Below are 56,318 nucleotides of genomic sequence, written 5' to 3'. Positions count from 1 at the left end.
GTCATAAAAATAGTTTATCTATTTCTTAAATAAGATTCTGTTATGCGATCATAATAACTATTAATTGGATGTATATTTTTCAATCCGGTAACTTTCATTTCGCAATTTCAATAAGACCAATGGTCGATATACTTTTTAGAGGATTACTATGTACTACAAAACTTTAGCAAAACTAGCTGAACTAAAAATGAAGTTCGAAGATGATATTCGCGGTGTTACTGCGGTGGAATATGCAATTATTGCTGTTGTAATGTCAGCTTTAGTACTTGCTGCATTTCAAACTGATGCGCTTAAAAATGCAATTACTGGTGCCTTGACCAAGGTTACAACCAACTTGACTACTGCGACTACAGGCAAATAAACGGCCACTAAGAATAATATATTAAGGGGCTTTGGCCCCTATTTTAGGCTTAATATGAACAGAATTATCATTCTCCTTCTTATCGCTTTCTCTATTTTTTCAACATTGATATATATCAACAGCAACTATATTTCATCGGACGAAGAGCCACAACAAGTCCAGAAAAAAGAAGAACCCAAAGTGAGTATTTTAGTCGCTCAAAAAGAGATCAAACGCTCTCAACCCTTGACTCCCAATTTTTACGAGAAGAAGTTTGTCCATATATCGGACTTAGACGGCTATTACTATACCTTAGAAAAAGACATCGTTGTTCAACCTGGGGCTCTTTTTAAAGAAGACATCAGGGAAGGTACTTATTTAACACAAGAGATGATTTCAAACCCGGGCGACCGAGATTATATGTATCTGTCGCTTAATGATGGTGAATTACCTTATTTTTATGAAGTAACGGGCATTGGGGTTGTACAAACATCGACCCTCACTCCTGGCGATAAAGTGAGCTTTGTTTCTACTACATCTTCAAAATCAAACCTCGTAGAGAGTGGATATGGAGACATCGGTGATTTGGTCAGTCGAGTCATTATTAGTGGAGCGCGAGTATTACAGGTGATTAAAGGTAGCGAAGATACCGACTCACAAGATGCTGAAGATAAAAAATACAGCTTAGTTATTGCTCTAAATATGCGCAGTGTATTGAAACTCGAAATGGCTCAAAAAATTGGGGATGTAAATATCATTCCTTCAGAAATTGAAAACCGTTATTTATCTATTCGCAGTAGTGACTTATTAGAAACACAGTTTGGTGTCAGAGAACTACGTGGTAAGGACTAACATGAATTTAAACAAACAACATATAGCCTTGCTATTGTCTGCAATTCTCTCTTGCCCATTGCTCGCATCTGAATTGATGAACTTAGATCAAGGTGCGGCGAAGACCATTAATTTAAAGAGACAGATATCGACAGTATTTGTAGCGAACCAAGAGATCGCTGACTATAAAATTATTGATGAAAACAAGGTTGTCGTTTATGGCGTTGGCCAAGGCACTACCTCAGTGATTGTTTATGATCGTGGAGGAAACGAAATTTACAATGCTGAATTGGTGGTGAATCAAAGCTTAAGGCTACTAAAGCAGACGCTAATCGCGCGATTCCCTGATGAAAACGTAGTGGTTTCCAATGTCGGTGATCAAGTTGTACTCGATGGCATTGTTGGCAGCGAAGAGATTAAACAGAAGATTAATCGCCTTGTTGGTGAAATGCTTAATAAAGAACGTCGTCGTGCCGCTTACGAACTCAAAGATGGAGACGGCGAAGCGCTAGACGAACTCGAGTACACCGCACAATATAACTACGACCAAGTGATTAATAACTTGAAAGTGCTTACTACCGAGCAGATCAACGTAAAACTAACGGTTGCGGAAGTCTCGAGTTCATTTTTAACAGAATTGGGTGTGACTTATAGTGACAGCGGTGAGCCAGGTACTTTTGTTAATAAGCTGCTCGACTTTACTGCTCAAGATATTGTTGCTGTTATTTCTGCGAGCGGTGATGACAAGATTGGGCGCGTACTGGCAGAGCCAAATCTATCCGTTATTTCTGGCGAACAGGCTAGCTTCTTAGCGGGTGGTGAAATCCCAATCGCGGTGCGAGACGAAGACGGCATTACCATCTCCTATAAAGAGTATGGTGTTAAATTGGCGATGGTGGCGAAGGTCACGGATACAGAGAACATCCGCTTAACCTTGATACCTGAAGTGAGTTCAATTGATGAATCAAACAAGACCACTACAGGGCTTATTTCCGTGCCTTCGTTACGCACCAGAAGAGCCCAAACCACGGTCCATTTGAAAGATGGACAAAGCTTTGTACTCGCTGGATTACTGACATCAGAAGAGCGCGAATCGTTAACCAAGATTCCAATTTTGGGGGACATCCCAATCTTGGGTGCACTGTTTAGTCACACCTCTACTAACCGCTCTAAAACTGAACTCATTATCGTCGCTACAGTTAATTTAGTCGATCCAGTTGAGCAAGAGCAGGTCAAGCTGCCGAGCTTTAGGCGTACCAGCGACCTTGAACGACTCCTGAGAATCGACCTTTCTGAACTTGATGAGCCAGAGCTAGAAAACACAATTAACCAAGGAGGGTTCAACTGATGAAATGGATCGCTATTACTCTACTAGCACTGCTTGCCTCAGCTTGTACACATGTTGATAGCACGAACACCAGTATTATTGAGCAGCTAGAAGAACGCTTCGAGTTTGATACGACGAGCAGCGAAGATTCAATGTCACGCTCTGTGGCTTTTATTCGAGAGCTTAATGCAAGAGAGCCTAAGTCAACGTTCTACGTCAAATACAAACCAGATGCGAGTGAGTTCGTGGCTAAGTTACGAGACAGGTTTAAATCGGAGTCGATTGCCAAAGACAGATACAAAGTCGAACTTGCCGCTGACGATCAGCAGAAAAATATCCTGATCATAGGGCGATACGTCCGCATTAAAAGCAGTGACTGTGGCGTGATGGTGTTTTCGAAACGTGAAGACTACCAATTTGGCTGTAGTGTTGAGCACAACCGCAACATTAGTTTGGTTAACCCAATCAAAAAGGCGAAGTAGCGATGGACTTAGATATTTTATTTCGTAACTCGTCGTCGAAAATGAAATCGTCGGTTCAAGCGACAGACTTGGTTGTTTCTGACGACAGCACGTTAACTGAATCGATCCAAGATCTTTACGCAATCGAAGGCTTTCCCAAACCTCTTGAAGTGACTGATATTGATTTGGACGGCGCTTGGAATCAGTCAAACATCAAGTTGAACCATGTTGTATTGGACCTTCGCAGTGCACCAAACGTAATAGAGCAAGTCTCAGAGATTTCGGTTCGACTGGATGTGAACATCTCTTTACTCGTTCTATGTGATGTTGACTCGATAAAGCTGCGTAACCAAGTGCACGCTTTAGGTGCGACATATGTGCTGTGGGATTCTGAACTTGATGCGTTACTTGCGGCAATTAAGTCGACGCAAGAGGGGGAAAGCACCGTTAAAAAAACGCGTGTTGCTAAGCGTATTTTAGTACTCGGAACAAAGGGTGGAATTGGTGTTTCGTGTGTTAGTTCAGTCTTGGCTCACTCTTTGGCTGAACAAGCGAATTTAAAAACGCTTTTGGTCGATCATGACTCAGGGGCTTTGAATAGCGACATTTATATTGGTGTGAAAGGATTAAAAGCCAAACACAACAGTATCGATTTGAATCAAATTGATATCGACAGTGCCATCGCCAAGACCTACGTACATCCGGTGAAAGACAAGCTTGATTATTTGGTGTTAGAGAAGAACGTCGCTTGCCTCTCTGATCACGCGTCAACGCTTTACAACCTTTCTAATCAACTGATTGATCAATATAACTTTATTATCGATTCAGCGCCGCTGTCTTGTTACGAAGAGATGCACGATCAGGAATTGTCAGATAAGTACCATCGCATCTTTATTGTTTGTGAACCGTCGGTGTCTTCATTGCGCTCCTATAACTCTTTGAAGAAAAAGATAGGTAAATCTGAACACCAAATCATTTTCAATTTAAATAGGCCAGCAAAGGACTTTATGGTGACGCTTGCTAGCGCTAAAGAGCGGATCAAAGCCAAAGACAGCATTGACTTCATGTATGAACCGTCGCTTGAGAAGATGGTGGTCCAGCAAGGTATCAATGAGTTGCTTAAATCCAAGTCCTCGTCCGCTGTGCTGAGTATGGTCGCGACATTGACGGGTAAGAAAATTAAACCTAAATCACGCTTTAGTTTGTTTAGAAAATGAATCAATTAAAAGAAATCTACATTCAACTTCGCGATGAAATTTTCGATGCGTTGGATGCGGCGACACTCGTCGAAATCAGTAATCAAGAGCTCGAAGACCAGCTTAAAGACTCTGTGAATATCTTGATCGATAAGAAGCAGTTGCAAGTCAGCTCCTTGAAACGGGTTGATTTGGTTAAGGCACTGCTTGATGAACTGAAAGGCTTGGGACCACTGCAAGCCTTAGTCGATAACGATGATATCTCGGATATTATGATCAACGGGCCTTCGGATATTTTCATTGAAATCAATGGCAAGGTAGAACAGTCGCCGATTCAATTTGTTAACGAAAAGCAGTTAAACACTATAGCTAAGCGGATCGCCTCTAACGTAGGGCGTCGTATTGATGAATCTAAGCCACTTTGTGACGCACGTTTAATGGATGGTAGCCGTGTCAACATCGTAATACCTCCGCTGGCGATTGATGGTACTTCCATTTCTATTCGTAAGTTCAAAGAGCAGAAAATTAAGCTCGAGAATCTTGCAGAGTTTGGTGCTATGTCTGTTGAGATGGCAAAGCTATTGTCGATTGCTAGCCACTGTAAATGCAACATATTGATCTCTGGTGGTACAGGTTCAGGTAAAACAACGCTACTCAATGCGTTATCTGGTTTCATCGGTGAAGGCGAACGTATCGTTACCATAGAAGATGCTGCCGAATTGCAGCTTCAAAAACCGCATATCGTTAGGCTTGAAACTCGACAAGCCAGTGTTGAAGGTACGGGAGAAATTACTGCGCGCGATCTCGTGATCAACGCTCTTCGTATGCGCCCAGACAGAATCATTGTGGGTGAGTGTCGTGGCGGAGAAGCGTTCGAGATGCTTCAAGCAATGAATACTGGCCATGATGGGTCTATGTCGACATTGCACGCCAATACGCCACGCGACGCGATTGCTCGTACTGAAAGCATGGTGATGATGGCAACCGCGAGCCTGCCGATATCTGCAATACGCAGAACCATCGTGAGTGCAGTAGACCTGATTGTTCAGGTAAAGCGTCTTCATGATGGCAGCCGTAAGGTGATGTATATTTCGGAAATTATCGGCATGGAAGGGGATAGCGTAGTGATGGAAGATATTTTTCGTTACGAGGCGAGCTCCGATTTTAAAGATGGGAAAATGGTCGGTGAGTTTAGAACGCCTGGCTTATCTACCCGCTCTGTCATTTATGAACGTGCTAAGTTTTTCGGGCTAGAGCAAGCGGTCAGGGAGATCTTCTCATGACATTCATTCTGATTGCGTCATGGAGCGCGTTGCTGATCTACTTTCTTATTCATCGCTCTCGTCAAAACAAAAAGTTGAGTAGCTTGATCGAGATGGAGGCTGAATTCGAAGGGGTAAAGGGCGTTCGATCTGTTATTGATTCTCAGCAGTTTGAAGAGAGCTACAAAGCCAGATTCCGGAAAAGCTACAAGAAGATAGTCAAGGTATTTCAGCCTAATATGTCGCTGAAGCTTATTCTGTTTGTCTGTGTTTCTGCGTCAGCGGTGTATGCCATCAATGAGTTCTTCTTAAGACAGGATTACCTTGTTTGCCTGATGATCGCTGAGCCCGTTTTGTTCTTCGTTTTTTATAACAAGCTCAAGCAGAGACAGATGGACCGGTTTAAAACCAACTTTCCTGATGCCTTAAACATTTTGAGTGGGGCGATATCTTCTGGGCAAAGTATTATCCATGCATTTGAATATGTTGGTAAGCAGCTTGATAACGAGGTAGGGAAAGAGTTTAAGTTTATGGCCGAACGCTTACTGATAGGCGAGGACCCTGATGACGTACTGGAACGAAGCAGCAATACATTCCCTTATTTAGAATATTTTTTCTTCGCTTCAACAATCCGTATCAACCTAGCACGAGGTGGTCAGCTAAAAGATGTGATCAACAAAATTAACCGACTCATGTTTGATTCGAGGGCGGTAGAGAAGAAAAAGAATGCGTTGACCTCTGAAGCGCGCGCATCGGCAAAAATTATTGCCTGCTTACCGGTAATATTCCTGATCATTTTAAAGTTCACTAGCCCAGAGAACTACAGCTTCGTTATGTTCGAAGAAGCTGGTCAGCCGATTTTTTATTACGTTCTAGTAAGTGAGTTGCTCGGGTTCTTTTGCATTTGGCTGATATTGCGAGGTGTTAACTAATGGACATGAAAACCCTGGGCATTTGGGGGGCGATATTTATAGTTTCAATGGTGCTTGCCACGTACTGCTTGCGATTTTGGGACAACACCAGAGCAAATATTGAAACCCGAAAGATCATTGGTTCGACACGCGAAGAGAAGAAACGAACCGACTTATTTAAATCGATATTATCTCGAATCAGTTTTAATAAAGATGAAACTAAACGCAAGTTAGTGGCCGCGGGTTTTTATAGTGACTTTCTCGCTGATGCTTATTACCTACTTAAAATTGTTCCTTTTAGTATCTGCTTGATTCTTATTGGCTTTGATTTTTATAGCGGAGAAACCGAAGTACTGTTTTCTTTGTTGTATTTATTGGGCGCGTTATTAGCGTTTGTTATTGCGCCCGATACTTATGTGTCTGCTCGGGGTAAAGCCAATATCAAACACATTAGTTCGAGATTACCTTTTTTACTCGACCTGATGAATGTGTGTGTTCATACCGGGATGACTATCGAATCGAGCCTGGAATACTTAGCTAAGGAACTTCATTCGGTCGATAGCAACCTTGCGCACGTCGTTCGAGTTACGGTGGAACGCTCACGTCTTGTTGGCTTGGAAAAGGCGCTAGAGGAGTTTTACGACCTTGTACCAACCAGTGAATCGCAAAGCTTTGTGATGACCATGGTGCAGAGCTTGCAGTTTGGTTCATCTGTAGGCCCTGTATTGGCAACGCTAGCGACCGATATTAGAGAATTGAACATGATGGATCTGGAAGAAAGAATTGGGAAGATGGGGGCAAAAATGTCCATCCCTCTGATCGCTTTTATCATGGTTCCTATTGTTGTTCTCATTGCTGCCCCAGGTATTTTAAGGATGTTGATGTGATTAAAAAGTATTTATTTATCACTGTGCTCTTCGCTTTACTCTCTGGTTGTACAACCGTGAATAATCAACTTGAGACCAAAGAACAACTACTCATAGGGGCCGGCGATTCGCAGAAACTTATCGAGTTCTACAAAGCAAACATACAGTCTGACCCTATATATAAAGTAAAACTCGTTAACCTGTATTTAGACCTAAAGGATATCAAGTCGGCGGAGCTATATCGCAATACCTATAGCGAGAGCAACCTTGATGACCCGGAATACATACTAACTAATGCTCGTATTTACTATCAGAAAAAGAACTTTGAACGCGCGCTAGAAGAGCTAAATAAATACCGCGACGAAGGTGGTACCGAATATGAGTATCAACTTTTAACCGGAAAAATTCTGGCTCAGCAGAAGCAGTTTGTCCAAGCCATCGAACACTTTGAAGAGAGTCGTAAACAAGGTGCATCTGATAGAGAGGCCGGTAATAACATTGCCGTGGTGAAAATAATGCAGGCTGATTATTTAGGTGCGACGGACATTTTATATGACTTATATCTTTCGAATCCGAATGATCAAAGAGTGAGTTCTAACTTGATTCTTTCTTCAGTTAAATCTCAAAGGCCAGATATCGCACTCGAGGTTTTGAAACATTCAAATAGTGATGAACAAGCGCGTAAGCAACTCAAGGCGCTAATGAGGTCAATATCTAAAAGCGGAGGGAACAAGACCGTGACACAGTCAACAATAGAGATGGAACAACAGCTTATTGGCTCTCAAGCTAATTCAGGTGGCTTTGTTGCCCCAACATCACGTGTGAGCAAGCTTGATGCTACCAAAGACTTTCAAGCGTCTAAACACAGTGTGGACGGTTCGGTACTTGATCCTAGAAAACTTAAACCAAACGCAAAGCCTATTTATCGCGTACAAGTTTTGGCAACGTACACTGCGATTCCTTCAGACTTTTTGAATTATTTGAAAACAAACTATGGCTCCGTCTATTCCTATACACATGGGCTGTGGAAGCGTTACTGCATAGGTGATTTCAATGACCTGGATGAAGCCAAGGCGTTTCTCAATAGCATTGATATCAAAGGAGCATTTGTTGTTGATTACACCAAGAAAAGGTATGTCCGTTTATGAGATCGTTTAAACGAAAGCAAAAGGGTGCATTGACGGTTGAAGTCGCTATGGGTATTCCGATTTTCCTCGCGATTGTCTTCGGATGGGTTGAGATCTGCATTTTGACGTTTTCTATGAGTATGACTGACCATGCATTAACGACGGCAGTGATGCGAACCAAAAAAGCGGGTGACTCGAGTAGTAGTCAATCCATTAACTACGGGCAAATGATCAAAGATGAGTTGAACAAAGCCGGTGGAGCATTATGGAGTAACGTCGTTAAAGAGGGTAGCGTCATCATTCATGTGAACTATTTCCGAGACTACGAAGGTTTTCTGAAATGCACTGACACCTATGCCTCTGCAGACAAGTGCCCGGATAAGAAAGATGAACCAGAAGACATGGCACTTGCAGTTTACGCTTTGGAATACACTTACGATCCCATTGTGTCTATTTGGTTCCCTGATATGCCGATAAAGCGTGAAGTTATTACGATCCAAGAGTATGAAAGGTGCTCTTTCAAAATTGGTCAGGGGGCAGGCTGTGCAAGTTAAACAAAAAGGATCGTTTGCGGTTGAACTGGCGATGGTGCTTGTCTTTGCTTCTGGCATTTTCTTAGTTGTAGTGAACCACATGCTAGCGATTAACAAGAAAGGCCAATTGGACAGAGCCACATATTCAATGACCACGATTTTCGCAGAGCGGAAGCAGTTATTTAACGCCAACATGGACATTTGCGCAGGTGATTGCAGGAAAACAGAACACAACGCCTTTGCAATTGCGTCGGCTTCGATGAAGCGGATGATTCCGAACTTTGACAAAACCAAATTCGGAATGCGCATTGATGAGATAAGGCTCGAAGAGACTGCTGTTTCTGGAAGTAAAGTGAACTACCGAAGGGTTCAAAAGACACTAAGCAAAGGAAACATACAGGGTTGTGATTTTCCTGATATGAGCGATATCACCAAAGAAAAAGCGATTGAAATGCTTCCCGTCACTTCCAGAGGGCGCAGATTACCCATGTATCAGGTTTCATTGTGCTATGAGATCCCAACAAACCTGATTGGTATCGCGAACGGTGAGGTCTTCCGTCTTGTGAGCTCTTCTTATTCATTTGCGAGGGTTTAAGGTGCGTTCAATAAAAAGAAATAAGGGAGTAGCGGGTATTCTGTTCGTCGGCCTGTTACCAATGATGGTTATTTTTATGGCGTTTTCGATGCAGATGTCGCAACAGATGCTTGCGCATACCAGGTTACTGGAAGCGGCAGAGGTAGCGAGCCTTGCTCTTATCGCAAGCCCTAGAGAGGATGAAGAGAACAACGTTAAGTATGCACGCTACTTAGTTGATCGTTATGTTGTCGATAATACAGATGATGTCGATGTAGCGGTGTATACCAGTAAATGTGAGTACAAAGATGGTTGTGTACAAGCAAGTGGTGAGCTTGCACCGTTCAGCGACTTTGTGGTGAGTGCGACGGCCAAATACACGTCTTGGATTGCATACGAAGACGTAAATTTAAAGCCTGAATTTTCAGTCAGTGGCCGAGCTGTGACGCGCAAATATCTTCCTCAGCCAGTAGACGTCTACTTTATTGGTGACTTTAGTGGATCTATGGGCAACTCGTGGAAGAACGGCAAAATGAAGTTAGATGTCGTGAAAGAAACCATTAAGCGAGTCGTTGATGACATTGAAGAGTTTAATACCGAAGAAAAAAGCAGAGTCGCCTTGCTTGGGTACAACCCTCTTCATGTGAAACAAGACGATGAGATAGTGAGGCTTAACGCTTATGGCTATCGGAGCACCTGGAGAAAGAAATACGCTTATGACTACGCTCGAAACTCTCCCGGGACAACAGTGAGACGAATGTTTGATAAACCAATCTTGTATGACGAGATCATCGAACCATCGTATGGAATGAGTCGATATGAAGTAGAGCGACTTTATAAGCGAAACAATGATTTTGATGATTACTACAAGTTTTACGATATTCCACTGACTGAGGATTATGACAATTTTCGAGCTCAGTTAATGAGCACTCAGTTGAAAGCTGGTGGAGGCACCTCTTCTTGGAATGGAATCATTGCTGCGGCACAAGAAGCCAATAAAGCGACCAACCTTAACCCTGAACAGGTGTTCATTGTGTTATCCGATGGTAGTGACAGCGACGAGACCTATTTACAGAAGTTAGTGGATCAGGGGTTATGTAAAAAGCTGCGCTCAACCATTTCAGCGAAACGGAATCGTTTCCAAAGCAATGCACCAACTGAAGCTGAGAAAACAAAAGTAACAATGGGTGTTATTGGTATTAACTACCGCGTCCAAGCAAGTGATGGTTTTGGAGACTGCTTCGGCAAGAAAAACATTTATCACGCCAAAGATGGTGAAGATGTGTACAAGTATATTTTGAATTTGATTAATGAAGAAACAGGAAAACTTAAGGATTAACATGAGATACCTAGTGATGATTTCTATGATGTTGCTCTCTCCAATGGGCTATGCGAATTGCTTGGGCAATGTCGATGAGTACATAACATCGACCACGTTAGTCTCTTCTCATGTTGTGACAACTCAAGTAACGGGTAAATTGTTAGAGCGTGATGAAAGACCGAAGAATGAGCTGCTCAATAAAGAGATCGAGGTGATCCAAGTCGCGGCTCAAGACGATGTGTGTTTCTATGATAAAGCGACACAATCTCTAGTACTTAATTATCCAATCAACGTGTATCAGTTGGATGAAAGTCATAAACAAGTACTAGAACAATACCTAAGTTTAGTCGGCGATAAGTCAAAGATTTTTATTGAAGGGCACGCTGACAGTCTTGGTAGTGAAAGCTACAACAAAGCCCTTTCGTCACGTCGTGCGGGGCAGGTCGCTAGCTACTTAAAGGAAGATCTTCGCCAAGGAACTCGCATCGTTGAATATGCGTATGGCGAAAGCGCACCCATTTGTAAGGTTGCGGACAACAAGGCAACAGGTTGCAATCGACGAGTTGTGATAACAGTTAAGTCGTAATGGGTTTTGTTTTCATTGTCTGTGTTTTTATTCTCTGGGCTGCGGTCTTGAGTGGTGTATAACGATACTCGACTCTACCCAAAGGGAGCCAATATAGGCTCCCTTTTTAGTCTTATTATATCTGTGAATTACTACACCGCTAAGCTACTAAACCATAGGCTCTGCTTGCTCTTGAATTGACTCTGAGGGAGCAAGATATTGGCACAACTCTTCGTATGGGATAGGGCGTGAGAAGTAGTAGCCTTGCATCAAATCACAACCGCAGTCTTTAAGGATCGCGAAGTGTTCGCTCGATTCTACACCTTCTGCTAATACCACCATTCCGAAGTTCTTACCGATAGCAATAATGTTCTGCACCATAGTCAATGATTGCTGGTCTATCGCAATATTCTCTATGAAGCTTTTATCGATTTTAAGCTCGTCGATAGGCAGTGCTTTCAACATACTCAATGATGAATAGCCGGTACCAAAATCATCCAGAGAGATCTTAATGTGGTTCTTTTTGAGGCCTTCGAAAATTGGTTTAACCAAATTAACATCTTCGATGAACAAGCTCTCTGTGATTTCTAGCGTTAAACAGCTTGGTGAGAACTGGTATTTCTCAAGCGTGGATAACAGGTGTTCAGAGAACGATTTATGCGAGAACTGCCTAACCGAGATGTTGATCGATAACCCGATCTCTTGATCGGTCGTTCTATGTAAATGAGCGATTTGCATAATACTTGACTCGATTATAAACGTGCCAAGTTTATGCATTAAGCCAGTGCTCTCCGCGACGGGGATAAACACATCGGGTGGAACAAAACCTAGCTCGTCATCAACCCAGCGCACAAGAGCTTCCACACCATCAATGCTTTCATCTGCTCTCACTAGAGGTTGGAAAGCCATAAACAGTGTCTGTTTCTCAATCGCAATACGCAGCCTCTGTTCAACTTTCATCTTGTAGAGGTGGGCATCTTGCATTGCCGTAGTGAAAATGCTGTATGAGTTTTGCTGCTGTTTGGCTTTGTACATTGAGATGTCGGCAGAGCGAAGCAGACTATCGAGATCTTTACCATGCTCAGGGAAACGTGCAATTCCGATGCTACAGCCCAATAGGAATTGAGAGTTTTGCACTTCATAGGGTTGAGAAAGTACCTCGATGATACGCTCTGCGAGTCGTTTAATTTCAGACTCACTGGTTATTGGAGTTAAAAACAGAAACTCGTCGCTCGATTCACGTACCAATAGGCTCAATCGAGAGCGGAATCGCATTAAACGTAACGCTATTTGTTTAAGAACCTTGTCACCAAAATCATGCCCGTGCGTATCGTTGACGCATTTAAAGTTATCGATATCGATGAACAGCAGTGAGAATTGCTCTGACTCACTTGCCACCCATTTATCGATGTTCTTACGCATGTATAAACGGTTTGGCAGCGTAGTGAGAGGGTCGTGGTTCGCTTGGTAGATAAGTTGGCTGCGAGTGCGCTGCTCATTCTTCGCAATAGACTTAACCAAAATGTAGAAACCACACTGGATCAAAATAAAAATAATGAAAAGAATGCCAAATTCTTCGATAAAGACGGTATCGACGTGTGCGAGGTCGGTACGACCAACGACCCAAAGTTTATAATCCGGCAGGTACTTAGCGCTCAGGAGAGAGTGGAATTTATTATCACTGACAACAAATGAGTAGGTCTCTTTTCCCGTTTTCGCTTCTTGTACAGTAGCGCTGACTTGCTCTGAAAAGTTAACGCTCACGCGCTGAAGCAGGTCGCTGTCTACTGGTTTTAGGTAAGCATCAAGAGACTCGATGTCACTAGAAAAGAACTGACGGTACTTATCTTGTCGTAACAAGGTCAGTGTGTTGTAACTGCCAGCATGCGCGTTGTTTTCAAATACTATGGTGCTATCTAAACGTAATCCCGCGGTCATCACGGCATCAATGCTATTACCATCCACTGAAATCGATTTTCTTAACGGAATCACTAGGCTATCTAGGGACTTTTGAAAATAGGTTCGCCCTAAAACCATCCTGTCACTTGAAAGCGCTTCTAGAAAGGAGTCTCGAGTTTGTGGAAGCTCAAGTAAGTTGTCTTGGTCTGCCAGTTTGAGGTTTGAGCTAACAGATAAGTAATCGCCCTGTGTGTTAAGCAAGCCAAATGCAGCAATCGCTGGATGAGTCTCAAGCAACTTATCCAATATTGGACGAATCTGAATAGCGGCGGTACGAGTGAAGTCAGACTGTTGGGCCAATTGGTGTCCAACGACTTCTAGGAGTGCCTCTTGGCTTGTGAGCAGTGAACTGACAGAGCTAGAAAACAGCTCTACTTGGATATGCTGCTGCTCAATGAAGTCTTCTCTATTGGCTTGCCACTTTGTTACACCTAGCACAGTGAAAAGTATCAAGGTGAGCAGTACGACTAGAGCGTACAGCGACCAGATATTTTTCTTAAATAGAGCCATGGAATGCCTTTTTTGGTTACGACTTTGAACAGAGTGCACGAGACAAACTATTGAGCGCCAATATGATGTATTAAGTTTGTAAGACACATCGATAATGACTAATGATTAAATAGTGTAACGACTAGGTATCGGGATTCTTGAGTAAAAAATTAACATTCATATCAACAATAATGGTTAGTGTTTGATTAATCGAAGTTTATTGTTAGTGCATTACTGGGAGTTTAGCCGAGAGCCGTTACGATATAATAACAAAGAGCCTACCCATGTTAGGAGTAAGCTCATTATGCATTCGGAGTATATTCTAATAGTGGCAGTAAGCGAAGTTGAATTACTGGTTTGTTACGGCGATAGGCAGGCTTTCGTTCGCGCCCCATTCTGTCCATGAGCCATCGTAAACTCCCATTTCGCCCGAGTATCCCGCCAATTTAGCGGCTAACAAAATGATGCAGGCAGTCACACCTGAACCACAGCTAAAGAACATCGGTTGAGTTGGTGTTAAGTCCAACGTAGAAAAGATCTCTACAAGCTCGCTCTGAGGTTTCAACTTACCGTTATTCAGCACTTGTGCGAATGGTAGACAAACTGAGTTTGGAATATGTCCGCTGCGTAATCCTGCTCTTGGCTCAGGCACTTCTGAATCGAAACGAGCTTGAGAGCGTGCATCTAGAATATTGGCACTCTTGCTCTCTGAATAGCTTAGGACTTGCTTTGCATCCACGAAGTAGTTGTCTTGAATGTTGCCTTCGAAATTACCTGGCGTGACTTCTGCTCTGTACGATGTGTCTGTTGCGTAACCCGCTTCAATCCATGCTGGTAAGCCGCCATCTAAGATGTAAACATCCTGATGTCCCATTGCCATAAACATCCACCAAGCGCGAGGCGAAGCGAAAGTACCCGAGTTATCGTAAACCACAATGGTGCTGTCTTGGTTGATACCAATTTCACGTGCACGAGTGTTGAAGTGTTTTTCAGAAGGGAACATGTGAGGAAGTAGGGTATGTTTGTTGCTGAAGTCTTTGTCGTAGTCAAAACGAATTGCTCCAGGAATCATTTGCCCTTTGATCTTTTCAGACTCACTTGGAATTTGAAATTCGATACTGGCGTCTAGGAGGATGATGTTGTCTTGCTCTAACAAACGTTGTTGAAGTTGTTCTGGTGAAATGAGTGGCTGATTCATTCTTATTGTATCCATTCTTGTTGTAGTTATAGCTGTTGTTATATCGACGGCTAAGGTGCAGCTCTACAGTGGATGAACTGATAGCTGCTTTGTCCGGTGATTTGGTTACTTAATGTATCAAGCGAGACTACAGAATCAATAGGGCAGTCTGTGGTCGGTGCAATGGATACGCGAAATACACTGTTGTCTTGAGTTTGAACAGTAAGATAACGCCTGTGTCCATCTAATGATTGAGTGAGTGTATTCGAAATCACTTTGGCTTCAATACGTTGCCCCGTCTGTGACGTCAGCGGAAAATGGATAAGGGCAACTAATACGCCTACACCGCACATTAAGATAAATAGACCTATTTTTAACTGTTTCATGAGAGTAAGTCTTTGAAGGTTATCTTGAAAATATAAGTTAGATTCGAAATAAAGTGAATGAACGCCTATCAGATAATTTTCAGTGTTATTGGTTTGAAACGATCAAAAAAGTGAGCATTGCTGCTCACTTTTAGTTGCTGATATTCGAAGCTAAACTTTCATTACCACACGATCTGAGAGTTGCTGCTCGATACTACTTTTTGTAGAGGTGGCTGTCCGTCGTAAAACCAAATCTCAACGAGAAGTGAATCGTGGCTGACTGGGCTCGCGAAGTTAGAGGCGAAGACACCATTGTTTAATGACCCTGCAATCACTTTGCTTGAGTAGTCTGGTTTCAATGTCGAGTCGTCACGAGCACTAAAACGGCTATACACGGTAACAAATGAACGGTCTGTTGAAATACTACTGATGTCGATGTCGATATCAAACTGCTCCACAGAGCTGTAATCAAAACCATCGGGTACCACTAAATCACTCATAGTGTAAGTTGGTTCCGCTGCTGCACTGGCTACTGGAGACGGTGATGGCGTCGCAGTTACTGGCGTTGCAGGTGTCGCCGGTGATGATGGTGAAGGAGAAGCCGTGCTGCCACCACCGCCACCTCCGCCCCCACCACAACCTGCAAGTAGGAGTGGGGTTGTAGCTAAAACTACGGTCATTGTTTTCTTCATGTTCCAAGAGCTTTGTGCAGACATATTATTTTCCTTAGAGAGGTTGCTTCTCAACTCAACGTTATGATGTTCGCGATTTTGTTTATCTTTGATACTCATGACGTCTCTCCTTATGGCTCGTAACATTGGTTGTCTGCTGGTGATGTATACCAAGTTTGGTTATTGTCACCACCTGACTCTGCCCACTGCTTAAACTCTGGGTAAGCAGTTACGATATCCACGTATTCTTGTGGCCATTCCCACTCTTCTGTTGACGTGATAATCAGTGCCCAAGGGTGGTTTTCTGCTGTTTTGAAATATTTACCTGTTGCTGGGTCGCTATCATCAACACCGATTCCAGAATCAAATAGGTTCACAGTGTCAAAGGCCTCGGTTGGTGCTTGGTCTGGCAAGTGAACTTCCCAACTACGTCCTGGGTGCATCGGTAGGTTGTCGCCGTGATAGTAGCCCGGTGTTGCGAAAATGAAGGGGTCGTAAGGCATGTCTGTCCACGACGCAGTACTCACACCGTCGCCTGATAAGTTGATACCGATTTGGAATGCGAACTGTTCATCTTCTTTACAAGCGTTGCTTGTACGGTAGAAGGCGCATGAAGTATTCGCTTTCTCAGACAAGTCTTCAGCGGCGATAAAGATAGCTTCACTACGACCGTCTTCCATTCCTAAATCGGTGAATACGCCATTGTGTTTCATGTATGAGTTAACGGTATCTACCGAGCTTGGTGCAAGGTTGGGTAGGCGAATCGCAAAGCCATTTTTGTAGGTTGCCCCTACAGCCGCTAGGCGACCATCGATGGTAGACTTAACAACCTTACCGTCTTTTAAGATCTCAGTGATGCGATACATGATAACGGCATCATTCATGTCATAGTCGGCTTTATAAGGCCAATTGTCTTCATATGCTAGGGTGGCGTAGCCAGAAGCACTTGGGAAGTAACGAGCCGTTGCACCATCATTAAGAACATCGACTTGAATATCGACCACCTCACCAGAGGTAGAACCGCCAAAGTAGCTCAGGTTAGTTTGTTGGCTGAATCTGAATCGAGCCCAAGTGGTACCTGTTAAGGCATTAATATCGACATTTAAGAATAAGTCGTTCTCACCGGCCGCCAATAAGTAGTCGGTAAAGACTTGTTCGTTGGCGCCGTCGAAACTACCGTCTTGGTTCCAATCTATCCAAGCTGAAAGATAGCCCGTTGTTGAAGCTTCAATAATTACCTTCGAATCGAGGCCAGATTCAAGTGCGGTTACGAAGCCGATACCACCATTCGTCCATTCGTCATCAATGCCGACGCTTTCATCCGATTGTGGAGAAACGTATCCATCCAGATCTGCATCTGGTGCATTTGTCCCTAACCATGTGACACCATCGAGTTCATGTCGAGGGCCATTACTCGCTAGTAGAGTTAGGTAACTGTCTGGCGCGTCACCGAAGTCGATGTTTGAATCCTCATCAACAACAGGTGCGTTGGCACAACGAGCACCATCGTTTTGACCAGAAATTGGGCCATTCGGTACAAATTCATCGGCTGGAACAATACCTGCTGCGATATTGGCAGCGTTGTCGGGAGATAGGTTGATTCGGTAAATTTTACCGTCTTGATTTCGAGATACGTAGTAGTAGCCGTTTACATCGAAATAACCTGCGCCGAATGTCCCTGTTTCTCCGGTATCGCCGATATAGGTTTCGGCACCAGTTGTAGGGTTGAAGCTGTATAAGCCACCAGAGTTATTATCGATACCATATAGAGAGCCATCGCTTGGGTGGAAAGCGAAATCAGTCAATTTGACAGTTGCTGGGCTGCCTACAATTTTGTTAACGGTAACTGTCGCATTTGGATCGGTATCTAAAGGCGATAGATCAACCGTGAACAGCCCTTTACCAGTGCGGTACAGGTAGTAAACATGATCGTAAACGTCACCCACATAGAAGGTATGGTCTGTTGGCAGTCCACTGGTGTTGATGACTTCTGCTTGGAAATCCTTGCCTAGGCGCACCAAACGTTTGTTGGTGGTGTCATAACCGTATATGTATCTGTCTTCGAAATCAAAACCGACACCGTTAATGTTAGCGTTCATCCCCGTGTCGTCTTCGAGAAGGGTCGTTGAACCAGTCACTAGGTTAACGCCCCAAACTTCAACGGGGGTGGATTGAAAGAGGTATGCCTTACTCGGGCAAGTATCGAATGGCGCTGCGTTGGCGACCAGTGGCGCGCTTAATAGCAAACTTAACGTTGTAATTCTCATATCTACATCCTTGTGATGGAAGGTCTAGATACTTAATCAAGTAATGTGCCATTTTTAAGCTGTTGATTTTAATGCTTTTTATTTTTGATGATTCAAGTTTTTGTTGTTTTCTCAAAATGAGAATTCAAATGAAACTAATCTCTTAATAACTATTTCAATTTGATAACCTTGAGTAGAAGCTAAACTTCAGACATAAAAAAGCCCTGACTTATCGTCAAGGCTTAGGTTCTCGATAGGGGGATATGGTTTAGTCTATCCACACACCGAACAGTTAGGCATCTTCATTAAGTTCATCTCACGCCAGCTGTGAGACATGGCATCGAGAATCAAAAGTTTGCCTTGTTTTGGTTGTCCAAATTTAGCGATAACTTTGATCGCTTCCAAAGCCTGAGCCGCGCCCACCATGCCAACAACAGGCGCCATCACACCAGCTTCAACACAGCTTAGTGCTGCGTTGCCGAACAGAGCGCTCAAACACTGGTAACAAGGTGCATTGTCATCTTGATAAGTGAATACGCTAATCTGACCTTCCATGCGAATCGCAGCACCAGAAACTAAAGGCGTTTTAGATGCGTAACATAAGCGGTTCAATTGATTGCGCGTTTCAACGTTGTCGCTGGCATCAAGTACTAACGAATGCGCTTCAATGAGCTTTGCTAGTGCCTCGTCATCAAGTCTGTGGTCGACCGTTTCAACTCTAAGGTGTGGGTTTAACACCTGTAATGATTCAGCGGCTGAAACGACTTTCTTCTTACCAATATCAGCATCGGTGTGAAGCACTTGTCGTTGCAAGTTTGAAAGCTCAACAATATCATCGTCGATCAATGTCAGCTTACCAATGCCTGCAGTCGCAAGGTATTGAGCAGAGGCGCAGCCTAAGCCACCTGCACCTAACACCAAAATCGAGCTCTGTTTCAGCGCTTCTTGACCCTCAAAATCAAACTGCTTGAGAATGATCTGGCGGTTATAGCGAAGCATTTCCGCATCAGACAAAATTTCCATGAGCAAGCCTCGTTAGTAAAGCGTCGAGTTAAACAGTTGAATCTGAACCGTTTCACCAACTTCAACACGACCACGTTCGCGCTCTAGTACCACAAAGCAGTTTGCTAAGCTCATTGAGCGGAAAGCGCCAGAGCTTTGGTTACCTGTTGTTTCTACGACAAATTGACCGTTTTCAATCGAGTAGATACCACGTTGGTAATCAGTACGGCCAGGGCCTTTTTTGAATGCAGACTTAGTCGTTGCAGGAATAGATTCTGGCGCTGTCCACGCAGTATGACCGGCAAGTTTAGCCAGCATAGGTTGAACTAACACGTACATCGTCATCATTGCAGACACTGGGTTACCCGGTAGGCCACAGAACCAAGCGTTGTCTAGCTCACCAAATGCGAATGGTTTACCTGGTTTGATTGCTAATTTCCAAAAGCCGATTTCGCCAAGCTCTTCGAGAATGTCTTTGGTGTAATCCGCTTCGCCGACACTTACGCCACCAGAAGTGACAACTACGTCTGCCAATTCTTGCGCTTTTACAAAGGTTTCTTTAAGTGTTGCAGGGCAATCAGGGATAATACCTAGGTCAATGGCTTCGCAACCAAACGCTTCAATCAGTGGTTTGATACCGTAGCGGTTGCTGTCGTAGATCTGACCATTTTCAAGAGGCTGACCTAGCGGTTTTAGCTCATCGCCAGTAGAGAAGAAAGCGACTTTCGGTTTGTGTGCAACAATCACATGGCTCACACCAAGTGAAGCGATCATTGGAATGTCACGAGGCGTTAAACGTTCACCGCGGCTAAGAACGATGTCACCTTGCTTAATGTCGTCACCGGTAGGACGAATGTTATTGTTCAGCTTGATGTCGTCTTGCTGAATCTCAATACCTGCATCGGTTTCACGAGTATTTTCTTGCATGATGACTGCATCACAACCTTCCGGGATTTTAGCGCCTGTCATAATGCGAATACAGGTGTTTGCTGGCCATTCGCCTTCAAACGGCTGACCCGCAAAAGATTTACCCGCTAATGGCAGTACTTTACCGTTCTCTAGGTCTGCTAAACGTAGCGCGTAACCGTCCATTGCTGAGTTATCAAAAGGAGGTACAAAAATAGGGGAGAGTATGTCTTCAGCAAGAACGTAGCCCAAAGCATCTGCCAATGGCAGAGTTAGAGTCGTTTGAATAGGTTTGATTGGTGACAGCAGCTTATCTAGTGCTTCTTCAATTGGCATTAAGCCCGGAGCGTCGCAACAGCCCATAATTGAAATCCTTTGATCGTTATTGTTTTGATTTTGTGGTTGGCAATGGTGGTTCAATAATGATTAAAACACGCTTTTCGTCAACGAAATTGAGGCCACTTTAGCACAGTTTAGCCCCCGTAAATAATGACCTCCCTTAAAATATGGGTGTATTTATTCAAAATTCCGAGTATCCTTGTTTGCCATCCAGAAGGGGTAACAAAAGAGGAAGTTCAATGTCAGGTCTTAGCGAATCAGCGAAGTTGGTTAAAGATGCGCTAGCAAGCCGCGGTTTAGAGACGCCAATGAGTCCTAACCAGGTTAGCCGAGAAGAGAAAAAGGAACGAATCGAGCACCATATGCGTGAGATTCTCACTCTACTCGAACTTGATCTTACGGATGATAGCCTGGAAGAAACACCACACCGCATTGCTAAAATGTATGTGGATGAGATTTTCTCTGGTTTAGATTACGCAAATTTCCCTAAAATTACCGTAATTGAAAACAAGATGGGCGTTCGTGAGATGGTACGTGTAAAAGACATTACCGTGACCAGTACTTGTGAGCACCACTTAGTGACGATTGATGGTAAGACTGCAGTCGCTTACATCCCTCGTGGTAAAATCATTGGTCTGTCTAAGATCAATCGTATCGTGCGCTTCTTTGCACAGCGTCCACAAGTTCAAGAACGTATGACTCAGCAGATCCTTGTCGCTTTGCAAACCTTGCTTGAAACAGAAGATGTTGCTGTAACCATGGATGCGGTTCACTACTGTGTGAAATCACGCGGTGTAATGGACGCAACCAGTGAAACCACCACTACAGCACTGGGCGGTATCTTCAAATCTAACCCAGCGACACGTCACGAGTTCTTGCACGGTCTACGTTAATCTCTGGTGATGTGATAAACACGATTTAGCCTCTGTAAGTCGGCAAACAAGATTCTAAGCCTCGCAATCAGCGGGGCTTTTTTGTGCTTGTAGAAAAGTTAATGGCAATGACTACGAATGTGGTCATTATCGAGAGTGCAGAATGAGTGAGTAGGGAATATGTTTGTCTGCGTAGTTTTCTACTTTGTATGAGATCCCCGACTCAGTCGTTCCTCCTTCTCGGGGATGACGGAGAATATTAAGGGATTTGACTCAAGTGTATGTTGAGAGTGACGTCGAATTTCGACGAGTTTATTCAGATAAATCTTGAGAACAGTGGTGAAAGTGTCTGTGTGAAACGCACTCAATACGTTTGAGCACATAACCCCGTCATTCCCTAAAGCGAGAAACGAGCGTAGTAGGGAATCTATTTTTGTATCTATGGTTCGGTATGAGATCCCCGACTCAGTCGTCCCTCCTTCTCGGGGATGACAGAGGATATTAAGGGATTTGACTCAAGAGTATGTTGAGGGTGACGGAGAATTTCGGCGAGTTTATTCAGATAAATCTTGAGAACAGTGGTGAAAGTGTCTGTGTGAAACGCACTCAATACGTTTGAGCACATAACCCCGTCATTCCCTATAACGAGGAACGAGCGTAGTAGGGAATCTCATGCTCAGAGGTCATAGTGGGAAAAATGGTTGGAAAGAGATGCGCTCTACACAGTGCAAAGCGCAAATTTGATTTTAGCTGGTGGGGTGCTTATGACAGGTTAAACAAACGCTTTAAACTATGAACAAAACCGGACGGCTTATTCTCTGCTTGGTAGATGTTCAAGCCATCGTAAAAACTTGCCATGAAGTCAACACGGATTTCATCATCTGTGCTTCTTGATAAGCGAGACAGCAGTTTGGCAGTCGCTGCTGCGTGATCATTGGCTAGGCTGTAATCCATACCTAGTCGACCTTGAATGAACAACCATAAATGTGTCACTAACTTTAACTGCTGAGAGCTAGAGTTTTGAAACTTGTCGCCATGCTCACTGCCTACCGTATTGTCGAAGACACTTTGCATCGCTTCGCTAGCGTCTTTATTACTCTCAAAACGATAGCTGGCATCGATATGCTCTTTGGTCAGTAGGCCAAGCAGTGTCTGACGTGCAGAATTATCAGGCTTATTCTCACAAGCGTGTTTAAACAGAGCGTGGTTTTCGTCAATAAAAGACGAGAGCTCTTTCTCGAAACCTGTCGCAATCGCCGTTACCGAATCTAAGCCAGACTCCTTCAAACAAACGTGAAGTCTGGTTTTAGCTTGTTGGTTTGCTTCAAGCTTTTGCTGATTACTGGTTGGAAGCTCAGTCATTACTCTGTAGCTCTTCCCACGTTACTTCAGCTGATTGCGTGTCGCTATTCACGAATGCAGAGTTGCCCGTCAGCATAACTGAAAGGTCCATGGTGCGCTCTGTCATTGCAGCTAATTGCTCAATACCATCATTGTCTAGACGAACAATTTGGGCTTTAAGGTAACCGAATTTACCTTTGTTCTGCTCCCACCAAACGTTTGATTTAGTATTGAAGCTGAACACACGAACAGACTTTGATAGGCGAGTGGCTTTCTTAACACGTTCAGCGTCTGGTTCGCCCACATCGATCCACTCAAGGATCTGGTCATCTAAAGACTTTTGCCACAAATCAGGTTCTTCGATAGTCGACAACCCTTTAGTAAATTGAAGCTCCGGTGAAGCATTGATACAAAAAGCCATGATGCGAGCCATCATACGCTGTTCTGTTTCAGAAGGATGCTGTGCAATCGTTAGATTAAAAGAGTCGTAATAGTCGCGGTTCATATCAGTTAAAGAGATACGAAACTTGTAGATTGTCGGTTTGAGGGCCATATGATGTAAGGGTTCCAATCGGATTAGGTGTACTATAGCTGTACCAATGCGTTTTTTGAAATCACAGCCTATAGGTAAGTTGCGCCTAGTATAAACGAAGTAGAGCAGTTGGCTAGCAAGATGAGGCTTTCGTTACACCATAATTATTTTAAGCACTTGTGGTGAACTAACAATGAAGAACACGGGGTCAACTTAGGTGGTTATGACGTGAGCGTTTAACGATTATGTGACTGAGAAGTGATCGCCCCCGAGTCATACAAAAGAATTGCAGAAGTATAAGTAAACACGAAGTGTCAACATTGAAGGTATTGACACTTCTTGGTAAGTCTAGGTTATTCTTAACTAATATTAATTACGTGTCGCTGTAAATGGCACGAATTCATTTTGCTCTAAACCACTGGGACCTGAGCATCTCACTTTTCCTGCTATGTAATCATCAGAAATATATGTTATTTCATAGGCTGCATCATAGAATGAACTGTCTTTAGCGACGATTTTATTATTTTTTAAAGACATTCTAGCCTCGCACATGTAGCCTGAATTGAAAGATATGCCAAGTATACTATTTCTTAATACGCCGAGTTTCGGATTTGAGCTTCTACCTCCTTTCAGCGAGATATTCATGGTATACGACCCACGGCGGTCTCTAAAGCGCTGATAAGCACTAGAATCAACCAAACCCTGTCCAAGGCCAGTCAGCGGCGAATATTTTAGTTGACCACTTTCAGTAACGAAAACCAGCTCCTCAATGTTGTCACCGTTAAGATCTACCATTGAAAAACTCTTGATATCTTCATTTGGCAAAAGTTCTCTAGGTTCACCTAACATAGAGTCTGCAGCAACAGCGGCGACTGAAAATAAAGCGGTAATAGAAAGGGTAAATATTGTTTTTTTCATACTAATGCACTCATTTTATTGATGTTTTTATTCAGTTATTCACCTGGTAGCATATCAAGATTAATGTGTTGATTGAAGATGAATTTATAAAATGAATGCTTAGTGCTTAATTTTTAACATACATGTATAACGTTCGTTGTATATTCGTATCCTCAGTACAATTTTCTAGGTTTTCTAGGAATAACAGGCAGGGATTAAAGTGAGCGCAAGTACAAACAAACAGCCGCCCATATGCTGATTTCCTACCTTTGAGTGAGTTGTGAGGGTGGTCGAATATTTTTACTGTGCTGGCGACCAAATGTAATGAACTAGGCTTAGTTTTACGTGGTGGTTAAGTGATGAATATTGAGGTGAACTTTAGATGTTAGATAAAGGAGCTTCGACCTAGTAGCGGCTTTGACTGCGATTGATATGGTTGATAGACGGCTTTGACCAGAGGTTTTCGTTTGGTTTTTTGTTCTCCGGGCTATGGTTTGGTCTCAGCGCATAATGCCTTGTCTTAATTGTCACTCAAACGATTGGCCGGGTAAAAAAATAGCCAGCAGAGGCTGGCTATTTTTAGAAAGCTTTAAAATACTAAATTAAAGTACTTTGATGCTGTCAGCTTGTGGGCCTTTTTGACCTTGAGATACTACGAACTCAACTTTTTGGCCTTCAGCAAGAGTTTTGAAACCTTCGCCAGTGATTGCAGAGAAGTGTGCGAATACGTCTGGACCGTTTTCTTGTTGAATGAAACCGAAGCCTTTAGTTTCGTTGAACCATTTTACTGTACCAGTAACTGTGTTAGACATGATGTTATCCCTAAAATTAATTTTTATAGTGAGCCAATTGTGGCACTGATAGCGTGGAAAAGTTTATTGCTATTGCGTACAACACAACGGGGTTACTAGTAATCCAACGAAATGTTTATATACAAAGAACTTTCTTTCTAGCCGGAATCGAGTCTAAATCAAATCAGGGGATAGTCAATCGAATACATAGGGAAAGGTTGCAGAAACTTGGAGGTAGTCAAACTTTGCATTCCTTAAATATCATGTAGTTACAGTTGTATGGTGATTTCTTGTCGTTTTTGTGAAAAACATAGGTATGTTTGATGACAAAATTAGAGTCGTTGCACGGTTTTGGTACGTTCTGCTTTGAGACAAGAAAGCCGTTAAACTGCTTTGAACCCCAGTATTTAACGGCTTCATTTATAAAATCATTGTCGAATATTGTCTTCTCGTATAGGAGCTATTCTTACTTTTTCAGTCGATAAAGGTTGCCGTTGTCAGTGCTAAAATAAATGTCCCCGTTTGGTGAAGTTTCTATGTCTCTTATTCGTTCACCTAACTCTTCTAGTAGGCGCTCTTCTTTTATTGCCTCACCTTGTTCATTGACCGTCACCACATTGATATGAGTAAGCTTAAGTGCCCCCGCTAACAGTTTCCCTTTGAGTTCAGGAAACTTATTCCCTTGATAAACCACTAAGCTGCCAGGTGCAATTGAGGGGATGTAGACCTTTTTAGGCGCTTCGATGCCTTCTTTGGTTTCCGAATCACCAACGCTGATAGGGCCCCAATACTCTTTACCATGTGATGTGACAGGCCACCCGTAGTTGGCTCCTGCTTTTATTAGGTTAATTTCATCACCGCCACGAGGGCCGTGCTCAATAGACCAAAGCTTTTGACTTGGGAAATCATAGAAAAGTCCTTGTGGGTTGCGGTGACCGAAACTCCAAATCTCGTCGAGAACCTTGTCGTTATTTACAAATGGGTTATCGCTTGGTGTGCTCCCGTCAGCATTCAGGCGCAATATCGAACCAGCATGAGTTAGGGTGTTTTGACCGTTGTCTCGGTCACCACGGTCGCCAATGGAAAAGTACAGGTGACTATCGTCAAAGGTAATGCGGCTCCCAAAGTGACGACCTGTGTCAGTTCTCGACTTGGAAACAAACACATCTTGCCAATTGGACACTTCATTGCCTGTGTATGTAGCAGAAGCGAGTGTCGTTACGCCTTCGCCATCGACGTCTTTACTGTAGGTAACATAGAACTTATCTTCTTCGAAAGGTGATAGCGTGATATCCAACAGACCACCTTGTCCTTTTGCCCATATATTAGGGAGCCTGAACAGCGTGCTCTGGTCACCCGTTTTTAAATCAATGTGTTTAATAACGCCTGCTTTTTCTGTGAGAAGCATAGAATCGTCATTGACATAAGCTAGACCCCATGGGATTACGAGACCGTCTGTGATCTTCTCAGCTTGCCAAGCAAAAGCCGTTGTTGAGGCAAGGGGACCAGACACAATAAGTGCCAAAGCAGAGGAGAGAATGCGGTGATAAGTGTTCATTGAAGTCCCTTCAGTATTACGATCTAGTGTTAGTCTAGCGTGTGTCAGCGACAGGCGGAAAGTTAAGGAGTGTGAAAAGTGACTATTCACATATTTAGTTCAGTCAGTATTGTATGATTATACAAGCTCACGTATGTTTACCCTGCCATACTCTAATTGATCCTTTCGGAGCACCATGAATACCACACCTGCAACATTCTCTCTATTTTTTACACCTCAATGTTGTTTGGTTGATATTCCAAGCCTTTTAACTACGTGTACCACATCATGAGCCGTCGATTTGATTTTAAGTCGATCTTACTGGCGTGTTTGGTCATCAGTATCGGCCAACTCAGTATGGGTTTGGTGTTTCCGTCTTTACCTTGGATCGCGAAGGATTTTGATGTCTCGCTAGAGCAAGCTCAGCTTCTGGTGAGTGTGTATTTGTTGGGGTTTGGTCCATCTCAGTTTATTTATGGACCTATTTCAGACGCTCTAGGGCGTAAAAAAGTGCTGCTGAGTGGTTTGTTGCTCGCCATGCTTGGCCTGTTGATGATCATCTTCTTCAGCCATTCATTTACCAGTATGGTACTGGGTCGATTCCTGCAAGGTTTAGGAACAGGTTGTTGTGCGGTGCTTGCTCGCGCTTCCACAAGAGATAGATTCAGCGGATCTGACTTACCATTGGCGATGTCTTATATCGCCATGGTAGCGTCTATTACTCCCCTGATTGCGCCTGTTATCGGTGGGTTTATCAACTTCCACTTTGGCTGGAGTATGGTATTCATCTCGTTACTTGGGTATGTCTCATTGGCTTGGGGGGTATTGGCGTTCAAATTCAAAGAAACCGTCACTCAGTTCTCAGCGATTCCCTCACCGAAGAAAATGGCGTTGCAATACAAAGAGCTACTCACTTCTCGCTACTTTATGAGCTTTGCAAGCATTGGCTGGCTTAATTTTAGTTTGATGATCACCACTGTGTCGGTGATGCCGTTTATCATGCAGAACCAGATCGGCATGACGTCTGACGAGTACGCGATGTGGGCGGTGATACCTGCATTGGGTATGCTAGGTGGTACCAGCTTGTGTAACCGTATCCGCCCAATATTAGGCAATAAGAAAACACTGTTATGCACGCCTGTGCTACACATCTCAGCTGCGTTGTGGCTTTTCTTTTGCCCACTTGAGCCTTTATATCTAATGATTGGTCAGTTTTTAATGATACTCGGTAATGGTATTGCGCTGCCTTGTGCTCAAGCTTTGGTGATGCTGCCTTACAAGAAGAATGCAGGCGCGGCGGCTGCGATGTCGGGCGGTGGTCAAATGGTTGTGTCTTCGATTGTCAGTATGGGGCTGGTTAAGCTTGGCCTAGGAGAGGCATGGCATTTATCACTGGTCATTGCGTTATTCACTGTGATTACGTTGTTTAATATCCTTCGAGGTTTTAGTAGCCAAGAAGCCAGAGACGCACAGCTTAGCTAGTCAAATTAGCTAGCGAACTCAAATTAAAAAGGCCATTGAAGTGATGAATTTCAATGGCCTTTTTAATGTTCAGCGTTTTGGTTTAAATTGCCAGAATATTGGCTATTCGCAGACCACGGCGACTTTCTCGCTTGCGGCTGTTTTGGCTGGAACCGGGTGGTCGATCAGTCTGATCGGGGACTCATACAGTGCAGACAGTGCTTGTTCATCAAGTAACTTATCGGCGCTGCCTTCAAAGGCAATCTGACCTTTCTTCAGAGCAACGATGTGTGTTGCGTAGCGCAGTGCAAGGTTCAAGTCGTGAAGAATCACGATAACACCAACGTCTTCCTTTTTGTTCAGCTCAGACAGTAAACCCATCAGTTGGAATTGGTGATGAACATCCAGTGCTGATGTTGGCTCATCGAGGATCAATACCGGTGATTGTTGAGCAAGCAACATAGAAACCCATGCACGTTGGCGTTCACCGCCGGATAAATCGTCCGCTAACGCCTGTGAAAACTGAGCAACGCCTGTTCTCTCCATCGCTTGTTGGATGATGGATTTGTCTTCAGAGTTCCAACGACCTAACGCGCCTCGCCAAGGGAATCGCCCTAAACGAACCAGTTCTTCCACTGTTAAGCCTGCAGAAGCTGGGAGCTTTTGCGGCAAATACGCAATCCTCTTTGCTAAGTCTTTGCTTTTTAATGAAGAAAGAGATGCGTTGTTTAATTCAACAGTGCCGTAGTCTGGTGACATCTGTCCTGAAAGCAAGTTAACCAATGTCGATTTACCAGAGCCATTGTGACCAAGAACTACCGTAAGCTCATTGGTCGGGATGGAAAGCTCGTCAATTGAGAGAATGGTTCGATCATCACGAACGATTTTGATGTTTGAAAGCTGAAACATGTAAGTCCTGTCTCTAGACCAATAAAGCTGCTCAATAATAGCAGCCTTATTAGTCTCTAAAAGCAGCTTTACTGGTCTTTAAAAATAGATGGTGAAATTAAACGGTTTTCTTGTTGTTTGGGTGTCTAGGACAATCGTCACAATATTTACCGGAGTCGCATTTGTAGACTAGGCAGCAGCTGACTCTAATCAGTTTAAGCATTCCAGAATCGGAATCGACCTCTAGGCTGTCTAAGTGACTCTCAGGTAATTGGCATGCTTCTAACCAAAGCTTAGCTTGTGTAGTGATGTATTCGTTGGTCAGGCTGGGCTCATGTTGCTGTAATTTGATCAGACTGCCTAACAGTAGATCCGCCAACAAATGGTTAGTAAAGCCAGGGCGGATGCGTGTCCATTCACTTATTTGGCTGCGATAAAACTCAGTAAGTGCAAGTATGGCTTCGCCCGCTTTAGGTATCAATTCCTCAGGTGAGCCGTGTTGATGATCACCATTAAAGAATCGGTATCCTGCGACGAACTCTTTGTACCTAAACTGACCGATATTCTTAATATCAGGCAGCGAGTGAAGGCCGTAGATAGAAATGAAGGTCACATAGATGGGTTGCCAGCAGACTAGATCCCAAGTTCGGGTTAACCAATAAGCTTTGCCTGCTTCTGTGTGATCTTCCGCTAATCCATCGTAAACACGTTTGATCTCGATATGGCTCTTATCGTTTGTCATTGCGATGCTTTTGCTGCTCAGAGAGCCATAACTTCCGCTTAGATAAGGCGTTATTTGTTTTGAGTAAGCGAAGATTTTCTGGTGCAGGGAGGGGGCTCTGCGACGAGTGGCAATATTGTGCAGCTGGGAAAGCATTTTAAACCATTAAATGATAATCAGTTGCGTTATCATAGCGAACCTCATTGACGATAACCATACAAAATGGTGCATCTCTTCAGAGAACTCTTGGCTTGAAAAATTTATAAATTGAATACGCCTTGGCCATTATTGAGTGATAAAAGTCGCTTTAAATGTTAAAAAGTATTCCTGTATAGACTTAATTGTTACCACTATCGAGATTATAAAAGCGTGACTATGAACACTCCTGCATTTGACCGTATCAGCCGCGTATTGGCTTATATCCATGCGAACCTTAGCTCGGCACTATCGCTAGAAGATATTGCGAAACAGAGCTGTTGGTCTCGCTGGCAGCTGCAAAGAGTGTTTCAAGCTGAAACGGGACTGACCGTGGCAAACTACGTGAGGGAGCTAAAGCTAAGCCAAGCGGCTGAAGAACTGTTGGACAGCAAAAAGCGAGTGATCGATATCGCACTTGAACTCGGATTCAATTCAGAAATTAGCTTTAGTCGTTCTTTTAAGCAGATGTTTGGCTCCAGCCCCAGTCAGTATAGAAAAGCGGGCAAAAGAGCAGGGCTTAGAAAACCGATACAAGTATCTGAAACGGTAAGCGCTGCTGATAACGGCCCACTCAGTTTTGTTGAGGTACGCATTGATGAGAGAGAGTCATTCCTTGTTAAAGGTATTACCTCAGAAATAAGTGGCTTGTTTTCACTGACACAAGATTTTGCAGAGAAAGTCCCTCAATTGTGGTCGCGCTTGGAAGACGAAGTGAGCCAGCCAGACGATAACGCACTTCAGTTTATTGGTGTTATTGACCTTACTCAGTCTTGCTTTGATGGTACCAATATTCACTATTGGGCGGGAGTAGAGCTTAATGATGAGATTTCAATTCCTCAATTGCCGAGCATTATCTCTGATAAGTTAGACGTATTAACCATTCCAAAGCAAACCTATGCCGTGGTCAAACACTGTGGTCCGATTGAGAACCTTAGACACACTCTGAGTTGGTTTGTACTTAACTGGCTACCGAGTTCTGGCTATCGAGGTGTCGATGGTTATGAGCTCGAAGTATACCCATTAGCCTATCAAGCTCATGCCACAGATGCAGTTATGGAATACTGGGTTCCCATTATTAAATCGTAGTCATATCTGTGTTTTACGTATTCTTTGTAAAGCCTCTTACTCAATAAGGTCAATTGTGTTTTTAATCATCAATTGACCTTTTTTCGTTATAAATCGGCCAAGTTCTTTGTGAACTTGCACCAAATTGTTAATTATCCCTTTTATAGATACATACAATGCAAATGAGATTTATTACTATTTACAATAAGCATTGGTACCGAGGGAATCATGACCACTCACACTCGTTTTAAGTATTCATCACTTGCAGTTGCATTGCTCACTGCATTTTCAGCGCAAGCGTTGGCGGAAGAAACCGTTACAGCGGCAGATTCGAATGTAGAAACTGTCACAATTATGGGCAAAGCGTATCGTAATACCGCGACTAAGTCGGCACTTGAGCCAGAAGAAACGCCTCAAGGTATTACCGTTATTGGTGAAGAACAGTTAGAGCAACGTGGTGTTCAATCTCTGAATCAAGCCCTTCGTTATGCACCGGGTGTTGTAACTGAAAACCGTGGTAGCTCGGTAGCAATGTTTGACTCTTATTCCATTCGTGGTTTTAGCACGAATAACGTTAACTACTACGATGGTCTTTCGCTTCAATTCTTAAATGGTTGGAACCTACAACCACAGATAGATCCGATTGCAATGCAGCAAGTCGAGATCTTCAAAGGGCCTACTTCTGTACTTTATGGCGCGATGCCACCGGGTGGTATGGTGAATATGATCGCTAAAGCGCCACAAACGGAACCGTCGACTAAAGTTGGCGTTGCGACAGGCTCACGTAATTTACAAGAAGCTTCGATCGATACTACTGGTCAGTTTGGTGATAGCGATTTTTCTTACCGTTTGATCGCACTTGCTCGTAAGCAGGACAGTCAAGTTGATAATGCAGAAGAAGAGCGTTACCTAATTGCTCCTTCTGTGGACTGGCAAGCAACAGACAGTACGTTGATTAACTTCAACCTGTACTACCAAAATGATCCTTCAATGGGTATCAACTCGTCAATGCCACTAGACGTGTTGAAAGCAAGCGATCCATCGGTTTCTATGGGTGACAAGAACTGGAGCAAATTTGAGCGTGAAGTTCTTATGGTCGGCTATAAAATCAACCATGAGTTTAATAGCAATTGGACATTCCTACAGAACGCTCGCTATACCGATGCTTCCTTATACCAAGAGAACACTTATCATGTGAGTTACGACCCAAGCACACCTAATCAGCTGGATCGTTACTTGTACTCTACCGATGAGAGCTTTAAAGGGTTTGTTATTGATAACCAATTGAGCGGTATTGTGGATGTTGGCTCAGTAGAGCATAACTTGTTGCTTGGTATCGATTACCAAGATCTAGACGGTAATGTTAACTACTCATCGTACAGTGCGAATGGCAGCGGGTTTAATAGCTTTGATCCATTGAATCCGAACAATGATCTACTAGACCGCAGTGATGTGACTAAGACGGGTGAATATCTAGATGACACGACGTCAAGCCAGCTGGGGTTCTACGTTCAAGACCAAGTTCGTCTGGATGCATTAGTACTGATTGCCGGTGCGCGATTTGATCACTACAAATCTGAGAGTGATTACTACGCCCATGAATCTGATCACAAGCAGTTCACTTACCGTTTAGGTGGTTTGTACCAGTTTGATAATGGTTTAGCACCGTTTGCAAGCTATGCGACGAGCTTTGAACCAGCTCCGGGTGTTGATAAATCAGGCAATGAGTTTGATCCAGAGAACGCACAACAAGCAGAGATTGGTGTGAAATACCTGTCTGACGATATGTCGAAAGAAGCAACGGTTTCTTTATTCCATATCGTTAAGCAAGACATGTTGATGACAGACCCGACTAACGTTTATGGCCCAAGAATCCAAGTGGGTGAAGTGGTATCGCAAGGTGCGGAACTATCAGGACGTTGGTTCGCGACAGAAAGCTTCGATATTGCGGCTGCATACACGTATGTTGACATGGAAATCACTGAAGACTCTAGTAACGGTTTAGAGGGTACGACACCGATCTATGTACCGGAACATACGGCTAATGTGTGGGCTAACTACAACGTATTTAACGGCATGCTAGCGGGTTCTCGATTCAGTGCAGGCGCTCGTTACGTAGGCGAAATGCAAATGGATGCAAGCAACACGCAAGGCAAAGTACCGTCTTACACGGTTGTTGATTTGTCGGTGGGTTATGATTTAGGCGCAGCCAGCGACACACTATCTGGTGCAACTGCTAACCTAGCGGTGAACAATATTTTCAACGAAGAATATTACGCGTGTTACGACCAATCGAACTGTTGGTTCGGTGCTGAGCAGTCTGTAGAGCTAAGCGTGAACTACGAGTTCTAACTAAGTTAGAGTCTTAATAAAGCAGCCTCACAAGGCTGCTTTTGTCGTTTGAAGAAATATAGAATTTAGATTAAGTAGGCAAATATATGAGCTTAAAATCAATAGCTTCTCATTTTTCTAAAGTAAAAAATATGAATACAAAACTCGTTCTAACGATGTTAGCGAGTGCTTTATCGTTTAATGCAATGGCTAATTACCAAGTTGAAGACAGCGAGGGGGTTAAAACCCTTGAAGCGCAACCCGTTAGAGTGGCAGCACTGAACTGGGACATTGCTGAACAAGTGATTGAACTCGGTATAACCCCCGTCGCAGCGCCTGATATTGCAGGGTATAGCGATTGGGTTGTGCAACCTGCGATACCAGAAGGCGTGGCGGATATTGGTACTCGAACTGAACCTAACTTTTCTGCACTTAAGAAGCTCAACCCTGATGTGATTCTTATCGCTTCACCCCAGAAAGATCTTCATGAACGACTTTCTGAAATCGCCCCCGTGCTTTACTACCAAACATACAGCGAACAGCACAGTAATGCTGAAGCTGCTATTGAGAACTTCAAGAAGATAGGCCAATTGCTTGGTAAAGAAGAACAAGCGAACAAGAAACTCGCTGCGATGGATGAGCGTCTTGATGTTCTTAAGGCTGCACTAGATAAAGCGTATCCGGGAGACAAGCCGAAAGTGACATCTTTCCGGTTTGCGAGTACTAATTCGGTTTACATTTACGGTGATAACTCGATTCCTCAATATGCGCTTGAGCAGCTAGGCTTCGAAAATGCGATGGATCTTCCTGTGAGTCAGTGGGGCATCAGTCAAAAGCGTATGACTGAGCTTAAGAACGTTAAGGGTGGCATTGCGCTGTACTTTGAACCTTTCCCATATCAAGACAAGTTAGATCGCTCTCCGGTTTGGAAGAGCATGCCCTTTGTTCGCGATGGTCAATTTAGCCCTGTAGCAGCAAGTTGGAGCTACGGCGGTGCTATGTCTATTTTGTATAACGCAGAAGCTATGGCGCAATCGTTGTTGACGCTAGCGGAGCAGTAATGAAATCCAGTGGTTTGATGATGGGAGCGGCGTTATTTATCGCCGCCCTTATTCATTTATGGTTAGGGCAGTCGGAATTTGGCCCTATTGGTGAGTTGCTTCAACAAGCCTCACAGATCAGTGACATCGCTACATTCAACTCAATGGTTGATGATTCATTCGAGTTGATGGCATTAATCTATGTCAACTTACCTCGTTTAGTGATGGCGATTCTGGTTGGTGGAACACTCGGCACCATAGGTAGTTTGTTCCAACAGTTAACGCAAAACCGCATGATGTCTCCGCTTACACTCGGTACATCATCAGGGGCATGGCTTGGTCTGGTCATTCTGAATGTGGTCGCGCCGATGTTGGTTGCTCAATATTCGGTTTGGTTTGCGCTGATAGGCGCGCTGCTTGCAATGGGTCTGATTGTTTCGATTGTTGGCATCAAAAACATGAGCGGTTTACCGATTGTTTTGGCGGGCATGGCGGTTAACTTACTGCTGGGCGCATTCGCGACTGCGATTATTTTGCTTAACGACCAGTACGCGCAGAACCTGTTTGTATGGGGAGCTGGTGATCTCGGACAGAACGGTTGGGAACAAGTGCTTTGGCTTATGCCTAAGTTACTGCCAATCTTTGCTATTTTCCTGTTGGCTCCAAGAGTTTTGACTCTGCTTTCTATTGGCAATGAAGGGGCAGCAGCACGCGGGCTTGATATTGGCACGACCTTCTTTGTGTTAATGGCAATCGGCGTTTGGCTGGTTTCCGTGTCGATTACCTCGGTGGGTGTGATCAGTTTTATTGGATTGATTGCGCCAAACATCGCGAGACATTTGGGCTTTTTAAAGGCGAAATCTGAACTCATCGCAAGCTGCGTGTTAGGTGCACTGTTGCTTTGTGTGACCGACAGCTTGGCGATTTTCTTGGCGCAATGGTCTTTGGATATGATTCCAACAGGAACGGCAACCGCGGTGGTTGGTGCTCCAGCTTTGATCATTATTGCTCGCAAGCAAATGTCTGCTCAAGATCAAATGTTTTTCTCGATGCCTAAAGGGCCGAGGTCTATTTCACATTTGGCTTATTTCTTGTTGGGCGCGATGATCTTTGGTTTGTTGGCGTTAAGCACGCTGTTACAGCCATCTTCTGATTTGGGCTATTTTGTTATCCCAGACGCATTTGAATGGTCGATTCGCTGGCCGAGAATATTAACCGCAATATTCGCTGGTGGCGGCTTAGCGGTGGCGGGTGTGATTTTGCAAAGACTCGTCTACAACCCCCTCGCGAGCCCAGACATTCTTGGTGTGTCGGCGGGGGCGGTTCTGGCGTTGATATTCAGTAGCCTGTTTATGGGATACTCGATTCATTCGCTAAGCCCTTGGGTTGCTTTCTTAGGCAGCGCGATTGCACTCTGTATATTGCTATTTCTTGGCAAGAAGCATCAGTTCGCCCCTTCGATATTGATCCTTACTGGTATTTCTCTGACCGCGGTATTGGAAGCTTTGGTGCAATTCTCTTTAACGCGAGTGGGTGAGGGAAAATACACCTTATTGGCTTGGTTGGCAGGATCTACGTATCGTGTTGAACCTGAAGCTGCAATGATAATGGCTATCGTGATCACCGTTTGTATTGGCGTAGCTTTACTGTTGAGTCGTTGGGTGACATTAATTGCGACTGGTCGTCAGTTTGCAAGTGCAAGAGGGCTGAACATCAATATCGCCTATGTGGCTCTATTGTGTATTGTCGCGATTTTATGTTCGATGGTCACAACCACCATGGGGCCGGTCGCTTTTGTTGGTCTACTGGCTCCACATATTGCGGCGATGGTGGGTGCTCACTTGGTTCGTGAACAGATCATCTTATCGTTTTTGATTGGTGCGGCATTGATGTTATTTGCTGATTGGTTAGGGCAAGTGGTGGTGTTCCCAGCGCAACTTGCGGCAGGGACGTTGGTTTCCATTATTGGTGGCAGTTATTTCATTTTCTTGTTACTGAAATCTCGAACAACATAGCTTTTGCCCATGACCTAAAGCCACTGGTATTTAAAGCTACTGGCAATCAAAGCTATGAATAAAAAAGCAGTGAGTGGGGCGATCCATCACTGCTTTTTTGTTTGTGTCGTTTGTGTAAAGGGGGGAGGAGTTAAGCAACACAGGTCTCGCTTCTTAATGTGCAAGTTTGGCATATGTTAATAAAATGTATAACCTAAAGGTCTGACCACTCATAAGGTAGCCACCATGCCAAACCTCGATCGTATTACTTGTTCTATCGATGAAAACCAAATTGCGACGGTTGTGTTGAATCGACCCGATAAGCTGAATGCTATTGATATGGCAATGTTCCAAGGCGTGAACAACATGGTCAATAAGTTGAAAAAGAACACCGAGATTCGAGCTGTAATAGTGAAGGGCGAGGGACCTGATTTTTGTTCAGGGCTTGATGTGAAGTCTTTGCTGACCAGTAAATCTGGTGCGATGAAGCTTCTTTTTAAATGGCTCCCAACATTACCAAACGCCGCTCAACGCTTTTCATTGGGTTGTCGAGACATTCCATGCCCTGTCATTTTTGCGATTCATGGTCGGTGTTGGGGAGGCGGTCTGCAATTGGTCAGTGGCGGTGACTTTAGAATTGCTAGCCCTGATGCGAACTTCTCGATACTGGAAGCAAAGTGGGGGCTAATTCCAGACATGGGAGGCGCCATAGCCTTTAGAGAGCTGATGCGTAAAGATCACACCCTAGAAATGGCGATGACGGCCAAAGTGATCGACTGTGAAACCGCGAAAGAATATGGGTTGGTGACCAAGATTGCTGAAGACCCCTACTCTGAAGCCTATGCCTTGGCACTTGAGTGCGCGAATCGGTCACCAGATGTTGTCGCTGCTAATAAGAAACTCTACAACAAGACTTGGTGGTCAAGCCCGGGTATGGCTGTATTCTACGAGACCTGGTATCAGATAAAGGTTGGGCTAGGTAAGAACCGAGCGATAGCAGCACAGCGTGAAATTCATCCCGATAAGCCACGCTCTTACTTAGCAAGAAAGTTCAAATAACGCTTGTACAGGAATAATCGATATTCCCTTTGTTTATGGGGCTTTGCGGTAACCTTAGAGCAATTTAATGTCTAAGGCTAAATGAGCGCTCTGATGAACAAAACTTTTACTTACTCTCTAGCTGCCACTGCAATTTTTACGAGCTTAAATGCATTCGCAAGTGGCCTGTTTTTGCAAGAAGCTGTCGTTGCCAACGCTGGTACTACTGGTGCTGGCGACGGTGTTTACACTCGATCTGCAGCAGCGATGTGGACAAACCCTTCCACTATGTCTCACATGGGCGAAAGTAAGACGACCATCAACACCATGGCTTTCGATCTTGAGATGAAATATCAAGACAACGATGGTAACCCAGATGGTAAAGCTCATTCAGTCATGCCTTCATTTGGTGCGTTCCATGCTCATCAAGTCACAGACAAATTACACCTTGGTATCGCGCTTGGTGCTGTTGGCGGTTCTAGCCTTGATTACGGCAGTGAATGGGCGGGTGCTGCACTTTTAGAAGATATCACTCTCACTGCAATGCAAGTGAACCCATCACTAAGTTATAAGCTGAATGACCAGTGGTCAGTAGGCGCAGGTGTGCAATTCAGTTGGGCTGCATTTCAGCAGTCGACCTCTGGGGTTGCTGGATTTACAGCAAAACAAGATACTGACTGGGCATACGGTTATAACTTAGGTGTCATGTACACACCGACGGATAAGCTAAAGCTTGGAGCGAGTTATCGTTCTAAACTCGAGCACGAGTTTAATAATGAGTTAAGAGGGGTCGAAGATTTTTCTAACTCTCTAGCTATGGATCTTGCTTTGCCAGAGATTGTTGATGTTAGTGCAAGTTACGCGTTTAACTCACGACTCGATTTGTTGGCTAGTGTGCAATTACATCGTTGGAGTGAGTGGGATACAACAGTTCTTGATTTTGGTGTTGTTGGAAGCCCAATTAGTGGTGTTCCACTTGAACGCGATTGGGACGACGTGTGGAAGTTTGCGGTTGGTGCAGACTATCAATTGAATTCAGACTGGCGTTTAAAAGCGGGCTTTTCTTACGAGACCTCGCCACAAGATGATCCGTCAATGCAATGGGTTGACCTGCCTGTAGGTGAACAGTATCGCTACTCGGTAGGTGCTTCAACCTATTGGGATGATATCTTGATCGACGTGTTCTATGAGTACGCAGATTTGGGTTCAGTTGATATGAACCGAAGTGGACCAAAAGGTAGTACTTTGCTAAACGGCTCATTCGATGGCCGCATCCACTTTGTTGGTGTTAGCGCGACCTTCTAATGACACTACGTAATCTATTAATTGTTACTTCGGTAATACTGGGCTCAACGGGGACTTTGGCTGAAGAGAAGCACCCAGATGACCCGACTAAGATCGTAACCAAAGCTGGCGTTGCTTATAACGAAGATCTGCAGTTCTCTGGGTCTATTGGGCTTGATGAAGCGCGAATGATCAATGCTCGTGTTAACGCAGATGGCGAAGAGTGGCGAATAGGCGGCTCATGGCTGTTGCCTATGGGGATTGTCAATTTCAACTTTAGTCGCTCTGAGTATGATAACGATGCTTACAAGAACAACTACAGTATTGGTACGTTTATACCACTGAGCTATTTCGACATTGAGCCGTTCGGTTGGCAAATCTTCCCTATGGCTGGCTACAGTTATAATGATGGCGAAGTGGCGGTTTTCGATGATGATAACGTTGGCTCTGACTATGTATTGATGCCGAGTGCAACACACGGTGGTTACATTGGCGCGTTTGGCTTAAAAACGATTACGGATGAGTGGTCGATTATGGCCTTTGGTGGTGGTTCAATGGGTTCTGATGATTATTCAGGTTACTGGACTGGCGTCGGTGCTAGCTACAAGTTGAGTGATGCTCAATCATTCAACTTCTTCACTATCTTTGCTGAGGATGACTTCGGTGAAAATAACAGTGTTGGCGCTTCTTACACCTATGAATTCAAATAGTTATTCTCACATATCGTCTTAGATAAAAGAACTGAGTGTAGGCCCACTGATTTAGTTAATCTACACTCAGAACTTATCGCTTTTCTAGGCTCTTTCTAGTGTTGAAGCCGTGCTAGCAAGCCGCTTGGTAACGTTCAACATAGCTTTGCATTACCGCATTCATCGCTTTGGTGATATTGGCGTATTGTGCTTCCTCTAGATTCGCGAGAGAGACGCGCAGGGACCACGTTGGCGCATCAAATCCCGCACCTGGCATCACAATCACGCCATGCTCTTCGGCAAGGCGAACCAAGAAATCTAAAGGCTCATACATTTCCTCCAACCAGGTAAAGAAGCCTTCGCTATGAACGGTTTGAGCGATTTCTTTGAGATCAATTTCTACATAGTAAAATGCCCCTGTTTGATCGCCTCTGCGATGATCGGAGCGGCTAAGTTCTTCTCCATCAATGTATGGTAACGACGACGTACGATTTGCTTTGCTAAGCGCTTATAAATTTAATATTGAGAATTATTCGCATTAATTGATCTGAGCGAAAGAACCGATTAGATTGTGTCGTTAGTATTAGGAACAACATGATTTTTTTGAGGTATTTATGAGTACAGTCGTTATATGGGGAGCGGGGAGTGGCTTGGGCGCAGCAATGGTTGAGCACTTTCATCAGCAAGATTTTGAAGTGATTGCGATTGCTAGAAATCCAGAAAAGAACCCTCGCTTGGCTATTCTTGGCGTAACAACACTGAGCTGCGATGCGACCGACAAGCAACAAGTGAAAAAGACGGTGGCTGAGTTACCAAAATCGGCCTTGGTGGTTTCAAGTATGGGCAGTTTTAGAGCGGATGTTCCGGTTGACTACATTGGTCACCGACATGTGATTGATGCTCTGGAAACCAATGAAATCAAACGCTTTGTGCTGGTGACGTCTTTAGGTTGTGGTGATTCATGGCAGTACCTATCAGAACGCTCTAGAAAAGGGTTCGGCGCCGCCGTTCGTGAAAAATCGTTGGCGGAGGCGTGGTTAATGTCGAGCTCGCTGGATTACACGATTTTACGTCCCGGTGGCTTGTTAGACGGTGAAGCGACGGGTAACGGTGAGCTTTCTCAACAAGTGGAAGTGCATGGTGTGATTTACCGACAAGAAGTGGCTCGTCTTATCGAAACCTTACTGGCAAACGACGCGAGTATCGGGCAAGTGTATCAATGTATTGATCCTACGGTTAAGTATGGATAAAAGCCCGGTATTGCTTTCTGAAGGCATTCCTATCTAGTGAAAAGTTTTAAGGCCGTTTAGTCTCACTGAACGGCTTTTTTTGTTTTCTGTCCTCAACGACTTCCATTCTAAGTAAATGTTGCCTGTTTCTTATATGAGAGTGCCTCTCTCTTAATCTAGATTAAGTTTTGCCTGTCTTATTCTCTGTAGTATCCGCGCAATCAGCCTCACACTAGATGGGGCAATGGCGTAACACGATTAAATGAGGATTAGATTTGAGTACTTTGTTTGCAGAAACCCGCATTGGCACCATGACACTGAAGAACCGTTTTATGAGAAGTGCTACGTGGGAAAATATGGCGACTGAAGATGGTCATATGACAGATAAACTTTACGCTATCTATGAAGAGCTAGCTCAAGGTGAAGTTGGCTTGATCGTGACGGGTTACGCGAACATCGTTGAAGAAGAAAAACCGAATGCTGGCATGATGGGTATTTATAACGACTCGTTTATCGAGGAGTATAAAAAGCTAACTCAGTTGGTACATGACAACGATTCTAAAATCGTAATGCAATTGGCTTATGGCGGTACGAAAACCACGTATGACCTTGGGGAGCGAGTGATCTTCGCACCGAGTGAGGTTCCTGAAAAAGGGACTCAAACACTCGGTAAAGCAATGACCAAAGACGAGATCGACTATATTGTTGATGCGTTTGCTCAAGCGTCTTTGAGAGCACAAAAGTCAGGCTTTGATGGCGTTGAAATTCATGCCGCTCACACTTACCTAATTAACCAGTTCTTAAGCCCTTACTACAACCAACGCGAAGACGAATACGGTGGTAGCTTGGAAAATCGCATGCGATTCTTACTTGAGATCTATACGGCGACACGCAAGTTGGTTGGTGATGATTTCCCTATCTTGGTTAAGCTTACGGCTTCTGAGTTTTTCGAGGGCGGTGTGACCTTCGATGAAACGCGTTTGGTGTGTAAAAAGCTAGAAGAAGTAGGCGTTGATGGCATTGTCGTTTCTGGCAACATTCATGGTAAAGCCGACACCATGATTGGCGAGTCACACGACGGGTTTACTATCCAAGCTGAAGGTTACTTCCATGAATATGGCCACGCAATCAGCCAAGACGTCGATATTCCTGTTATCACGGTGGGCGGCTTAACGGATTTTGATGCCATTGAAGAAATCGCCAATAATACGGGTATCGAGTACTTTGCACTTTCTCGACCTCTGTTATCTGAGCCTCATCTAATCAAACGCTGGAAAGAGGGCGATCGAAGCCCAGTAGAGTGTGAGAGGTGCTCTAAGTGTCGTACTAAGCGCGGCAACTTCTGTGTGGTAAACAAAGATAGAAAAGTGCAGCTAGCTAAAATGTAGTTACTTAACCCATAGCTAAGCGTGAACCATAACGCTAAGCATGAATCTAAACATGAGCCTGTGTAATACCGCAGGCTCTTGTTTTTCTGACTCTACATGAACTGATATTTGAAACCTTATTAATCACATTTCTCTGTCAAATAAGTTGGAGTTAATGGGTACAATGGCTCTATTAATTTTTCAACAGAACTTTCCTCTTAGCCTGAGCATACTGTGAAATTACTTCCTCTTCTAAAGCAACCTCGAATCCACTGACGCTTCTTAGTTTTAGCGGCATTGCTATGATTTAAGTATGGCACTCACTGTTCACCCCAGCCTTTCTTGTGCCTATGGGGCGCTTGTTTGTGCATGTTTAGATCTTCAACGTCGAATCTTTTGATATTTAAACGAATAAAACTAATAAGTTAATTAGAGGTAGAAATGCAAAATAAGCATTGGTCTAAATTCGAATTGCTGCATGAGGTCGTCACCAATCCTAATATTCATATCAAGGGTCAACACAGCTATTACAGTGATTGTTGGGATAACGGATTTGAGCGCTCAGTCGTCCGTTATCTGCACGGTGACGAGGTCAGCCGCCAGTGGGAGCCGCGTTGGGAAATCGATGAGCTCTACATCGGGGATTACGTCTGCATAGGAGCCGAGGTTGTGATCCTTATGGGCGGCAATCACACCCACCGAATTGATTGGTTCTCTTTGTATCCATTTATGGATGTGATCGACGAAGCCTACATCGGCAAAGGTGATACTCATATCAAAGACGGGGTTTGGCTAGGGATGCGTGCCATGATCATGCCGGGCGTGACCATCGGAGAAGGGGCGGTTGTCGCTGCGAACAGCGTAGTAACCAAAGATGTGGAACCGTACAGTATTGTTGGTGGTTCTCCCGCGAAGTTAGTTAAACATCGCTTTGATAAGTCAGTTATCGAAGAGCTAATCTCAATGAAGATATACGACTGGCCACCAGAGAAATTTGAATCATTGAGACAGTATTTGTGTGATTCAGATTTATCTAAATTAAAGCAGGCAATCACTGATTATGACAAGGGTTTGTAAGGGACAACTAAAAACACGGGTTTACGTATAAAGATCTTTGTCATATTTATCTTGAAAAATACGTTAAATCAGTTCGTTACCTTGCAATACCCAACATGGTGTACCAATCTTATTTCATAAGCATGGATAAGGATTGTGTATGCCAGTAACGTCAGTAAAAAACAAAGGGGTAGTAAGGAAAGTCTTACTGCCTTCTTTACTTATTAACCTCTTGTCATTAGCCGTTCCATTAACGGTTCTCCAGATCTACGATCGCATTCTCCCCAATCAAAGTTATGGTACGGCCACGCTGCTTTTAGCCGGGGCGACACTAGCCGTAGCCATGGAAGCACTCATACGTTTTGTTCGCACTTGGCTTTTGTCTGCGGCGGCCAGCAATACAGAAAAAGCCACTTACCAAACTTTGGTTGAAAGGGTGACCACTGCATCATCAGGACACCTTCGTAAGCTAGGTGTGGGCGGTGTTGAAGAGGGATTAGGATCGGTATCCAAAGTTAAGGATTGGTATTCTGGTGGAATAATCTCTGGCTTTATCGACTTGCCTTTTGCATTGATCTTTCTAGGGCTGGTGGCTTATATCGGCGGTGAATTAGTGGCGATACCTGTGGCAGTTTGGCTCATTACGCTTGGTATTGTTTGGCTGTCTTCTATCCGCGTGAAAAGTTTAAGTGAAGAAGCTTCTAAAGATGAGAAGGAGAGAAAAACCTTCTTGATTCTTCTTAGCCAAACCATTCAGGGTATTAAACGTCAGGCTGTTGAGTCTCGAATTTTTAATCAGTTTAAATCGCTTAATAATGTCCGCTCTCAATCCAGAGCCAAAGAAGAAGAACAGAACGCCTTCGCTCAAGAGTGTATTCAGCTTGCTGCACTCGCGACTTCTGTTTTGTTGGTGATTACCGGTAGTTTGTGGGTATTGGATGGTCAATTAACCACGGGTGGGTTAGCAGCATGCTCCATCTTATCGGGTAGAGCTGTGGCGCCTCTGAGTGCTCTGGTTGGGGTTCGAATCAAGCTTAATTCAATCCATAGTGCTAATCAGGCAATAGAAAAGTTACGAGACTTATCACTGTCTGAGTCTGCCAGTTCTGAGCTTAGTATCTCTGACTTTGAGACTTTAGAAATCAAGCAAGCTACCGTTGAAAGATATGGTGAATTCGCTAGTGCGGATGTGACGCTAAATAAAGGCGAACTGGTGCTGTTAGAGAGTGAAGATCGCCACACCAATAGTCACTTGCTGTCTTCGATTGCAGGGATTGATGATTTAGCCGCGGGTGAGTGCTTCATTAATGGTGAAGCCATTTCTATTGCATCTGTCGCTCAAGCTACAGCTTACTGCGGGGTTAAAGGGCAGTTAGTCTCAGGTACAATTCTGGACAATTTGTGTGGATTTGATCCTGAGAGAACACAAAGCGCCAATGATTACGCTGTGCGCTTAGGATTAACCAAAGAAATTACCCGTTTACCTGATGGATTAGAAACACAAATTGGCCATACAAGTGCTTCGTTGTTGAGTATGGGCAATATTAAAATGCTCAATATTGCGGCTCAATTGGCGAGTGGCAAGCCCGTTATTATGATAGAGAGACCGGATTCGTCACTCGATCTCAATGCTCTCGGTAACCTTGTTAAGGTGCTGGAAGAAGAAGTGACGGCAGGACGGACGATACTGATGGTGAGCTATCATTCTAAACTTCGCGAATTGGCTAATCGAATCATTACAGTGGAAAGTCGAACTATTGCGGTCGACAGCGAGAACAACCAGGAGGCTATCGTATGAATCGTTTAGATGCTAGCAATCATGCAGATACGAATGGTCGAAAAGAGGTGATGAACCATTTAGAAAATGAAAGCCTTTCTGTCCTTAAGCAGCTGGAAGTGAATGCTAATATTCAGTTGTTCGCACATCAATGGGTCGATGAGAATAGGATTGAATCAATCGACGATATGTTTGCCTTGTTCGACAGGCTTGCATTGCCCTATCGCTTGGTTGCCAACCTAGATGAAGTTGGTGAACACAAATTAGTATTACTGGTGCTTGGCGAACATGAGTTGGTCTCTGGTCATTTGGAATCCAAACAATTTGTCTCTTATAACGCCAATGACGACATCACCGATGTCCCGCAGTTTTGCATCGTTATCGAAGGTCCACCATTAGAGAAGGCATCTCCTGATTGGGTTGGCGAAAGGTTACATGCGTTTCGTCCCATCATTCCTAAATTGTTGTTGGTCAGTTTTATCACCAACTTGTTTGCACTTGCCGTCCCCTTCATCACGATGTCGATTTATGACCATGTGATTGGCGGTGACGCAGGACATGAACTGCAAGGTATCGCCATTGGTGCCGCCTTGTTGTTTGTGATGATGGGTTGGTTAAGAACATTGCGCAGCCGAGTGTTTGCTTCAGTTTCAAACCGGGTAAGTCGTGAGATATCTCAATCCCTCGTGCAACGTCTGCTTCGAAATAGCTATGCTCAAAATCAGCAAACAGCCTCTTCTAGTCAACAAAACCAAGTGATGTTATCTGAGCGTATTTCAGGTGTGTTATCAGGACCACTCGGTAATGCGCTGTTTGATCTGCCATTCATTCTAATTTTTGTACTTGCGATAGGTGTGTTAGGTGGGTGGTTAGTACTGGTTCCAATTGTCTCTTTGGTTCTGTATTACCTGTTAGCTAAGCGCTCGATACGTTCGAGTAGTAAGCGCTCAATGCAATCGACGGTCGCGGGCACTAATCGTCAAAATATGACTAATGAGTTGTCGTCCAAGCTTGCCTTTATTCGCAGTGCTGGGTTTTCAGAGCACTGGATCCAACGTTTCCAAAAGGCCAATCTGCTTGCCTCTACAGTGACGTTCAATCAATCGGTTCTCCAAAGTCGATACACATCGATTTATTACTTTATCGGAGTGGGCTCAACATTGGCTGTTATGGGCTTAGGAATTGGACTTATTTTCGAACAAGTGATGACGCCCGGTGGCTTGATTGCATCAATGATGTTGATTTCCAAAGTGACTGGGCCTGCGCAGGTGTTGGCCAACAGTGCGATGCGTTTTAATAGCTTTAATCAATCTAAGCTGCAGGTAAATCGTATTCTGTCTCAGCCGTCTGAACGTGAATTCAGTTACCAGCATCATCCATTGCCAACTGTTGCTCCGAACTTGAAGTTAGATCAAGTGACTCTCCGTTACCCTAAACAGAGTCGCCCTGCATTGAATGGGGTAAGTTTTGATGTTGAAGCGGGCGATATTGTGGCGATTACAGGCCCTTCAGGCAGTGGTAAATCGACATTAATTGAAGTGTTGTCTGGTTTACAGCCTATCCAAAACGGTATGGTCGAGCTTGAAGGCGTTAACCTCGTTCAATACGACCCACAGCTCTATCGTCACTGGTGTTTCATTCGCGCAGCTTATCCCGACTTACTAACCTTGAGTATTCGTGAGTGGTTGAGCGATGGGCATAAAGTTGAAGAGCAGAAAATGATATCAGCCATTGATATGGTTGGCGGCAAGCGATGGTTCTCCACGTTACCAGATGGGTTGGATACCTCTATCAGCAGCATCCAACCGGATAGCCTGTTTGACATGTTGTCAGGCACTGTCGCTCAGATCCTTATTGACGCCAAAGCTTTGGTTTATGACTACCCGATGTTCCTAATGGATAATCCGGTGCCTGATGGCCATCCCAATGCAAAACGTGTATTCGGTGAGTTCTTGGCGATGAAGAAAGGAAAAGCAACGGTGATCTATACGTCGCATGATCCAGACTTGATTAAGCTCGCTGATAAAGTCGTGGTGTTAGACGAGGGTGCTGTGGTTTATGCAGGTCCTCTCGAGCAGCCATCAGAGTCTCAAGAGCAGCAGTTATCTGACACACAAGAATTACCAAAGCAAAAAGTAGAGTCAAAGCAAGGAGTCGCTAATGGCTAAAAAATCTATCGAGACTGGCAAGCGTTACGGCGAGCTTGTTGAATCACAAAATACAGCTCGAACATTGGCGCTGGCGACATGGTCAGTTGCCTTGTGTGTTATCGCTTTTGTCACTTGGTCTGTGGTCACTCAAGTGGATGAAATCGCAAAGGCAAAGGGTGCAGTGATTCCTGAAGGGGAAAAGCAAGTATTACAAAGTGCCATTGGCGGTAAGTTAAAGCAAATCCTTGTTAAAGAGGGGCAATTGGTAGAGAAAGGTCAGCCACTTGTTGAATTTGACGCTACCTTCCAGCGCACGGCTCTCGAAGAGTTGAAATCTCAACAAGTAACCTTGCTTGCGAGTATCGAACGTATGAACGCGTTACTGGATAACCGTGAGCCGAATTTTGGGGAGTTTGAAATTGATTTCCCGGAGATCGTTAGCCAACAAAAAGCTCAGTTAAATGCTCAAAAAGGGCTCTACTATCAAAAACGCATTGTACTGGAAAAGGACAGTGAGCAGATAGCAGAGCAGCTTCGTGTCGTAGAAAAATCTCTACCTAGCTATGACAAAGAGCTAAGTGCCACTAAGCAAGAGCTAAACATCTTGGAAAAAGGCTATAAGGCCGGGAACATCTCTCGTTTACGTGTACTTGAAATGCGCCAAAAGTTGGCGAGCATAGAGCAGAAAATTGAAGAAGCTCGAGGTAAGAAGTCGGTTCTGATTAAGCAGGCAGACAGCAATGAGCAAAAAATCGAACAACTTCTTGCTGAGGCTAAAGCAAAAGTCAGTGACGATCGATCCAAAGCAGTATCAGATTTGTCAGCTCTTAATGCACGAGTGCGTTCAAGCCAAGCGAAATTGACAAACACCATGTTAGTGTCACCGCTACAAGGCTTAGTACAAAGCCTGCCAAGTACGCAGAACGGCGGCGTTATTCAACCGGGCGGGACTGTGGTTGAGATTGTTCCTGTTGGCGGTAAAGCCGATTTTAAAGCTCGTTTATCACCGAGGGATATTGGTTTCGTGAACGTAGGCCAGCCAACTCGAATCAAGATTGATGCGTTTGATTACAGCCGTTTTGGTGCTTTAAAAGGGGAGGTTGAGAGTATTTCACCGACCACAAGCCAAAGTGAACGAGGTGAAATCTATTATGAAGTGGTGGTGTCTGTGGAAACGCCATACTTCCGTGACAACCCTGAAAGCTTCTCTATTCTCCCAGGCATGACGGGTGAGGTAGACATCACGACGGGCGAGAAGTCGGTATTCCAATACCTTTGGAAGCCAATCTACACCAACATCAGCGTTGCATTTGGAGAAAGGTGACTCGAAGAATTACAACCATTCTTTGTTCAGAACGATACAAGAAACAATCATTAAAAAGGGAGCACATGGCGTGCTCCCTTTTGTTTTATTTCACTAATTACTAACGACCAATCATTAGTTATTTGGATCTATGTCTGGTAGTCCATCTACGTCGTTGTGATGATGGTGTTCATCATCTTGGTTATGGTTATTGGCTGCATCATGGTGTTCAAGTGCATCCGACATATCCAAATGTGCTTGATCGTAATCGACGGCATGTTGCTGGTCGACTTGTGCAAGCACGATGTCCATGTCTGCGGGTTGATCGTGCCCGGTGCTAGGCGATGCATTCGGCTGAATACCTAGGACATCCAAATAAGCCGCAGCAGCATGGTGGTCAGTTTTCTGGTCTGACTCCTGGTGAGCATGCTGAGATAAATCTAGAGAAGTGTCTTCACTTACAGTAAACGTGAAGTCCTCGTGAGAGGCGATCTCGGGCTCGTCATGCTGAACTGGCGGTGGTGGAGGTGGAGCAGGGTGAGATGCGTGGACAATTGGTGTTATCGTCATATCAACGACCTCTGTCCCAACCGTAAGTTTGCCACTATGCCCTGGTCCATGACTGAGTATTTGAACGTTCACGTGGGCAACCACCTCATCCTGATTTGTCCCTTGCAGCGCGATTTCGAACTTATCTTCATGCTGACCAATACCTGAAGCACTGCCATGTGGTCCAGTGTGGACTTGTGCTTGCTCTTGGTAATGTAAATGACCAGTTTGAGGGTCAATGGTTAACGTTCCATATTGCCCATGATGGCTTGTTACATACTGACCATTAGGTAGGTGGATACGCCAACCGTTTTGCGCCGATGGGACAGGCGTTTGAGATGGGGCAAGAGGTGGAACACCAAGTGTACCGGACACTTGGTGACTTCCCGATGGTGGCCTGACAATGATAGGTTCAGGTATAGCACTGGCAGCAAAACCTTGGCTGCCTGCGGTATTACCGTGTTCGTCAGTCATTGTTGCTTGTACATTAGAACCAGGATGAACTTCAATTTGTATTCCATGCTGTAGAGTATGAGCATCTAATACATGATCCTGTCCGTTAACAACGAGATGTTCGCCAACCTTAGCATCACCCGGTGGGGTAATTGTCGCAGTGACTGTATTGGGGTGCCCGTGGGCTATTTCTGCTTTGCTGTAAAGCCCATCAGGTCCGGGGTTTTCAAAGGTAATTGTCGGCAGGCTAACATGATTGTCAACGCTGAATACCTGTGAACCTGTCGTCGCACTGCCAACATTTCCTGCGGCATCGGTGGTTATTATGGTGGCTTCTATTGAGTGTATCGAGCCAGACTGGCCATTTGCATAGCTAGTATGAATATTGGCATGTTCCAATATATTACCAGCCACTGGAATAGAAAAATGTCCACTCGAATCAACCGAGCCTGTGAGTGATGAAATGGTTGCACCGTTTATCTTTAAACTGACAATATCACCTGTTTGGTAATCGCCAGTTACTGTTCCGGTTATCGCGATAGTTTGACCAGATTCAAGAGCATTGAGCACGTTATCTTGTGTCACTGAGTCAACTGCAATATGTGGAATCGGACTCTGCGTATCAACTAGCAGATGGGTCGAAATGCGAGGCGTCGAATTACCTGCCGTATCAACGGTACCAACTTGTATTGAGTAGTCGCGGTCGGTCGCCATTATGTTTTGATGTATAGAAGTACCTAGAGTTAATGACCACGTGCCATCTGGTTTTACCGTTGCATCATAAAAGTGTTTATTGCCGATGACGACATAGACGACATCCCCTGGTGCTATGTTGGATGTCGTGCCGGTGATCACTAATGGTTGGTTGTTCTCTGCGGCATTTAACGCGTTGTCCTGCGATATCGGGTTCACTGTGATTGTGCCGGGAGTGGTGTCCAAGGTGAAGCTAAAGTGCGTCACTGGGGATACGTTGCCAGCGATATCAGTCTGTCTTACCTGTAGGTCATTAACCCCCTCAACTGGATTGAACACAGCTGTCCAAGTGTGTCCGCCGTCATTCGAGTATTCTACTTTTGCTCCTGCTTCAGTTTGAATGGAAAGCCTAGAATCCTTAGTAATCAAGTCTGGTGTATTGATGGAGTGTCGGCCAGTGTCGTCCCTTAGTGATACGGTAGGTGCGTTGACCGTATTATCTAAGGTGAAACTCACGGAAGTTTCGGTCGACACATTTCCTGCAGTATCAGTTTGTCTCACGCTGACCGTATTTGAACCTTGTTGCGGGGTGAAACTCGATGTCCATGTATGTCCGTTGTCGGTCGAGTATTCAACGGTTGCGCCTGCCTCTTGCCCATTGATAGTTAATGAACCATCGCTAGTAATCAAATCAGACGAATTGCTTCCTGTATCGTTAGTTAATGATATTTGGAGCGGCGCGACTACAGTATCAACATGCAGTGAAAGAATGGATGATGTTGCTGGTAAAACTGAAGAAGGAGCTAACGCTTTGGCAGATAGGTTATGATCGCCATTTGATAAGCTACTCACCGCCACACTATATTGCCCCGAGCCATCAGACACCGCATGTCCAATAGGTGTGGATCCATCATAGATGGTGACTTGTGAGTAAGGAATATCCGTGTGCCCGGTGACTGTCGGTGTGCTGTCTTTAGTGAGGTTATCGGTATCGGAAGTGCCAGTATCACTAGTTGCCGCTAAGTCGACGGTGACGGCATTATTTGGCGGAGTGTTTGTCCCAGTTGGTAAACTTGGTTGCGTGGTCGTTACCAGAGGATTGGAAGGCACAGAGGTTGAAATCGTCGGTGATTGCCCTGGCACAACTGAAACATGACCGTTGGCATCAAAGGTGATGAACTTTGATGACTCACCACCGTGGTTGTCAGCCACTTTTACTTCAAACACATCGGTGCCGTGATATGTGTGTGTCGCCGTGTTATAACTCATTCCAGCAACCGAACCATTAGATGTGTATACATATGCGCCCGAATCTGGGTCGACCGATAGCGAACCGAATTGACCGGTTGAATTGACGACAGAGAAGGTATGAGTGTCAGTTGCATCAACATCTGTCTCTGTTAATGTGCCCGTCGTTGATGATGTTTGGTTAACGCCGAGAATCGGAGCATCGTTGGTGCCATTTATAGTGATGGTAATGACATGAGGAGTCCCGTCTTTAGAATGAATAGTAACGGTGTCAGTTAAAGTTTCACCTGTGCCTAAGCCCTGAACTTCAGGCTTACGGTTATCAATGTAATAGTTCCAGTTGCCATGCTGATCTATTTCCAGTTGCCCCCCCAGTTTCGATTGGTAAGGTGCCCATTCAGGATGAGCCGAAGCCGTCATCAATGTTTTAAAATCGAAGCCTGATTCACCGATATCCGTATCTGTTGCAGTTAATGTTCCGCGTGCCTCGAGCATATAAGAATAGTTTCCTTGTACGGAAACATGGGCGTTGTGATCTTCGGTGATATTTCCTGTATCGACGCCACTAAAAACAGCAGCATCGTTCACAGATGCGAGTGTCGTATTGGCTCCAGTATGTGCAACACCGCCGTGTCTATCAGCAACATCATAACTAAAGTGTACCGTTCCGTTGTAATTAGGGTCGGGGGTAAAGGTGAAACTGCCATCTGAATTTGATACCAAACTACCGTGGTCTGCAGTTAAGTTTTGAACGTGTAACCAACCTCTATCGTTAGTATCAACGTTGGTAGCATTGGCGATTAATTCAGCTTGTGTAATATGAATTGAAGTATCTTCTTTACCTGAAGGCAAAGTGACTTCACCACTAACTGTTGGGTCATCATTATTGCCATGCACAACAACGGATACACTTTTCGAAACATGGCTACCATCAGTAGATACTGCCTCAACCGTAAAGTGCTCCCAATATTCTTCGCCGTCTCCTAATTTTGTCGCTTTGCTCTGATCAACGTCATAATGCCAATGCCCCGTTGAATCTACATAAAACGAACCGTACTTACCCGCTTCGCCACCGGTAGCAGTAGCAGTCCAACTGACTTGGTCGTGAATATCAGTGTCGTGTGCAACCAAGTTACCACTAACCGATGCTCTCAATTGTGCCTTTTCCGTGACTTGTCCTATTTGAGTTTTACTATCGATGACAACGCCATCCTCAGTACCACGAACCTCCACATGAATCGGGAATTCAGTACCATCTTTTGCAATCAATTTAACGGATTCTTGCAACGACTCGCCGGCTTTTAGCCCTTGTACATCGGTATTTCTATTGTCACCAATGTAGTTCCATTCATGCTCCCCTGCACGAGGACCGCTGGTGATTGTACGGAATTGGAAAAGGCCGTAAGGTGTGTGAATATCTAGTTCATGACCTAAATTCCAAGTATATTGCTGTCCTGCGAACTCAACGGTCATCTGCTGTGGAGTGCTATCTGAATCCGTAATATGCAACGTTTGCCAATCTACCACGTCAACTAAATTGACGCCTGTAGACATATGGGTCGCTACATCTTCCGTCGCAACCCCATGGTCAACACCGGAAATGACGGTGTGATCATCCGTACCGTCAACCCAGACTTCGACGCGTTGTGTAGACGTTGAACCGTCGGTAGAGGTCGCTGTGATATTAAACCCTTCTACAAAACGTTGGCCCTGAGCAAGAGAATTCGCTTTGGCAGGATCAAGGTCATAATGCCAGTGACCATCGGCATCAATATGTAAAGATCCGTATTTGCCAACGCTGTCACCAGCAGTAAAGGAAACAGAGTCTTTACTATCGGCATCATGAGCTAACAAAATACCTGAAACCGAGTTTTTGACATCTTCGGTTACGGTGCCAAGAGGCGCAGTTTGGGCATTCGGAGTATCGATAATCACCTGATCATCAATGCCTTGAATGTTGGCGGTTAAAGGAAGCTTAGTACCATCGGCAGTCACCAATGTAATGGAATCCGTTAATGACTCACCATCACTTAAACCTTGAACTTCTGAATGTGTATTGTCAGCGGTATAAGCCCATTTAATATGGCCATCGCTACTTTGTGTGAAGTGGAACGTGCCGTGACTGCTATTTAGGTCCATAGCAAAGTCTGAAGGCACCGTATGAGTGACACCATTCACTTCAATTTGAACAACTTTTGCTTCTGCTGCTGAGTCACTATCTTGTACATCTAGGTTAAGCCAACCAGTCCACAATTCCGAACTATTGGCCGCTCGGTTGTGATCTTCGGTCACTGAACCAGTGCTAGGAGAAGTAAGTATTGCGGCATCGTTAATCGCTGCTAAGGTTGTTGTTGCCCCAGTGTGCGTGACACCACCATGCGCGTCTGTCACGTCATAGCTAAAATGAACTTGTCCGTTATAGTCCCTGGGTGGCGTTAGGGTGTATGTGCCATCTTTGTTGTCAACCACAGAACCATGGTCAACTAACAGATTAGCAATGGAAAGCTTGCCTGCATCATTGGTATCAACATCAACGGTATTAGCAAGTAAATCGGCTTTGGTGAAGGTCAGTGTTGTATCTTCAGTACCAGACCTAAGTGTTACTTCTGAACTGATGTAGGGTCTATCGTTATCGCCATAGATGGTGATAACAATATCGTGAGTTGTTCCATCTTTAGATTGGATGGTTATAGTATCGGTTAACGACTGCCCTTCGCCGAGTTGATCTATGGTTGTACCAACAGTCGTTTTTGTATTGCCAACCCAATCCACATTGCCGACGGTGACATCATAGTGCCATGTACCATCTGTGTTGAGTATTAAGTGCCCGTATTGACCGTGATATGAATTATTCCAAGCCCCACCTTTAGAGTCAAATTGAGCTTCACCACTGTCTGGGTCAATGATGTCTAACTTGCCTGACACACTGAGGGCTGCTTGCCCTAGTTTTGCCATACCTTTATGGGCGTAGTCTGGTGACATGTCCCCGAAGCTACTGTGGCCTTCATCAACATCGCCAGTATCAACACCACTGATTTGAGCCGCATCTTTAACCGCATCAATATGCAGTGTATTCGTTGCTTCTTGTGAATCTTCATGTCCATCATTTACAGTAAATTTAAATTGAACATCACCGTTAAAGTTTGGTGCAGGGACAAACTGAAGCTTAGCTATATCGGAGGCTATGATGCTCTGACCTGCGGTGATGTCGTGTCCATCGAGTACAAACTTACCTTGAGTCGCTGGTGGTAGGTCAGTGATCGCGATTGAGTGCAGCGTATCGCCAGTATCGATATCGGTGAATCCGAACTGACTCGCCTGCATTTGATAGTGTGTGTCTTCCGTGCCGTTGTTGAGAGCCACTTTGGTGACTGTCGGTGCGTCGTTGGTACCCGTAACGGTAATAGTAATACGGTGAGGTGTGCCATCAGCAGAGTAGACCTCGTAGATAACATCTTTGGTTTCACCTTGCTTTAGGGCTTGTACCGCAGGGTTACCATTTGCCAAAACGTAATCCCAGTTGCCATATCGGCTTATGTGCATGTCCCCCTGGAAGGGGTCACTGATAGCTTTTTCATGTCCAAATACACCCGTCGCCCTAAAGTTATCTTCTCCTGCATCTGGATCGGATACAGAAAGGCTTCCGGTCACTTGAATATGATGCATCGAATCGGGGGAAACGTGCCTATCTTCCGTAATTGAACCAGAATCAGTTCCGGAGATTGTTGCTGCGTCACTCACGGGCGCCAAGTGCATAGTTGCTCCCGTATGCGTCACACCCGAATGAGCGTCTTTCACATCGTAGGTGAAGTGTACTTGCCCATTGTAATCTTGGCTCGGGTGAAAGGTGAAGGTTCCGTCGTGATTATCTTGGATAGAACCGTGATCAGCATGCAAATTAGCGATAGTGAGCTTGCCTGCATCGTTGGCGTCTACGTCAACTGTATTTGCCAATAACTCGGTTGCTGTGATGGTTTGAGCTAGGTCTTCTTTACCCGAATTGAGCTGTACTTCAGAAGCGCAGTAAGGTCGGTCGTTGCTACCGTGAATCGTAATCACAATATCGTGCGATGTACCATCTTTTGAATACACGGTAATCGTGTCAGTCAGAGTTTGATTTTCACCAAGCTGGTCGATGGCTGTTCCTCGGGTGCTTGTGAGACCACCAGTGCTACGAATCTGCCCCGTATCTGCGTGATAAAACCAAGTTCCATCTTTGCGAAGAAGTAGGTCTCCATATTGACCTGAGTAATTAAAGCCAAGTCCATGTGTATCAAACTCAGCCTCTCCTGTATCTGTGTCTGAAATAGAAAGCTTGCCACTGGCTCTAATGGTACTTCGTACTAAGTGAGCCATACCCGGTTGAGCATAATCTGGGGACATGTCCTGTCCAGCATTACCTTCGGTTACATCACCCGTGTCGACACCGCCGATAACGGCAGAATTATTAACTCCTGTAATCGTAATTGAGAGGTTTTGAGTGCTGCTCGCATTATGTTCGTCTGTGACTGTTACTGGAACAGTCAATGTCTTCGTGACACCTGATGCTAACGATTGATAGCTAGAGTGAGCAGGGTTGAAGCTATAACTGCCATCCGGATTAACCACCAAGCCATCAATCTGCGGTGCGCTGTAAGTCAAGGCCGCACCGGTATCAATATCTTGGCCAACCATTTGTCCATTTAGAACGCTTCCACCTTCAGTCACTGAGTGGGACTGAGCATTGATGGTTGGGGCATCGTTGGTACCATGAACCGTTAGTTCTATCGTGTGTGTTGTACCATCTGCTGAGCGTATAACGGCTGAATCGTGTTTAACTTCCCCTTGCGCTAAGTTCTGTATATTGCGGTTGTCGAGCGTATAGGTGTAATGACCATCGCGCATGAGCAGTATGTGACCACCTAATTTGGTGTCGTAGCCAATACCTTGATAGGTTTGTGAGCCTATATTCGGATCAAACTGTGCCTCTCCCTTATCAGGGTCTTGGATGTTTAATTTGCCGTCGTAATGCAATTGGTAGTGGGTATCTATATAGCCACGATCTTCAGTCACTCCCCTTAAGTCTGCATTGGTTTGTGCGTCGGTAATAATCGCGTTATCCGGAGCAGCGGTAAGGTCGAACCTAGCTTGAGTGCTGACGCTTCCACCATGACCGTCAACCACATCATAGGTGAGTCGAATTTCACCATTGAAGTCTTTATCTGGTGTGAAGGTATAAGTGCCATCTTTATTATCAATCAGGCTACCGTGTGTCGCTTGCAGATTTGTCACGTGCAATACATCGCTACTATCCACATCGCTTGCATGTGTTAGCAAGTCAGAAGCCTTGATGGTTACGGGTTGATC

Annotated in this window: 43 protein-coding genes and 1 pseudogene (1 of these 44 cut by a window edge); 28 read left to right on the top strand and 16 right to left on the bottom strand. The window is 44.5% G+C overall.

Features of this window, described 5'->3' with window-relative positions:
* Positions 1-148: 148 nt before the first annotated feature.
* Genes F0251_RS08500 through F0251_RS08440 form a run of 13 tightly spaced genes read left to right on the top strand, consistent with a single transcriptional unit; the run spans position 149 to position 11,335 of the window.
* Positions 149-361, top strand: a complete 213-nt coding sequence (locus F0251_RS08500; protein ID WP_061032339.1) for a Flp family type IVb pilin — start codon at positions 149-151, stop codon at positions 359-361.
* Between the two features lie 54 nt (positions 362-415).
* A complete protein-coding gene (locus tag F0251_RS08495; RefSeq protein ID WP_061032340.1) occupies positions 416-1,192 on the top strand; it encodes a hypothetical protein in 777 nt (258 codons plus the stop codon).
* Position 1,193: 1 nt separating this feature from the next.
* The gene (locus F0251_RS08490; protein WP_061032341.1) at positions 1,194-2,519 is read left to right on the top strand and encodes a type II and III secretion system protein family protein; all 1,326 of its coding nucleotides are present in this window, start codon (positions 1,194-1,196) and stop codon (positions 2,517-2,519) included.
* Positions 2,519-2,980 (top strand): ATPase, encoded by a 462-nt coding sequence (locus F0251_RS08485; RefSeq protein WP_116871394.1) that lies wholly within the window; start codon positions 2,519-2,521, stop codon positions 2,978-2,980. The genes F0251_RS08490 and F0251_RS08485 overlap by 1 nt, the downstream gene beginning before the upstream one ends.
* 2 nt (positions 2,981-2,982) lie before the next feature.
* Positions 2,983-4,176 (top strand): AAA family ATPase, encoded by a 1,194-nt coding sequence (locus tag F0251_RS08480; protein WP_060980417.1) that lies wholly within the window; start codon positions 2,983-2,985, stop codon positions 4,174-4,176.
* Positions 4,173-5,438, top strand: a complete 1,266-nt coding sequence (locus F0251_RS08475; RefSeq protein WP_061032344.1) for a CpaF family protein — start codon at positions 4,173-4,175, stop codon at positions 5,436-5,438. The genes F0251_RS08480 and F0251_RS08475 overlap by 4 nt, the downstream gene beginning before the upstream one ends.
* A complete protein-coding gene (locus F0251_RS08470; protein ID WP_061032345.1) occupies positions 5,435-6,349 on the top strand; it encodes a type II secretion system F family protein in 915 nt (304 codons plus the stop codon). The genes F0251_RS08475 and F0251_RS08470 overlap by 4 nt, the downstream gene beginning before the upstream one ends.
* Positions 6,349-7,215, top strand: a complete 867-nt coding sequence (locus F0251_RS08465) for a type II secretion system F family protein (protein ID WP_061032346.1) — start codon at positions 6,349-6,351, stop codon at positions 7,213-7,215. Before F0251_RS08470 ends, F0251_RS08465 begins: the two co-directional genes overlap by 1 nt.
* Positions 7,212-8,342 carry a lipopolysaccharide assembly protein LapB gene (locus F0251_RS08460; protein ID WP_116871396.1) on the top strand — a complete coding sequence of 377 codons (1,131 nt, stop codon included), beginning with the start codon at positions 7,212-7,214 and terminating at the stop codon, positions 8,340-8,342. The genes F0251_RS08465 and F0251_RS08460 overlap by 4 nt, the downstream gene beginning before the upstream one ends.
* Complete coding sequence (locus tag F0251_RS08455) at positions 8,339-8,875, top strand: TadE/TadG family type IV pilus assembly protein (RefSeq protein ID WP_061016700.1); 537 nt, start codon at positions 8,339-8,341, stop codon at positions 8,873-8,875. Before F0251_RS08460 ends, F0251_RS08455 begins: the two co-directional genes overlap by 4 nt.
* Positions 8,865-9,449 carry a tight adherence pilus pseudopilin TadF gene (tadF, locus tag F0251_RS08450; RefSeq protein ID WP_061032347.1) on the top strand — a complete coding sequence of 195 codons (585 nt, stop codon included), beginning with the start codon at positions 8,865-8,867 and terminating at the stop codon, positions 9,447-9,449. Before F0251_RS08455 ends, tadF begins: the two co-directional genes overlap by 11 nt.
* A 1-nt stretch (position 9,450) precedes the next feature.
* On the top strand, positions 9,451-10,767 hold the full coding sequence (locus F0251_RS08445) for a TadE/TadG family type IV pilus assembly protein (RefSeq protein ID WP_171730782.1): 1,317 nt from the start codon (positions 9,451-9,453) through the stop codon (positions 10,765-10,767).
* Between the two features lies 1 nt (position 10,768).
* A complete protein-coding gene (locus F0251_RS08440; RefSeq protein ID WP_171730781.1) occupies positions 10,769-11,335 on the top strand; it encodes an OmpA family protein in 567 nt (188 codons plus the stop codon).
* A gap of 147 nt (positions 11,336-11,482) precedes the next feature.
* Here F0251_RS08440 and F0251_RS08435 read toward each other — a convergent pair whose 3' ends face one another.
* The 7 genes from F0251_RS08435 to moeA form a co-directional block, all read right to left on the bottom strand.
* The gene (locus F0251_RS08435; RefSeq protein ID WP_171730780.1) at positions 11,483-13,783 is read right to left on the bottom strand and encodes a bifunctional diguanylate cyclase/phosphodiesterase; all 2,301 of its coding nucleotides are present in this window, start codon (positions 13,781-13,783) and stop codon (positions 11,483-11,485) included.
* 328 nt (positions 13,784-14,111) lie between these two features.
* A complete protein-coding gene (locus tag F0251_RS08430) occupies positions 14,112-14,960 on the bottom strand; it encodes a sulfurtransferase (protein WP_171730779.1) in 849 nt (282 codons plus the stop codon).
* A gap of 50 nt (positions 14,961-15,010) precedes the next feature.
* Entirely contained in the window at positions 15,011-15,325 is a 315-nt protein-coding gene (locus F0251_RS08425) for a hypothetical protein (RefSeq protein WP_171730778.1), read from the bottom strand.
* 161 nt (positions 15,326-15,486) lie between these two features.
* Positions 15,487-16,095 (bottom strand): hypothetical protein, encoded by a 609-nt coding sequence (locus tag F0251_RS08420; RefSeq protein WP_171730777.1) that lies wholly within the window; start codon positions 16,093-16,095, stop codon positions 15,487-15,489.
* A gap of 11 nt (positions 16,096-16,106) precedes the next feature.
* The gene (locus F0251_RS08415) at positions 16,107-18,242 is read right to left on the bottom strand and encodes an LruC domain-containing protein (RefSeq protein WP_171730776.1); all 2,136 of its coding nucleotides are present in this window, start codon (positions 18,240-18,242) and stop codon (positions 16,107-16,109) included.
* A gap of 252 nt (positions 18,243-18,494) precedes the next feature.
* A complete protein-coding gene (gene moeB, locus F0251_RS08410) occupies positions 18,495-19,244 on the bottom strand; it encodes a molybdopterin-synthase adenylyltransferase MoeB (protein WP_061032376.1) in 750 nt (249 codons plus the stop codon).
* A gap of 12 nt (positions 19,245-19,256) precedes the next feature.
* Positions 19,257-20,492: a molybdopterin molybdotransferase MoeA gene (gene moeA, locus F0251_RS08405; RefSeq protein WP_171730775.1), complete on the bottom strand. Its 1,236-nt coding sequence runs from the start codon at positions 20,490-20,492 to the stop codon at positions 19,257-19,259.
* A gap of 215 nt (positions 20,493-20,707) precedes the next feature.
* On the opposite strand from moeA, the gene folE reads away from it, so the two are divergent.
* The gene (gene folE, locus F0251_RS08400; protein ID WP_004737232.1) at positions 20,708-21,361 is read left to right on the top strand and encodes a GTP cyclohydrolase I FolE; all 654 of its coding nucleotides are present in this window, start codon (positions 20,708-20,710) and stop codon (positions 21,359-21,361) included.
* Between the two features lie 741 nt (positions 21,362-22,102).
* Here folE and F0251_RS08395 read toward each other — a convergent pair.
* The 5 genes from F0251_RS08395 to F0251_RS08375 all read right to left on the bottom strand — a co-directional run bounded on the left by F0251_RS08395 (position 22,103) and on the right by F0251_RS08375 (position 26,459).
* Entirely contained in the window at positions 22,103-22,702 is a 600-nt protein-coding gene (locus F0251_RS08395) for a hypothetical protein (protein WP_171730774.1), read from the bottom strand.
* A complete protein-coding gene (locus tag F0251_RS08390) occupies positions 22,695-23,234 on the bottom strand; it encodes a YaeQ family protein (RefSeq protein ID WP_061032379.1) in 540 nt (179 codons plus the stop codon). The genes F0251_RS08395 and F0251_RS08390 overlap by 8 nt, the downstream gene beginning before the upstream one ends.
* Positions 23,235-23,582: 348 nt before the next feature.
* The gene (locus F0251_RS08385) at positions 23,583-24,131 is read right to left on the bottom strand and encodes a hypothetical protein (RefSeq protein WP_061032380.1); all 549 of its coding nucleotides are present in this window, start codon (positions 24,129-24,131) and stop codon (positions 23,583-23,585) included.
* A 581-nt stretch (positions 24,132-24,712) separates the two neighbouring features.
* Positions 24,713-24,922, bottom strand: coding sequence for a cold-shock protein (locus tag F0251_RS08380; protein ID WP_004737278.1), 210 nt, complete (start codon positions 24,920-24,922; stop codon positions 24,713-24,715).
* Between the two features lie 445 nt (positions 24,923-25,367).
* Complete coding sequence (locus F0251_RS08375; RefSeq protein ID WP_171730773.1) at positions 25,368-26,459, bottom strand: PQQ-dependent sugar dehydrogenase; 1,092 nt, start codon at positions 26,457-26,459, stop codon at positions 25,368-25,370.
* A gap of 267 nt (positions 26,460-26,726) precedes the next feature.
* Here F0251_RS08375 and F0251_RS08370 point away from each other — a divergent pair, with 267 nt between their 5' ends.
* Positions 26,727-27,920, top strand: a complete 1,194-nt coding sequence (locus F0251_RS08370) for a multidrug effflux MFS transporter (RefSeq protein ID WP_171730772.1) — start codon at positions 26,727-26,729, stop codon at positions 27,918-27,920.
* A gap of 102 nt (positions 27,921-28,022) precedes the next feature.
* Here the strand turns inward: F0251_RS08370 and F0251_RS08365 are convergent, their stop codons facing one another.
* Positions 28,023-28,808, bottom strand: a complete 786-nt coding sequence (locus F0251_RS08365) for an ABC transporter ATP-binding protein (RefSeq protein ID WP_171730771.1) — start codon at positions 28,806-28,808, stop codon at positions 28,023-28,025.
* A gap of 97 nt (positions 28,809-28,905) precedes the next feature.
* Entirely contained in the window at positions 28,906-29,664 is a 759-nt protein-coding gene (locus F0251_RS08360) for a siderophore ferric iron reductase (RefSeq protein ID WP_171730770.1), read from the bottom strand.
* Between the two features lie 219 nt (positions 29,665-29,883).
* Between F0251_RS08360 and F0251_RS08355 the strand changes: the two genes are divergently transcribed.
* The 7 genes from F0251_RS08355 to F0251_RS08325 all read left to right on the top strand — a co-directional run bounded on the left by F0251_RS08355 (position 29,884) and on the right by F0251_RS08325 (position 39,168).
* Entirely contained in the window at positions 29,884-30,792 is a 909-nt protein-coding gene (locus F0251_RS08355) for an AraC family transcriptional regulator (protein ID WP_171730769.1), read from the top strand.
* Positions 30,793-30,999: 207 nt separating this feature from the next.
* On the top strand, positions 31,000-33,123 hold the full coding sequence (locus F0251_RS08350; RefSeq protein ID WP_171730768.1) for a TonB-dependent siderophore receptor: 2,124 nt from the start codon (positions 31,000-31,002) through the stop codon (positions 33,121-33,123).
* 131 nt (positions 33,124-33,254) lie between these two features.
* On the top strand, positions 33,255-34,163 hold the full coding sequence (locus F0251_RS08345) for an iron-siderophore ABC transporter substrate-binding protein (protein WP_253820298.1): 909 nt from the start codon (positions 33,255-33,257) through the stop codon (positions 34,161-34,163).
* Positions 34,163-36,157: a Fe(3+)-hydroxamate ABC transporter permease FhuB gene (gene fhuB / locus F0251_RS08340; protein WP_171730766.1), complete on the top strand. Its 1,995-nt coding sequence runs from the start codon at positions 34,163-34,165 to the stop codon at positions 36,155-36,157. The genes F0251_RS08345 and fhuB overlap by 1 nt, the downstream gene beginning before the upstream one ends.
* Before the next feature lie 225 nt (positions 36,158-36,382).
* Entirely contained in the window at positions 36,383-37,195 is an 813-nt protein-coding gene (locus tag F0251_RS08335) for a crotonase/enoyl-CoA hydratase family protein (protein WP_171730765.1), read from the top strand.
* Positions 37,196-37,288: 93 nt separating this feature from the next.
* Positions 37,289-38,479: an OmpP1/FadL family transporter gene (locus F0251_RS08330; protein WP_171730764.1), complete on the top strand. Its 1,191-nt coding sequence runs from the start codon at positions 37,289-37,291 to the stop codon at positions 38,477-38,479.
* Positions 38,479-39,168, top strand: coding sequence for a hypothetical protein (locus F0251_RS08325; RefSeq protein WP_171730763.1), 690 nt, complete (start codon positions 38,479-38,481; stop codon positions 39,166-39,168). The genes F0251_RS08330 and F0251_RS08325 overlap by 1 nt, the downstream gene beginning before the upstream one ends.
* Before the next feature lie 112 nt (positions 39,169-39,280).
* On the opposite strand, the pseudogene F0251_RS08320 reads toward F0251_RS08325, so the two are convergent.
* A pseudogene (locus F0251_RS08320) lies at positions 39,281-39,660 on the bottom strand (aminotransferase class I/II-fold pyridoxal phosphate-dependent enzyme); the annotation flags it as partial.
* A 101-nt stretch (positions 39,661-39,761) separates the two neighbouring features.
* On the opposite strand from F0251_RS08320, the gene F0251_RS08315 reads away from it, so the two are divergent.
* The 6 genes from F0251_RS08315 (at position 39,762) to F0251_RS08290 (ending at position 48,050) form a co-directional block, all read left to right on the top strand.
* Positions 39,762-40,397: an SDR family NAD(P)-dependent oxidoreductase gene (locus tag F0251_RS08315; RefSeq protein WP_061030799.1), complete on the top strand. Its 636-nt coding sequence runs from the start codon at positions 39,762-39,764 to the stop codon at positions 40,395-40,397.
* Positions 40,398-40,651: 254 nt separating this feature from the next.
* Positions 40,652-41,764 (top strand): NADH:flavin oxidoreductase, encoded by a 1,113-nt coding sequence (locus F0251_RS08310; RefSeq protein WP_171730762.1) that lies wholly within the window; start codon positions 40,652-40,654, stop codon positions 41,762-41,764.
* A 420-nt stretch (positions 41,765-42,184) separates the two neighbouring features.
* Positions 42,185-42,820: a CatB-related O-acetyltransferase gene (locus F0251_RS08305; protein WP_171730761.1), complete on the top strand. Its 636-nt coding sequence runs from the start codon at positions 42,185-42,187 to the stop codon at positions 42,818-42,820.
* A 139-nt stretch (positions 42,821-42,959) separates the two neighbouring features.
* The gene (locus tag F0251_RS08300; protein WP_171730760.1) at positions 42,960-44,597 is read left to right on the top strand and encodes an ABC transporter transmembrane domain-containing protein; all 1,638 of its coding nucleotides are present in this window, start codon (positions 42,960-42,962) and stop codon (positions 44,595-44,597) included.
* Positions 44,594-46,744, top strand: coding sequence for a peptidase domain-containing ABC transporter (locus F0251_RS08295; RefSeq protein ID WP_171730759.1), 2,151 nt, complete (start codon positions 44,594-44,596; stop codon positions 46,742-46,744). Before F0251_RS08300 ends, F0251_RS08295 begins: the two co-directional genes overlap by 4 nt.
* Complete coding sequence (locus tag F0251_RS08290) at positions 46,737-48,050, top strand: HlyD family type I secretion periplasmic adaptor subunit (RefSeq protein WP_039975270.1); 1,314 nt, start codon at positions 46,737-46,739, stop codon at positions 48,048-48,050. The genes F0251_RS08295 and F0251_RS08290 overlap by 8 nt, the downstream gene beginning before the upstream one ends.
* Before the next feature lie 114 nt (positions 48,051-48,164).
* Here F0251_RS08290 and F0251_RS08285 read toward each other — a convergent pair whose 3' ends face one another.
* Positions 48,165-56,318: the 3' portion of a VCBS domain-containing protein gene (locus F0251_RS08285; RefSeq protein WP_171730758.1), read on the bottom strand. It continues 2,382 nt past the right edge of the window; 8,154 of the gene's 10,536 nt are visible here — the last part of the coding sequence; the start codon falls outside the window, past its right edge — the gene reads right to left on this strand; its stop codon occupies positions 48,165-48,167.

Source organism: Vibrio sp. 070316B (assembly GCF_013114115.1).
GTDB lineage: Bacteria > Pseudomonadota > Gammaproteobacteria > Enterobacterales > Vibrionaceae > Vibrio > Vibrio chagasii_B.
The sequence above is the reverse complement of the archived record's forward strand: the minus strand, read 5'-3'. Positions and strand labels throughout refer to the sequence as shown.

Bases quoted from the DNA above. Each gene is read 5' to 3' on its own strand.
- F0251_RS08500 (WP_061032339.1), top strand. From the start codon at position 149: ATGTACTACAAAACTTTAGCAAAACTAGCTGAACTAAAAATGAAGTTC.
- F0251_RS08495 (WP_061032340.1), top strand. From the start codon at position 416: ATGAACAGAATTATCATTCTCCTTCTTATCGCTTTCTCTATTTTTTCA.
- F0251_RS08490 (WP_061032341.1), top strand. From the start codon at position 1,194: ATGAATTTAAACAAACAACATATAGCCTTGCTATTGTCTGCAATTCTC.
- F0251_RS08485 (WP_116871394.1), top strand. From the start codon at position 2,519: ATGAAATGGATCGCTATTACTCTACTAGCACTGCTTGCCTCAGCTTGT.
- F0251_RS08480 (WP_060980417.1), top strand. From the start codon at position 2,983: ATGGACTTAGATATTTTATTTCGTAACTCGTCGTCGAAAATGAAATCG.
- F0251_RS08475 (WP_061032344.1), top strand. From the start codon at position 4,173: ATGAATCAATTAAAAGAAATCTACATTCAACTTCGCGATGAAATTTTC.
- F0251_RS08470 (WP_061032345.1), top strand. From the start codon at position 5,435: ATGACATTCATTCTGATTGCGTCATGGAGCGCGTTGCTGATCTACTTT.
- F0251_RS08465 (WP_061032346.1), top strand. From the start codon at position 6,349: ATGGACATGAAAACCCTGGGCATTTGGGGGGCGATATTTATAGTTTCA.
- F0251_RS08455 (WP_061016700.1), top strand. From the start codon at position 8,339: ATGAGATCGTTTAAACGAAAGCAAAAGGGTGCATTGACGGTTGAAGTC.
- F0251_RS08440 (WP_171730781.1), top strand. From the start codon at position 10,769: ATGAGATACCTAGTGATGATTTCTATGATGTTGCTCTCTCCAATGGGC.
- F0251_RS08435 (WP_171730780.1), bottom strand. From the start codon at position 13,783: ATGGCTCTATTTAAGAAAAATATCTGGTCGCTGTACGCTCTAGTCGTA.
- F0251_RS08430 (WP_171730779.1), bottom strand. From the start codon at position 14,960: ATGAATCAGCCACTCATTTCACCAGAACAACTTCAACAACGTTTGTTA.
- F0251_RS08425 (WP_171730778.1), bottom strand. From the start codon at position 15,325: ATGAAACAGTTAAAAATAGGTCTATTTATCTTAATGTGCGGTGTAGGC.
- F0251_RS08420 (WP_171730777.1), bottom strand. From the start codon at position 16,095: ATGAGTATCAAAGATAAACAAAATCGCGAACATCATAACGTTGAGTTG.
- F0251_RS08415 (WP_171730776.1), bottom strand. From the start codon at position 18,242: ATGAGAATTACAACGTTAAGTTTGCTATTAAGCGCGCCACTGGTCGCC.
- moeB (WP_061032376.1), bottom strand. From the start codon at position 19,244: ATGGAAATTTTGTCTGATGCGGAAATGCTTCGCTATAACCGCCAGATC.
- moeA (WP_171730775.1), bottom strand. From the start codon at position 20,492: ATGGGCTGTTGCGACGCTCCGGGCTTAATGCCAATTGAAGAAGCACTA.
- folE (WP_004737232.1), top strand. From the start codon at position 20,708: ATGTCAGGTCTTAGCGAATCAGCGAAGTTGGTTAAAGATGCGCTAGCA.
- F0251_RS08395 (WP_171730774.1), bottom strand. From the start codon at position 22,702: ATGACTGAGCTTCCAACCAGTAATCAGCAAAAGCTTGAAGCAAACCAA.
- F0251_RS08390 (WP_061032379.1), bottom strand. From the start codon at position 23,234: ATGGCCCTCAAACCGACAATCTACAAGTTTCGTATCTCTTTAACTGAT.
- F0251_RS08385 (WP_061032380.1), bottom strand. From the start codon at position 24,131: ATGAAAAAAACAATATTTACCCTTTCTATTACCGCTTTATTTTCAGTC.
- F0251_RS08380 (WP_004737278.1), bottom strand. From the start codon at position 24,922: ATGTCTAACACAGTTACTGGTACAGTAAAATGGTTCAACGAAACTAAA.
- F0251_RS08375 (WP_171730773.1), bottom strand. From the start codon at position 26,459: ATGAACACTTATCACCGCATTCTCTCCTCTGCTTTGGCACTTATTGTG.
- F0251_RS08370 (WP_171730772.1), top strand. From the start codon at position 26,727: ATGAGCCGTCGATTTGATTTTAAGTCGATCTTACTGGCGTGTTTGGTC.
- F0251_RS08365 (WP_171730771.1), bottom strand. From the start codon at position 28,808: ATGTTTCAGCTTTCAAACATCAAAATCGTTCGTGATGATCGAACCATT.
- F0251_RS08360 (WP_171730770.1), bottom strand. From the start codon at position 29,664: ATGCTTTCCCAGCTGCACAATATTGCCACTCGTCGCAGAGCCCCCTCC.
- F0251_RS08355 (WP_171730769.1), top strand. From the start codon at position 29,884: ATGAACACTCCTGCATTTGACCGTATCAGCCGCGTATTGGCTTATATC.
- F0251_RS08350 (WP_171730768.1), top strand. From the start codon at position 31,000: ATGACCACTCACACTCGTTTTAAGTATTCATCACTTGCAGTTGCATTG.
- F0251_RS08345 (WP_253820298.1), top strand. From the start codon at position 33,255: ATGAATACAAAACTCGTTCTAACGATGTTAGCGAGTGCTTTATCGTTT.
- fhuB (WP_171730766.1), top strand. From the start codon at position 34,163: ATGAAATCCAGTGGTTTGATGATGGGAGCGGCGTTATTTATCGCCGCC.
- F0251_RS08335 (WP_171730765.1), top strand. From the start codon at position 36,383: ATGCCAAACCTCGATCGTATTACTTGTTCTATCGATGAAAACCAAATT.
- F0251_RS08330 (WP_171730764.1), top strand. From the start codon at position 37,289: ATGAACAAAACTTTTACTTACTCTCTAGCTGCCACTGCAATTTTTACG.
- F0251_RS08325 (WP_171730763.1), top strand. From the start codon at position 38,479: ATGACACTACGTAATCTATTAATTGTTACTTCGGTAATACTGGGCTCA.
- F0251_RS08315 (WP_061030799.1), top strand. From the start codon at position 39,762: ATGAGTACAGTCGTTATATGGGGAGCGGGGAGTGGCTTGGGCGCAGCA.
- F0251_RS08305 (WP_171730761.1), top strand. From the start codon at position 42,185: ATGCAAAATAAGCATTGGTCTAAATTCGAATTGCTGCATGAGGTCGTC.
- F0251_RS08300 (WP_171730760.1), top strand. From the start codon at position 42,960: ATGCCAGTAACGTCAGTAAAAAACAAAGGGGTAGTAAGGAAAGTCTTA.
- F0251_RS08295 (WP_171730759.1), top strand. From the start codon at position 44,594: ATGAATCGTTTAGATGCTAGCAATCATGCAGATACGAATGGTCGAAAA.
- F0251_RS08290 (WP_039975270.1), top strand. From the start codon at position 46,737: ATGGCTAAAAAATCTATCGAGACTGGCAAGCGTTACGGCGAGCTTGTT.